The organism is Streptomyces kaniharaensis (genome assembly GCF_009569385.1).
In the GTDB taxonomy this organism is placed as follows: domain Bacteria; phylum Actinomycetota; class Actinomycetes; order Streptomycetales; family Streptomycetaceae; genus Kitasatospora; species Kitasatospora kaniharaensis.
In genome coordinates this window covers 5,752,918-5,808,554 of sequence record NZ_WBOF01000001.1, presented here as the reverse complement: position 1 = coordinate 5,808,554, position 55,637 = coordinate 5,752,918, and the positions used below count along the sequence as shown (strand labels likewise).

The following is a 55,637-nucleotide window of genomic DNA, read 5'->3' as shown; positions in this document are numbered from 1 at the left end:
CCGCCGGAGCGAGCCCTGGTTCTGTGCGTCGACGAGAAGTCCCAGATCCAGGCGCTCGACCGCTCCGCCCCGGTGCTGCCGATGATGCCGGGCATGCCCGAGCGCCGCACCCACGACTACCTGCGCAACGGTGTCACCACCCTGTTCGCCGCCCTGAACGTGGCCAGCGGCGAGGTCATCGGCTCTCTCCACCGCCGCCACCGCGCGGCCGAATTCAAGAAGTTCCTCGCCAAGCTCGACAAGGAAGTGCCCGCCGGCCTGGACGTGCACCTGATCTGCGACAACTACGCCACCCACAAGACCCCCGCGATCCAGAAGTGGCTGGCCGGACACCCCCGGTTCCACCTGCACTTCACCCCGACCAGTTCGTCCTGGCTCAACCAGGTGGAGCGGTGGTTCGCGCTGCTGACGGACAAGCAGCTGCGGCGCGGCGTCCACAAGTCCGTCCATGCCCTGGAAAAGGACATCAGGGCCTGGATCAAGAGCTGGAACGAGAACCCCCGCCCGTTCACCTGGACCAGGACCGCCGACGAAATCCTCGAACGACTCGCCTCATATCTTGAACGAATTCCTGGCGCAGGACACTAGGATGGGCGGCATGACGACGAACGAGCCCGGTCACCGCACGGCCGAGGACCTGCTGAACGCCGTGGGCCCGGCGTTCGGCAAGCTGCGCCGCACCTCACTGCTGGAGGTCGAGAACCCCATCTCGGCCAAGGACCTCAGCCGCACCCTGGTCCTGAACCTTGTCCAGCAGCACACCCAGGACTCCGAGAAGGAGGTCACCGTCGGCGCGGTGGCCGAACTGCTCGGCGTGGACCCGTCCGTCGCCAGCCGCATGGTCAGCGACAGCATCAAGGCCGGCTACCTCACCCGCGCCGCCTCCCAGCACGACGGCCGCCGCACGGTGCTCCACCTCAGCCCCCAGGGCACCGAGCTCATGACCCGCCTGCGCCGCCACCAGCGGGACGCCTACGAGTACATCACCGCGGACTGGTCCGAGCGCGACCGCCTCGAATTCGCCCGCCTGATGCTCCAGTACGTCGACTCCCTCGACCGCCTCGCCGAGCGCACCCCGCCCAAGGAGGGCTGACCACGCCTGCACCCTCGGGCCCGCGCCGGCTCACGCGCGGGCGCGGCCCGAGGGCAGGAGTTCCGCGATGTCGTGCGGCAGCACGGCGGCCAGCTTGTCCATCAGCTCCGGGGCGAGCGCCGCGTCCAGCACCTCCAGGACGGCGGCCGCCTCCCGGATGCCGCCGTCCTCGCTCGTCTCGGCGCGGCCCGCGATCCGTCCGGCGAAGACCGGCAGGCCGAACTTCTCGCCCGAGGCGTGGGTGCGCCCCTCCTCGTCGGCCTCCCGCTGCGCCTCACGCACCGACGCGGCCAGCTCTGGCGGCAACTGGGCGGCCAGGTGGGCGGCGAGGCCGGACGGGAGGCGCTCGCCGAGGGTCAGCAGGACGGCCTTGGTCGCACGCTCGGCGGAGGCCCGGTCGGGGAGCCGGGTGAGGTCCTGCACGGTGGCGATGATCTCGTCGTACTTCATGGCCGAGTCCCCTTCCGCCGGCGGGCGAGGCTCTGTCTGTCGAGGCTACGCCGCCGTGCCCGGAGCCGCTAGGACGGGGCGAACGGGCCGCCGGGAAGGGGTGGCCGGGCCGCTAGGACGGGGTGACCGGCAGCCGGCGCTTGTGCTCGGTCCGCCGGTAGTGGCCGAGGACCGTGCGGAACACCTCCTCGCTGACCGGCCGCTCCTCCAGGAAGTCGTCCAGCGCGTCGTAGCCGACGCCGAGCGCCTCCTCGTCGGGACGGCCGGGGACGAGCGACTCCAGGTCGGCCGTCGGCGTCTTGTGGACGAGCGCCGCGGGTGCGCCCAGCACCTCGGCGATCGCCCGCACCTGACGCTTCGTCAGACGGCCAGGAAGGCCATCCGGCGCTCGGCCTCCTCCTCGGCGCTGGGGACGGGGGCGACCCGCAGGCTGCGGGCGACCTCCCGTTGGACGTCGGCGGGCAGGGGTTCGGGCATGGAGGCTCCCAGGCGACGGAAAGGACTGGCCTCAGGGGACCAGCATGATCGGATCCACCGGCCTGGCCAACAGATTTCGGCCCGATGGAATCCACGTCGCAGCTCCACGTCGCAGCTCCACGTCACAGCCAGCCGCGGTCGTCGGCGACGCGCAGCGCCTCCAAGCGGTTGCGGGTGCCGGTCTTGGCGATGGCGGACGAGAAGTAGTTGCGGACGGTCCCCTCCGACAGGTACAGCTTGCCGGCGATCTCGGCGACGTCCGCGCCCGATCGGCAGGCGTTCAGGACGTCGCGCTCGCGGGCGGTGAGCGGCGAGGCTCCGGCGGCGAGGGTCGCGGCGGCCAGCTCCGGGTCCACCACCCGCTCCCCGGCCACGACGCGGCGGATCGCGTCCGCCAGCACCTCGGCCGGCGCGTCCTTCACGACGAAGCCGAGGGCGCCCGCCTCCATCGCGCGCCGCAGGTAGCCCGCGCGCCCGAAGGTCGTCAGGATCACCACCCGGCACGCCGGCACCTGCTGGGCGAGGACCGCGGCGGCGGCCAGGCCGTCCAGGCCGGGCATCTCGATGTCCAGCAGGGCCACGTCGGGCCGGTGTTCGCGGGCCGCGCTCACCACCTGGTCGCCGCGGCCGACGGCGGCGACCACCTCGAAGTCGTCCTCCAGGCCGAGCAGGGTGCACAGCGCGGTCCGGACCAGTTCCTGGTCCTCCGCGAGCAGGAGACGGATCGTCATGGGTTTCCCTCTCGGACGGGATCGTGCGGCGGACGGAGGTGCCGGCGGGTGTCCGATGGGACGGTGACCCGCAGCCGCCAGCCGCGCGGGCTCAGCGGGCCGGCCTCGACGCTGCCCCCGGCGGCCGCGACCCGTTCACGCAGCCCCGCCAGGCCCTTGCCGTCGCCCGCACCCGGGCCCGTCCCTCGCCCGTCGTCGCGGATCTCCACGGACCCGTCGCCGACCACCACCGTGCAGCGGTTCGCTCGGGCGTGCCGGACGACGTTGGTCAGCCCCTCCCGGACGACCCAGCCGAACAGTTCGCGGTTCGCCGGCGCCACCGAGTCGGTGGCGTGCGGCAGGTCGGCGACCACCCCGGCGGCGCGCAGGAGCTCGCGGCCGCGGGCGAGTTCGGCGGCCAGCGTCACCTCGCGGTAGCCGGAGACCGCCGCCCGCACGTCGGCGAGGGCCTGCCGGGAGAGGTTCTCCACGGCTGCCATCTCGGCCAGCGACTGGCCGGCGTCCTTGCCCGCGAGACGCTGGGCCAGCCGGGACTTGACGGTGATGGCGGTGAGCGAGTGCCCGAGCAGGTCGTGCAGGTCCCGGGCGATCCGGTTGCGCTCGGCCTCCGACGCCAGTCGCGCCACCTCGGCGCGGGCCGCCACGAGGGCCCGGTTGGTGGTGGCGATCTCCGAGAACGCGCGGACGGTGAGCGAGGTGAAGAGCAGCGCCAGGGCCTGGAACCATCCCGGCCCGCTGTGCCAGGGGCGGACCGCCCACGGCAGCAGGATGGCGCCGAGGGTGCCGATCGCCAGCGCCCGGGCGGCCCAGTCGGGGCGCAGCACGGAGACGAAGGAGACGACGCCCGTGCCGAGGAAGAACGCGTCGGCGTGGGCGAACGGCAGGACGGCAACGAAGAGCGCCGCGAGCACCACCGCCATCAGTTCCGCGTGCCGGCTCCGGCCGCGGGCCACCGCGACGCCGGTGATCACGTAGCAGCCGGTGAAGGCGGCGACGATGGCGTATCCGGCGATCGCGCCGGCCCCGCTCGCGGTGTGGGCCACACCCAGGGCCGTGAGGCCCGGGTAGATGAGCATCCCGGTCGCCAGCATGATCCGGCGCCAGCCGTGCGCCCACCGGTGCGAGTCGGGGTCCGCTTCTTCGGCGGTCACCTTGGCACCTCCCTTCGTTCTCCGTTCGAGCATCGGTGGTCGATACATCGTCAGTTCACGTCGCTACCAGGCACCATCGGTCCGCGCCGCCGCAGGGTTCGCGTCGTCAGTTCGCCGCGAAGAGCGTACGCAGCTGCCGGCCGTTGAGGACGGCGGCCACCCCCAGCAGCGCGAGCCCGCACAGCCCCTGCTCGATCTTCATCCAGAGCGGGAACGTGCCCGGGAGGACGATGATCACGACGATCGCCACGAGCATGATCGTCGAGATGATCCGCAGCCGGCGGAAGGCCCCGTGCGATCCGCGCGCCGCCCGTACGGCGAGCACGAGCGTGATCACGGCGCTGGCCGCGACGGCGACGCCGCGGATCCACACCGCGGTGTTCACGAGGGAGGGGTGGTCGGCGAGCGCGACGATCGCGGCGAGCGTGACCACGCTCAGGCCCAGGTAGGCGGCCAGCAGCCGGCGGACGTTGCGGAAGGCCCGGACGGTCTCGGGGTGGTTCACGTGGTTCGTGTCGGTGGAGGTCATGGCACTCATGCTGGCCGGGCGCCCACCCCGCCGGGCAGTGTGGTGCCACACCGATGCGGCATGACAAATGTCAGCGCCACCCGGGCACCGGGGGGAGCGGCCACGGCGGCGGTGGCGGCAACGACCCTTCCGGGCCGAGGTCAGCGTCCGGCCGACGGCCGGCTAGCCAGGCGAGGAGCGCGTGGCCGGAGCCGGTGACGGTGGGTCCGGTCGTACCGAGCGTCCAGGCGCGGTCGAGGTCGGCGGCCTCGATGCGGGCCACGGGGAACTCACGCGCGGCGAGGGCGGCGGCGGTCTCGTCGAGCGCCCACGTGACGAAGCCGGCGGGCCAGGCGGCGGGGGTGTAACCGAGGTCCAGGTCGACGTGGTGGACCTCCAGTTCGCGCCGCGCGCGGTGGAGGGTGAACCAGGCCGGGTGCCGCCACCCCGCGAGGGCACTGACCAGGACGGACCACCGCTCGGCGGGCAGGCTTGACGCCTCGTCGAGCAGCCGGTCCAGGCTGTCGCGCAGGTCGGCGACGAGGACGGCGGCGTCGCGTTCGGCGCCCTCGCGCAGCCGGCGGTCCAGGGTGGCGGCGTCGGCCCTTGGCCCGGGCTCGGTGCCGGTGCGGGCGAGGGCCAGCAGCCACCGGTAGGCGTCGGCGCTGCGGGCGAGGTGGGTGAGGACGTGGCCTCGGCTCCACCCGGGGAGCGCCGACGGCTCGCGGGCCTGCGCGTCGCTCAGCCCGTCAAGGGCGGCGCCGATCCGGGCGGCGGAGGCGCGGACGTCGTCGAGGAGGGCTGGGACTAACTCACTCATCCCTGATTCCCTTGCTCAGCCAGCGACTTGATGCCTTCGAGGGTGGCGGTCATCGCCTTGCCCAGCTCGGCGAGGCGGAAGTCGATGATCTGCTCCTCGCGGTCCGGCCACTGGTCGATGGCCAGCGTGACGCCGTTGCGGCCCGGACCGATCAGGACCGACTGCCGCAGCCGGGTGCCGCCGTCCTCCGGCGTGAGGTCGAAGCGCCAGGTCGCCAGCGGCTTCGCCGGATCCACCGTCGCCTCGCCGAACCGGCCGTCCACGTCCGTGATGATCCAGGCGAACGCCCGCAGATCCGTCAGCTCGGTCACGTGCGATACCGTCCGCCACTCGCCGAGCCGCTCGTGGTGGTTGAAACCCTCGAACCGCGCGCCGAGCGCCGGGCCGTCGGCGCCGTCGAGCCAGCCGACCCGCTGGAGCTCCGGGCTGAGCCGGGTGGGCAGATTGATGTCGGTAACCAGCGCCCAGACGTCCTCGACCGCGGCCCGGACGAACACCTCGCAGTGCGTCCGTGGACCATCCGCGTAGCGCATACCGCTCCCCCTCCGTCATGGGAACCCGCGTTGGTTCCGCTGCTGACCGTCCGTGATCCTAATGAGTTGCCCTGCCACCGAACACGTGAGAAACGGAACACCGGTGAGGGCCGCTCGGCGACGGCCCTCACCGGGTGGGGCTCACGTCAACTCGCCCACCAGCCGGGTGGCGAGCGGAACCGGGACGCCGTGGCGGGCGGCGGAGCGCAGGAGTGCGCCGCCGATGGCGTCCAGCTCCAGGGGGCGTCCGGCCTCGGCGTCGCGCTGCATCGAGGACTTGGCCTCGGCCGGGAACGCGTCGTACTGGGCCAGGGTCCGGGCGGGGTCCGCGGGTGCGCCGCAGGCCCGGGCGACGGCGGCGGCCTCCTCGACGAGGGCGGTCAGCTCCTCACGGCGCTCGGTCCGGACCTCGCCGATGGTGAGCTCATACCGGGTGGTGAGCAGCGCGAAGGGGGCGAGGAAGGCGAACTTGGCCCAGAGCACGGCGGGTTCGTCCTCGCTCACCCGGGTCTTCACGCCGGCACTGCCGAGCACGTCGGCCAGCGCCGCGAGCCGGTCGGGCGGCCCAGCGAGGTCGATATCGGTGAACGGGCTGCCGTGTTCAACGCTGCCCGGCGCGACCCGGGTCGACTCGACGCGTACGACGCCCGCGGCGACGCACTGCGCGCCGAAGCGGCGGCGCAGTTCGGCCGGGTGCTCGATGCCGTTCAGCAGCGGCACGACCACGCCGTTCGCGGTCATGGCGGGCGGGACCCGTTCCAGTGCCGCGGCCAGGTGGGTGTGCTTGACGGTCACGAGACACAGGTCGACGGGCTCGCGCAGCTCGGTATCGGCCTCCACGTGCGCCGTGAACTCCCCGAACTGCGCGCTGCGCACCCGGATCCCGTCCCGGCGCAGGTCATCCGCGGTCGTCTCTCCGGCGAGGCAGATCACCCGGTGGCCGGCCCGGGACAGCAGCGCGGCGAGCAGTCCGCCGACGCCTCCGGGGCCGAGCACCGCCACCGTCCAGGGGCGGCTCGCACCAGGATCGAGGACGGTCCGGCAGGCCTCCCGGGCGGCGGGGCTCAGTTGGGGCCGCAGCCGGGTGAACAGGGCGAGCAGGTCGGGCCCCCACCTCTCGCGGAAGTCGGGATCGATGCGCGCGATGTCGAGCTCGTTGGCGGCGGAGAGTTCGGCGAAGTCGCGCCACCGGGCGGGCTCCGGGGCGACCTGACCGCCGGTGAACCGGTCGTGGAGGACGGCGTCCGGACCGGCCAGCCCGGGGTAGGTGGCGCCCCGGTCGCAACTGGCGTACAGGTACACGAGGTTCTCGGCCTCGGGGCCGATCACGGCCGCGAGTTCGGCGCGGCGGTCGAGCGGGAGCAGTGCGGCCGGGAAGCCGTCCGTCCCGTAGCAGGCGTGGCACAGGCCCGCGAGCTGGAGCGCGGGGCGGGCGCCCCAGGCGGCGAGTTGCCCCTGGACGCGTTCCAGATGGGCGAGCAGCGTGCCACCGGGGTGGGCGATGTCGGCGGCGCCGAGCGTACGCAGCAGCGCGACGGCTCGGGTGATGGTGTCCGGCAGGGTGGACAAGTCGGGTTTCCTCTCGGCGAGTTGCGGGTCGGCACCCGCCGTGCCCTCGCCTGTGCGTCCGGATCGCCGCGAGGTCAGCGGGCGGGTTGCCGCCCTGGGCCCTGCAGTGATGATCGAACCCGGCCGACACCCAAGTCAATCCGCCGTTTCACTGGGGAACCCCCAAGGGATATCTTGGGTCACCGTGACTCTTGACGATCTCCGTGTCTTCGCCGCGGTGTGCCGGGCAGGTTCGCTGAGCGCCGTCGCCCGCGAGCTGTCGTGCACCCAGTCCGCGGTCAGCCAGCACGTGAAACGGCTCGAACGGGAGCTGGGCGTCGCCCTGGTCGAGCGCCACCCGCGCGGTGTCGTGCCGACGAAGGCTGGACGTGTCCTCCAGGCGGCAGCCGTCGACAGCCTCGGCGGTATCGACCACGCCCTGCGCGGCATCGCCGAACTGACGCGCGGCGAAGGCGGATCCGTCCGGATCACCACCGGGGCGACCAGCATCCGGCACTTCATGTCCGCGGCCGTCGTCGACTTCGGGCGGCGCTTCCCGCAGGTCAGCCTCGAGTTCCAGACCGAGGTCTCCAGCCGCAACTGCTTCGAGGCGCTCGCCGCCGGCCGCGTCGACCTGGCCTGGATCACCCTGGGATCCCCCGTCCGCGGCATCGAGCAGCGGCCGGTCGCCGACCTGCCCTGGGTGCTCGCCGTCGCGGCGGGCGATCCGCTGGCGGGCCGGACCCACGTCGAGCCCGCCGACCTGCAGCACGCCCGGCTCATCGGGCTGCCCCAGAACGCGATATCGCGCTCCCAACTCGACTCCTGGCTGGCGAAGTCGGGCATCCGTCCGGCCTTCGACACGAGTGTCGCGGACTGGGACACCGCGATCCTCCTGGCCGAACTCGGTCTCGGCCAGGCCGTCGTCCCCGCCCTCCCCGAGTGGCAGGGCCCCGGCCACCCCGGCCTCCGTCTGATCCCGCTCCCCGCGCTCCCCGTCCTCACGGTCGGCTGGGCCGTCCGCCGCTGGGACACCCTCTCCCCACTCGCCCGCTCCTTCGCCGACACCGTCGCCCACCACTGCGGGCCGTAGCCACGCTGTTCGGAAGGGATCGCCGTCAGCGCGGCCGATCGGGCGCGGTGGCGCAAGGCCCACCTGGCGAGCGGCCGCGCGTAGGCGTTCCGCCTGGGCTGGCGCGGGTTCGCGGGTGCCGCTGTCCCCGCGCACGAAGGTCTTGCGGGCGTCGTCCGCATCCCCTCCTGCCTTCGTGACCGGGGTGGTGGAGCCTCGGGACGTGGGGGCGGGCGGAGCGCCGGACTCCTTGCCCCTTCCCGGCGCCGGTCAGGCGCGGGCGACCAGCAGGCCCGTCGAGGAGGCCAACGACGTCGTGGCGACGTGCCGTAGGCCCGCTGCCGCGAACAGCGCGGCGTACTCCGCTTCGGTGCGCTCCCGGCCGGGGTGCAGCGCCATCATGATGACGTCCCGCAGCTTTCCGTCGTGGGGCACGTTGCCCTCCGGCACGATGGACTCGACCACCATGATCCGGGCGTTGGGCGCCATTGCCCGCCGGATCGTGCCGAGCACCGCGACGCACTGCTCGTCGTCCCAGTCGTGCAGGATCATCGACATCAGGTAGGCGTCCGCGCCCGGCGGCACGCCGTCGAAGAAGTCCCCGCCGACCAGGTCGACCCGGTCGGCGACGCCGGCCTTGTCCAGCACCGCCTTCGCGCCCACCACGACCGACGGCTGGTCCAGCAGGGTGGCTCGCATGTGGGGGTAGCGTGGCAGGATCGTGGCTAGCAGGTGCCCATGCCCGCCGCCGACGTCGACCACCCGCGTCACGCCGGTCAGGTCGCAGCTCTCCAGGGCTGCGGCGTGGATTCGCCGGGCCAGGCCGCCCATGGCGTCGTTGAAGAGTTCCGCCTGCTCGGGGTGGGCGGCCAGGTGCGACCACCAGTCCGTGCCGTACAGGTGCGTGAACGACGGGCAGCCGGTGCGCACCGAGTGCGCCAGCGAGTTGATGGCCTGGAGTTTCTCGGGCAGCCCCCAGAACCTGGTCCAGGCCCGCACCGACCCGGGCGCGCCGACTCGCAGTGTCTCGGCCAGCGGGGTCAGGGTGAAGACCCCGGGTTCCGCCTCCCGAAAGACCTCCTGAGCGGCCAGCGCCCGCAGCACCCGATGGAGCGCCTGCGGGTCCGCCCCGCACCGGCGGGCGAGCTCCGACACCGGCAGAGGCCCTTCGGCCAGCAACTCCGCGATGTCGAACTCGGCGGCCACTACGAGCAGTTGGGTGATGATGGCCCCGTGCAGCAGATCCATCATCTGTTGTACCCGGCCGTCCGCCGGATCGGGAGCCACGCCCGGCGGGTCCGCCGGCTTCGCGCCCGGCGGGCGAGCGGCCGCGTCCTCGCGGACGTTCGTCGAGACGTACTCTTCCTGGATCTCGTTGTTCTGCACTTGGTTTCTCCTTGCTACGACTGTCGACTGCTTCATGCCTCGGGCGGGATGTCGTACGGCTGGTCGAGTTCGGGGCGGGAAGCTGAACGGAAAGTCGAACCTCAGCCGGGCAGGCGGTAGCGTCCGTTGCGCGGAGCGGAACGGACATCGGTGACCGGTGGCGACTGGGCTCGGCTGCGGGCGCGAGGGTGACCTGGTGGCCGAGGGCTCGGAGCTGGCGGACGAGGTCGCGGGTCTTGCGGGCGGTCTAGAGGTGACGCTGGTGGCACCGAAGCCCTGGCAGCGGGCGTCGGGGTCGCTGATCAGGTGCCAGGCTATGACGAGGATCGTGCGCAGGCGACCGCGATCTCGGCGAGGATGCTCCGTACGGCCGTCCATCCGCCCGCCCGCCCCACCGTCCCGAGCTCGCCGCCCCACTCACCCACCACTCCCGCGGGGCCGCCAGGCCGTCCAAGTGGAGCAACCCAGCGTGGCGGCCTGATAGCGGATAGTGATCGCTGCGGTTAGCGTTGGACTCATGCCCGCACACGAGTCCCCACATCAGACAATCCGTCAGTTGCGTCCTTCCCCCGCCCTGGCTGCGGCGGGTGCCACCGCGCTGCTCCTCGCGCTCGCCGCAGCCACCCCCGCGCACGCCACCGGCCTGCACCTGGTGCGCCCGGGCGAGTCGATCCAGCAGGCCATCGACCACGCTGCGCCCGGCGACACCATCGTGGTCGCTCCCGGCACCTACCGCGGCAGCCTGCGCATCTCCGTCCCCGGCCTGACCCTGCGCGGGATGGGCCCGCAGACCGTGATCACCCGCCAGGACGACGCGGCAACCGGCAGCGCGGCCGATTGCGCCATGGCAGGCAACGGCATCTGCGTCACCGGAACGGCGGACCATCCGATCCCCGACGTCACGATCGAGTCGCTCGCCGTCCTCGGCTTCTCGCACAACGGCATCTGGGCGAGCGGCACCGATCGGCTGACCGTCCACCAGGTGCTCGCCGAGCGGAACGGCCAAGAGGGGATCGGCCAGGAGATGTCCGTCCGCAGCCGGTTGACCGACAACACGGCCCGGCAGAACGGCGAGGCCGGCATCTTCCTGGCCAACGTCGCCTACGGCAAGGGCGGCGCGACCGACACCCGGGGCACACTGATCGCGGGCAACAGGCTCACCGACAACCGGATGGGCATGGTGGTCCGCCGGCTGCGCGGCCTGACCGCCGAGGGCAACACGATCAGCGGCAACTGTGCCGGGGTCTTCCTGGTCGGCGACAACGGCCGGCCGCGCACCGGCGACCTCGACGTCCGCAGCAACCAGGTCACCGGGAACAACCGCTACTGCCCGGCCACCGACAAGCTGCCGTTCCTGCAGGGCATCGGCATCGTACTCACCGGTGTCGAGCAGACCCGGGTGACCCACAACCTGGTCACCGGCAACATCGGCAGCGCGCCGATGTCCGGCGGCATCGTGCTGTTCAAGAGCTTCAACGGCGGCCCGAGTACCGACAATACGATCAGCGACAACCTCGCGACCGGCAATGCCCCAGCCGACCTGGCCGACCGCGACACCGGTACCAACACCTTCACCCGCAACCAGTGCCGGACCGCCGAACCTGCGGGCGGATGCTGACCGACCCCGAGCCTCACACGGCAGCGCCCGAGGAGAGCCGGTTCACCGACACCCACTTCTCCATCACGGCTATCCGAACGGAGTAAGCGTGGCTTTCAGCCCTGATGGGCGCTGCTCGCCACTGCGGCCTGTGGCAAGACCACCCAGCCACCATGGGTTGATCCCGGTCCGGTGATCGGTGTCACCGGACCTGGCTGAGTTCGAGGAGATGGCCGTCCGGGTCGCGGAAGAAACAGCGGATCTCGGCACCGGAGGTCACTGGTGGTGTCAGGAAGACCGCCCCGCGCCGCCGCAGCTCGGTGTACGCGGCTTCGCAGTCACGGACGCGGAAGGTCATCTCATGGCTGACCCGGTCGACATCGTCCGGCGGGGCGAACACGACCGTCGGCTTGTCGGGTGTGGGGCCGCCGCCCGTGACCAACAGCAGCCACGTGCCGAACAGGCGCAGGACGGCGCTGGTGCCTGCGTACTCGCGTGTCACTTCGGCGCCGACCACGTCGCGGTAGAAGTCGCGGGCGGCGGCCAGGTCGCGGACCACCAGCAGGTGCGTCAGCTCGGCGTCAGCCTGGAACTCGTTGGGACTCATCGCGTGTCCTCGCTGTCGGGCGAAGGGCCCTCCTGTCGGCGTCCGACGGGTGGGGCGGCAGGGGCTGTTCCTCGGCGCGCCGGGTGACCGGATCGCCGGTCTGGTCGCCGAGGAACTCGTACCAGCATCGTTGCAGCGCCGGGTAGTGCGTGTCGGCCTCGACGCGCTGAGGAATGCCTTGACGGTGGAGCGGAGCGGGGCATCTGACGGGAGACGCCAGGAACGGACCGGCGGTTGCCGCCACCTCAGACTCTTCACAAACCGAGGAAATCGTGCACGTTATCTCTTTGTGATAGTGAGTCACTTCTCACGCACTCCACGCAGTTTCACTACATGACGAAGTGTCAGCAGCGGTCACGAAACATAACGTTTCCATATAGTCGCATGCAATCTAACGATTTTAAGGACTGGGCCAAGCTTTCCAATAAGTAGCCAACCACCAGCAACCGCAAGAGAGTTGATGGTCCATCAGAACAGCTCATGAGCGTTGGTTGAAGGGGCGACATCTTCGCGCGTAGAACAGAGGTGTTCAGGACGCACCAACTCCTCTGGCAGGATTCCCGGAACTCAATCCCCTCAGGAAAGAGGTCTGGTTATGCCTGGACGCAGAAGGGTGAGCAAACGCGGGCGTCGAGCCCGGGTCTCACTGGTCGCGGCCCTGGTGGCCACACCGGGGCTCCTCGTCGGAGGCTCCGCCGCGCTGGCGGGGGTCTTCAGGGAGAGCGGCTTCCGCCGGCGAACACTGGTCTTGTATACAAGGGGCTCCGGGCAGCGCCCCTTGGTGACCGATGTGTCGGTGTCGTCACCACGACCGATGGGCGCCGCACCCACGGCCCGGACACCCCGCCGGCGGCAACGACGGAGTTGCCGGCCCTCGATGCGCGGACTGACCAGCCGCCGGCCGACCCGGCCTCAGCGCCCGGGCCGGCAACGTGACTGCCTCGCCGGCCGACCAGACGGTGGTCTGCGACGGCGACGGAAGCAGCGGCAACCGGGGTCAGGTCGTGTACGCGCACGGACAGGGCCGCAACCGGTGCGCACCGTACGTCGCGTCATTCCGCGAGTAGGCGGCCGAAGTTGACACCATCCATCTCGCCAGCGCCCAGGACGATCTGAGCAACATCGGCCCTTCCTGCGGACGTTCGGACACGGGTTGCCGGAACGCCCACCCCGCCGCGCACGAACTCGGCCGGTCGGCGGACACCCTCGGTTCACCGCGGTCCGGGAGAACGCCGGCGACCCGGTCGGGGACCGGATCGTCGGCACCATGAGCGCAACCGCCGCCAACGGCACGGCGGTCGGCCCACGTCTCCTGGTCTCCGTCCAGCGCCATCCCGGCAGTCTGACCACCAACGAGGCGCTTCCGAGCGGCCATTGGAGCATCACCGAGGCGACCGCCTTCCCCTGGACAGGCGGCCGGGGTGAAGGAACAGTCGAGGTCTCGGTGTCCAACGCACCCGGTGCAGTCACCGACCCGTACCGGCCGGGCCGACTGCGACCGACACTTCTCCACCTCCGCTGCAGCCGTGGCGAGCATTGCGACGGCTCGTCCGGGTGAGCACACCTCGCCATGGCACCGTGCCCGCGCAACCGCCGCCGTCACAGTGGTGTCCAGCGTGGCCATCCTGGTGGCCGTGATGCTTCTGCGGCGATCCCTCGGGTCCTGAACGGCCGACCCGTCGTCAGTTGCCGTTTCCGCCTCTCACAGGCCGGAATTCATCTCCTCCAATCCTCGGGCGCCCACACCCGTCGAGACCCGTCCTCCTCGGGCCTCGACGCCTACCGGGCCGAACGTTCCCGAGCTCTCCGATCAAGGAGCAACTTCATGCACCGACGTCGCATGTCCCGCCGCAAGAAAGCCATGGTGGCCGCAGCCGCCACCGCGATGTCCGGCGGTCTGATCGTCGGAATCGGCGCCTTCGCCCAGGCCGACCTGGTCAGCGGCACCGTGACCGCCGGCCGGGGCGGCTACAACAGCATCAACCACCGCACCCGACCGTCCTTGTCGGCCGAGATCAGCGGATCCTCGCGGATCGGCGACAAGGTCGCCATGTCGTGCCGGACCACCGGCGACGCTGTAGAGAACAACACCCGGTGGATCCAGTCCGGCTCCTACTACCTCGCCGCCGCCTTCATCCAGGAGAACACCGACACCCTGCCGGTCTGCGGCTCGACGACGCCCGTCCCCACCCCCACCGTCACGACTACGACCACGACCACGACCACGACCCGCTCGACGCTCAAGCTCACCATGCAAAAGCAGGTCAAGACCCAATGGTGCTGGGACGCCACCGGAGTCACCATTGCCGGATTCTGGGGCCACACCGGAGTCAGCCAGGAGCAGTTCTGCCAACTGTCTGCCCAGGGACGGTGGTTGGACTGCAACAACCAACCCGCCACCCTGGAGGACATGGCCAACGGCCTGGCCCGGCTCGGGCTGGGCAACAGCGGTCGCAGCCTGTCCCGCAACGCCTCGTCCGCTGAGTCCGCCGCCGAGATCACCGCAGGCCGCCCGTTCGGCGTCCGGATCGGCTGGCGCAGCGGCGGCGGCCACATGAACGTCATCTACGGCTACGACAGCGCCACCGACATGGTGGCCGTCGGCGACCCGTGGCCCACGACGCAGACCTACACGTGGTGGAACTACAACACCTATGTGAACAACAACTCTTTCCAGTGGACCCACTCCCGCATCGGCATCCACGGCTGAGGAGACGACCGCCATGCAGACCATACGAAGCACCGCACGCTCGGCCCTGCGAGCCGCCGTCCTCGCGACGGCCGCGCTCGCCTCCGCCCAGTTCGCGAACGTCTCGGCCCACGCCGCCGACGGTGACGCAATCGCGGGCTACCAGTCCGCCCAGCAGGTGCTCCAGAGCAACCAGATCCGGGACACCGTCTCGCGGTTCCTGGTCTCCGCCTCACAGGCAAACCCGGCAGCAGCAGCCGACGGAGGCGCCGACGGCGTCCCCGGGAACCCGCCCACGGCGGTCGCCGCGCCGCCGCACTTCGACCTCAAGGACCCGGTGCCGGTGTTCGAGCTCAGTCCCGACTTCGTCGCGGGCAAGGCGCAGGCCACCCCGCAGGAGGCCCTGCGGCTCAGCTACCTGGCCTCCCGCGTGAGCGCCGCCGACGGCCACCAGGCCGCCGTCCTGCTCGCGCCCCAGGGCAGCGCCGCACCGACGACGAACGGCGACGGCACGCGCAACGTCGGCGCCGAAGGGTGGCAGCTGGCCGGCATCCGCGACGGCGACACCGACCTCGGCCTCGCCGAACGTGGCACACCACAGGCCCGCACCTTCACGGAACCGCAGATCCACGCCTGGTACCGGATCACCGCCGACGGCACGGTCGAGCCGCTCAACGAGGAGGCGGGCAGCGGCCTCGGCGGGCAGAAGAGCCTCCCCCTCGCCGCGTACCAGAAGCTGGTCACCGCCCGGTACGGCGACAAGCTGCCCGGCTCCGACTACGACCGCAAGGGTCTGGCCGGAGGCTTCGACGGTCTGACTGACGTCCAGCCGCAGCAGTCCGCCATCACGACCGCGGCGCCGTCGGCCGAGCCCGAACGGCACCCGGCCGCTCTCGCCGGAGGTGTCGCGGCCCTGGCAGCGATCGGCGCCGCTGCGGTGTACCGGCACCGCCGCCGGACCGGCAGCACGAACTGACCCACGCCCAGCCGCCCGGCGCCGGTTCACGCGAAGTCATCGGATCGGCGCCGGGCTTCACCCTGTCACGGTGGGACGGCTCTGCGGCACCGGGACCGTCCACAGTCCAGCCGGCGCACCGCCCGGCGCCCGTCGGCCGAACCGGTCGACGCCATCCGCCCGGACCGGGGCGAGCCGATCGGCATGTCCTGCCGGGCACGATCGGCCCCACGTTCCTCCCCCGTCTGAAAGGCCTCCTGAGTGCACCCCGCCAGCCCTTCCGTCCGACCCGGGCGAGTGCCGCCGGTCCTTCCTCCCCAACAGCCGGTTCTCGCCGCAGAGCCCGATCCGGCACCGGTCTTCGTCTCCCGGTCCGGTTTCCGGGGCCGCCTGCTGCGAGGCATCGGCTGGCCGGTCAGCGTGCTGGGCGCGATCCTGGCCGCCGCGATGATCACCAGCCTGATCGGCATGCAATCCGACGCGCCGGCCCTCGACATACCGTCACAGCAGACCACCCCGCCGGCGCCCACACCCGCGCCTCCGTCCCCGGTCCACTGACCAGCCGCGGCCCTGTCGGAGCCGTGCGGCACCTGTAGTCCTCCGCGCCCGCGCCCAACGGGCACGTCCGTCAACTCACCGGCGCCTCGGGCCTCGCGTCATCCGCCCACCATGCCCGACCCCGCGCACCTGCGCTCCAGGAGCATCCTTGTCCCGTCACCAACGTCGTCGGCAGTCGGTCCTCAGATCGAGACTGCTGGCAGCACCACCGCTGCGCCTGTTCATGCCGCTGTGCCTCCTCGCCTGCTTGCTCGCCCTGCTCGTCCTGCGCGGTCTCGCCCAGAACGAGGTCTTCCACGACGAGCAGATCGCGGAGTCCATCGACAAGACGACGGTCCCGCCGGAAGTGCTCAACGGCGGCCCGATCGTCGACGCCCGGGGCGCGGACAACGCCGGCCCCGTGAGCTACCGGGTGCCGGACCACACGGTGGTACTGAGTTTCGACGACGGCCCCTCTCCGGAGTGGACCCCGAAGATCCTGGATCTCCTCGCCGCGCACCACATCCACGCCAGTTTCTTCGTCACCGGCTCCATGACCTGCCGCAACCCCGATCTCATCCGGAAGATCGTCGCAGGCGGCCATGAGATCGGCCTTCACACCTTCACGCACGCGGATCTCGCACGCCAGTCCCACACGCGGATCGCCTGGGAACTCGCCCAGTCGCAATTGGCACTGGCCGGCGTCGCCGGTGTACACAGTGCGCTGTTCCGACCCCCGTACTCATCGACGGCGAACGCGTTGGACGACGCTTCCTACCCCGTGATCAAGTACGCCGGTGCGCACGGTTACCTCACGCCGTTCATCGACTCGGACACCGACGACTGGAAGCGCCCCGGCGTCGACAGCATCGTGCAGGCCGCGATGCCGAACAGGCCTGGGGCGGGCGAGCTCATCCTGCTGCACGACGCCGGCGGCGACCGCTCGCAGACCGTCACCGCACTCGAGAAGATCATCGTCAAGCTCCAAGCGGAGGGTTACCGCTTCGCCACCATCTCGGAAACGCTCGGGGCATCCCCCGCCACCGTGCCGGTACACGGCATCCCCCTGTGGGCGGGAAAGGCCTTCGTCTGGACCACTCGGTTCGCCGTCGTGCTGATGCCGTTGCTCGTGGGGCTGCTGGCCGTCGTCGGCTTCCTGAATTTCGGCCGCTTCGCCCTGATGATCGTGCTCGCCACCGTCCACGCCCGCCGCTCCCGACGACCGGACTTCGCCTGGGGGCCGCCCGTGACCGAGCCGGTCACCGTCCTGATCCCGGCGTACAACGAGCGCGAGTGCATCGCCAATACCCTCAACTCCCTTGCCGTCAGCGATCATCCGATCGAGGTCATCGTCATCGACGACGGTTCCACGGACGGCACGGCGGACATCGTGGAGGCGATGGACCTGCCGTTCGTCCGGCTGATCCGCAAGGTCAACGGTGGGAAGTCCACCGCGCTCAACGCCGGCATCGCAGCCGCCACGCACGACCTCATCGTCATGATGGACGGCGACACCGTCTTCGAGCCCTCCACCGTCCGAGCGCTCGTCCAGCCGTTCGGCGACCCCGCGGTCGGTGCAGTGGCGGGCAACGCCAAGGTCGGCAACCGCCAGACGCTGATCGGCGCCTGGCAGCACATCGAGTACGTCCTCGGGTTCAACCTCGATCGGCGCATGTACGACATGCTCAACATCATGCCGACCATCCCGGGCGCGGTCGGCGCCTTCCGCCGGGACGCCCTCCAGCGGGTGGGCGGGATGAGCGACGACACGCTCGCCGAGGACTGCGACGTCACCATGGCGATCCTTTGCGACGGCTGGCGGATCGTCTACGCCGAGCACGCCCGCGCCTGGACCGAAGCGCCGGCCGGCTTCCAGCAGCTCTGGTCGCAACGCTACCGGTGGAGTTACGGCACCATGCAGGCGATGTGGAAGCACCGCCGGTCGGTGACCGATCGCGGCCCGGCCGGCCGCTTCGGACGCCTCGGACTCCCCATGGTGGCACTGTTCGGCGTGGTCGCTCCCCTGCTGGCCCCGCTCATCGACGTCTTCTTCCTCTACGGAGTGCTGTTCGTGGACGCCCCGCGGACCATCTACGCCTGGGCCGGATTCCTCCTCCTCCAAGGCGCGCTCGCCTGGTACGCCTTCCGGCTGGACGGAGAGAAGCCCTGGCACCTGGTCACCCTGCCGGTCCAGCAACTGGTCTACCGGCAGCTGATGTACATCGTCCTGTTGCAGTCCTCGATCACCGCGATCACCGGCGGCCGACTGCGATGGCAGAAGATCCGGCGCACCGGCGAGGTCGCCGCACCCGTGGAGGCCTGACCATGGGGCTCACGACCGACGAGGACACCATTCGGCTGCGCGTCCCCGCGCCGCGCACTCCCCAGTCACCACCCGCGCCCAAAGCCGGCGGCCGCGACCGCTACCTCGACCTCCTGCGCGCACTCGCACTGATCCGCGTCGTGGTCTACCACAACTTCGGCTGGTCCTGGCTGCCGATCATCTTCCCTTCCATGGGCGTGATGTTCGCCCTCGCCGGCGCGCTGATGGCCCGATCGCTCCACCGCCCCGCGCTCGACGTCATCCGCGGCCGGCTCCGACGCCTGCTCCCGCCCATGTGGCTGTTCGGCGCGGTCATGCTCGCCGGCATGGTCCTCGACGGCTGGGGACCGAACTCGGAAGGCCACCCCGGCTGGTGGTGGGGAAAACTGGCGTTCTGGGTCCTCCCACTGAGTACCCCGCCGCACCCGACCACGCCGCTGCCGGGATTCCACACCCTGCAGACCGGCTGGGCCGAACAGGCCGCCGTACCCCTGTGGTACCTGCGCGCCTATCTCTGGTACGTCCTGCTCTCCCCGCTGATGCTGCGCGCACTTCGACGCCACCCCTGGCCCACGGTGCTGACACCCCTGATGCTGTGCCTGATCATGAACTCGGGCCTGTTCAGCACCACCGGCCGGATCTGGGAGACGGTCGGCGACTTCTGCACCTTCGGCTCCTGCTGGCTCCTCGGCATGGCCCACCAGGAAGGCATTCTCAAGAAGCCGGCCCGATACCTGGTGCCGTCGGTCGCTCCACTCGTCATGGTCGCCGGGCTGTACTGGCTGCTGACCCGCCCCTTCGACCCCTACACCCCCACCGACATGGACGACGTGCCCATCGCTCAGGCCCTGTGGTCCTTCGGCTACGTCGCCCTCCTGCTCCATGTCAGCCCGTCATGGGAGCAGTGGCCGAGACCACTCGAGCGCTGGAACGGCCTGGTCGGACTGCTCAACGCGCGAGCCGTCAGCGTGTATCTGTGGCACACACCCGCGCTCGTCCTCGCGATCCCGTTGACCGACAACCTCTGGTCCGTCTCCTTCCTCTACCAGCACGCCCGGTGGCTGCTGACCAGCCCGTGGCTGCCGCTGACGGCGGCGATCCCACTGATCGGCCTGCTCGTGCTCGCCTTCGGGTGGGTGGAGGACCTCGCCGCCAAGCGCCCCTTGCGGCTCTTCCCTTGGCCGCACCGCCAGAAGGGAAAGCGCCGGATTCCGTCCAGGTGACTCGCGACCTGACCTCGCCGCTCCCCTCCAGCGCCGCCGCCGTCCCAGGCGGCACATGGAGTGGCCTTGCCCGGAGCAATTGTCAAGAGTTGTGGATCGTGAGGAGATGATCAGGGCTCTCGCTCGGCCCAGGTGCTTCGGTGCACCGCGTGGGCACTGCCGGCGTTTGAGGGCACGCTACGGGCGTTCAGCCAGCACTCATCGATGTCGCACGTGCACCCCAGCAGCATGACCTCGCCCTCTTCTCCGCCACGGGGCAGGGTCTCCGGCTCACCAAGGCCACCCCTGACCAGGGCCGAAGGGCGCAGACGTTGAACCATATGGCCGTTTGTGGCGTCTTCTGCCCCAGCACCTGTTCCGATCAAGGAGTTCCCCCACCGTGAAGGTCCACCCCGTCACCGCCCTGTTTCCGATGTTCGGCCCTGACGAACTCCTCGACCTTGCCCAGGACATCGAGAGCAACGGCTTGACCGAGCCCGTCGTCCTGGACGCCGACGGTGTCCTCCTGGACGGCCGCGCCCGACTCGCCGCCTGCGAACTGGCCGAGGTCGAACCCCGCTTCACCACCTATCAGGGCGATGATCCGGTCTGCCTGATCGTGTCCGCCAACCGCCACCGGCCGAACACCACCCCGGGCCAGCACGCCATGATCACCGCGATGGCACGATCACTCTCCCCGCACTCACTCCCGTCCGACACCGCCCACTGCGGCATCAACGTCACCCGACTGTCCATCGCCACCACCGTGCTCGAACACGCCCCCGACCTCGCCGAACAGGTCCGCACCGCCACCCTCACCCTCAACGCCGCCTACACCGCCGTCCGCAGACGAAAGGCCGACGCCAAGGCCCTCCTCGCCCAGCACGCACGACTGCGCCAGCACGCCCCCGACCTCGCCGAACAGGTCATCGCCGGCCACCTCGCCCTCACCGACGCCACCGCGGCCCTCGACGCCCGACAGGCGGAGGAACACCTCCGCCGACGCGTCGAGGAGATCGACGCCATCCGCCTCGCCGACGGCGACACCACGCCGGCCTTCGCCCGAACCGCCGAAGCAGGCGACATCGACTGGCACCACGCCCATCAGAAGGCCGAGCAGTACCTCGCCCGGCGCCACGACGCCATCCGCCACGTCCAGCACAGCCTGGCCGGCATCGCGGAACTCTGGAGCGCCGTCCAGGACCTCGCCCACCACCCCCGCAGCCCCTACGCCCGGGAAATCCTCAAGGGCCTCACCGGCCCGGCACGCACCCTCGCCAACCGCCTCATCGCTCTCGAAACCACCTGCGCGACAGGCGCAGCCTGACCCACACCCCGCCGCCGTTACGACTGAGTGCACCCGATTTCGGACACCACCTCAACCAAGCCCCCCCACAACGCAGAGATCCCGTCCGATCAGAACGATCGGACGGGATCTCGCGACCACTCACGAGTCCGACCCGTGAACAGCCGGGGCCCTGGACACGGCGGGGCTCATGGCCGGTGGCGCCGGTGGCGGGGCGGCCTGGCCGTGGTGAGGCCTGCGGGCGTTGTCGTGTCGGGCACAGGCGGCGTGGATCGAGGTCGCCGTCGAGGCGAGCGGGTCAATCGAGATCGGCCAGCACGCAACGGCAGGTGACGGCGACCAGGTCGTCGACGAGGGCCGGCGGTGCTTCACCGGCGAGGAGGTGGCGGCGGCCGGCCGCGTAGGGCACGTCCAACACCGCGAAGGTCACCCGCTGGACGAGCTCCGGATCCGCGCTTCCGTACCGGCGCGACGCGTAGTCGCGCAGCGCGTCGAAGACAGCCGCGTTGACCGTGGCGACCTCGTCGCCGAGTTCGGCCGGCCAACGGCCTGCCAGGTCCTCACGGCGGTAGAGCAGCAGCGCGCGGGCCTCGTCGAGATGCCCACGCGCCCATACGTTCACGTGCAACGCCGCGCCCAGGGCCGCCTCGTCCAGATCCTCGCTCGCCAGGGCCTGCAGAAACCCCGACTGGAACCGTCGCACCGTCCGCAGCCACAGCTTCGCCAGCAGCAGGTCACGGGAGTCGAACCGGTGGTAGACCGAGCCGACCGGCGCCCCGAGGGCCTCGGCGACAGCTGCGACCGTCGCCGCGTCGGGCCCTCCGGCGGAGACCAGCCGCAGTGCGGCGTCCAGGAACTGATCCTCGGTGAACTTCGACGGGCGACCCATGCCACCAATTGTAGGCGGCCCGTTCTAGAATATGGATTCTAGAACTCTTCCTCGCATTCAGGGGGCGCAGCGACACCATGCCCAATCCGCCGGCACCGACGAAGCCCGATCGAGACGATCTCCGCACCCGAACGCTCGCAGCGGCCGGCGCACTGAGCCTGGCCGTCGGCGTACTGCACCTCGCGCTGCCGTTCTATGGCGGCGCCGGATTCCGGTACTTCGGCGCCGGCGAATACCTCGCCCGCCTGGCGGACCATCGGTCGCCGATCCCGACCGCGACCGTGGTCGGCATAGCCACACTGCTCGCCGCCGCGGCGGCGTACGCGTGGTCGGCGGCCGGGCTGCTCCGCCCGTTGCCCGGACTCGCGTCGGCACTGACGGTGATCACCGCGGTCTATCTGCTCCGCGGGCTCGCCCTGCTCCCCGAGATACCGACCAGAGCACTCTCCCCCACGTCGCTTCCGCTGCGAGAGCTCGCCTTCTCCGCCTTCGCGCTGACAACCGGACTGCTCCATCTCGCAGGACTTCGCGCTGCCCCGTCGCTGCTGCCTGCACGGATACGCCGACGGCTCACTCCCGGAAAGCCACCCGCCTCCCCGGGCCGAGCACCACGGCCGGCAGGCGCCGGCCGGATCCCACCGCTTCTGGAGATCCCCATGCCCCACACCAGCACCGCGACCTCCCGCCGATGGCCGCTATGGACGGCGGCCACTCTCGCCGCGGCGATCGCCGCACTCCACCTGTTCGGCGGCACCCCGGAGTTCGTCGGCCCCCTGGTCCACGCGAACCTCGACGCCCCGGTCAAACAACTCTTCCGCGTGCTCTGGCACATGTGCACCCTGCTCCTCGCGTCGCTCCCCGTGGCTCTGGCCTGGGCCGCACGTGCCGAGCGCCGGATCGCGCGGCCGGTTCTGGCTTATGTCTGGTTCATCGCCGCCGCGTTCACCGTCGTGTTCTTCGTCATCGACCTGGACGCCTTCGGCGCGGCGGTCTTCACCCTGCCGCAATGGACCTTGTTCATCCCGCTCCTCATACTGATCCCGCTGGCCACCTGAGCGTCCGTGAACAAACTCGTCCACGGCTGTCGGCGGGTTGGGCCGGTTCAGCGATGACTGCACGGAGAAGCAGGGCTTCTTGGCAGTCCGGGGGGACGAAGCCATCCGGACGCACAAGAGGCCTTGCCATGCCGTTGCACCCCCCTGTCCGCGCCTGCCGTCATCCCGTTTCACGCATCCGCCTGACGGTGGCGGGTCAGGGGTGCTGGCCCTCTTCGCGCCCGTGGTGATGACGAGCCGCTTGGCGATGTCGCGCAGGCTCATCCCCTGCTCGCGTAGGTGAAGGGCCGGCCGGGCTACGGCTGCCGTTCCCCGCAGTCGCGGACGGCCTAGAGGCCTGCCGCCCGGCACGACGTCGACCGAGGCGCGTGTGTGGGCGCAAACAGCTACGCCGCTGCGTGTCTTTCTCGGTTCCCCCGGCCGCGGGATCCCATGCGGTGTAACGTTTTGATCAAGCAGTCGTGGTTCCGAAGTTCTCGCCCGCGGTTACGTGTCGTGGGCGTCTTTGCTGTTCAGCGCCTCTCCGGACCAAGGCGATCACCTCCGGGCCCGCAATCGTGGGACCCGACCAGTTCCCCCGAGGGAGAAGCGCATGGCTACCGGCACTGTGAAGTGGTTCAACGCTGAGAAGGGCTTCGGGTTCATCGAGCAGGACGGCGGCGGTCCCGACGTCTTCGCCCACTACTCGAACATTGCGACCCAGGGCTTCCGTGAACTCCAGGAGGGCCAGAAGGTGACCTTCGACATCGTGCAAGGCCAGAAGGGCCCGCAGGCGGAGAACATCCGCCCGGCCTGACCTCCAGCGCACGAGCGGGCGCCCCGCACAGATCCACGAGCGGGGCGCCTTTCCGTCTCCGCCAGCAGGCGAGCTGCCCCCGGGCCGCTGACGGCTGGCTGACACGCCTCAGGGCAGGAACGCCGACACCGCCGCCCGGGTCAGCGTCCGGAACCGCTCCTCGCCCAGGGCACCGGGGAAGTGCCCGCCGCGCTCCAGGCTGATCACCCCGTGGGCCGCCGCCCACAGCGTGTCGGTGATCTCGTCGACGTCGGCGTCCGCGCGCAGGACGCCCTCCTCGACGCAGGCACGCGCCGCTTCGCGCAGCACGTCCAGGCTCGCGGCCGCCGCGGCGCGCGCGCTTTCGTCTGGTACGAAGCCGGGGACGCCCTCGCCGTGCATGACGCCGTAGAACTTGGGCTCCTCCAGGGCATTGGCGCGGTAGGCGCGGCCGAGCGCGGCGAGGTACTCCGCCGGGTCGTCGCCGCGCGGCACGGCGTCCAGGCGGCGGCGCAGCCGGGCGAAGCCCTCCAGGTAGAGCGCGGCGGTGATGGCGTCCTTGGCGCCGAACAGGCGGTACAGCACGGTGGTCGAGCAGTCGGCGGCGGCGGCCAGGCGTCGCATGCTCAGCGCCGCCGGGCCCTCGGCGGCCAGCAGTCCGGCGGCGATGTCGAGCAGAGCGGCGCGCAGGGCGGCCTCGCCCTGGGCCTGGGCCCGGGCGAAGGCGCCGGTCGGTGATTTGGCGGGCATGGGGACGATTCTCCAGGAAGGACGCGGGTTCCCTACTGCCAGTCCGGCAGTGGGCGGTAGATCAGCACGCCGGCCTCCTCCAGGGCCGTCCGCCGGGCGAAGTACTCGTCGCCCATCGGGTCCACGCCGAGGAGCGGCATCGCGCTGCGCCAGGTGGTCACGTCCTCCGGGGCCAGCTCGGACGCCGCCGCGAAGTGCCGCTCCGCCGCCTGGTCGTGGCCGTGGCGCAGCAGCCACAGGGCGAGCGAGGCCTCCGTGCGGGCGCGCTGCTGCTCCGGGGTGCTCGACCGGGTCAGCCTGGCGACGGCGTCCGCGTCGAGTCCCGAGTCGCCGGTCGTGACCCAGCGGCGCAGCGCGCCGAGCGCCTTCTCGGAGTCCAGGCCGCTCATGTCGCGGAAGAGGTCGGTCGCGAACTGGGTGTCGTTCGGGCGGACGATGCGGCCCTGCTCGTCGATCCAGACCACGGTCGGGACGTTGAGCAGCTGGTAGAGGTCCGCGGCCCGGCCGTCGACGTCGATCAGCGCGGGGTGGGTGGGCGCGGCCTCGGCGATCCAGGGCGCCGCGTCCTCGATCCGGCGGTCCACGGCGACGCTCAGCACCGAGAAGCCCTCGGCTTCCAGCTCGGCGTGCTGGCGCTCCCACGCGGGGAGGTCGTAGCGGCAGCCGCACCACGAGGCCCAGAAGACCAGCGCCACCTTCCGCCCGCGCAGTTCGCCCAGCGAGTGCTCCACGCCGTGGACGTCCGGGAGCGTGAAGTCGGGGGCCGTTCCGCCGACCAGGGCGGCCGACCGGTCGGCGGCGGACGCGCCGAGCGCCAGCACCCGGGCGGCGGGTTCTATCGCGACCGGACGGCCGAGCAGTTCGGCGAAGGCGGTGACGTCGTGCATCCCGGCGCCGGTGTCCTCGATCCGCGCGACGGCCGCCGCCGGGATGCAGACCTCGCCCCGGCACCAGCCCTGCGGCTTGCGCGTGAAGCCCAGCGCACGTTCGACGTCCGTGTGGGCGAGCCAGACGTGCGGGTCCGTGCCGTCCGGAACGGGCCGCAGCTCGGCCGCGACCGTGGTCTCGACGTGGTCGTCCAGGACCGTCAACCCGGTGGTGATCACGGTGTCGTGCATGGTGCCCCCTCGGCTGGAATAACGCTGTTATTCCAAAATAACAGCGTTATTCGCTGACGGCAACCCAGCCGTCGGGACAGCCGGCAGCGCGCTGCCACCCGGCTGCTACCCGTCAGCGGTCGGCCGAGCGGTCCAGGAAGCGGCGCAGCCCGTCCCGCACCCCGTCCGTCGGAACGGCGGCGGCGAACGAGGCCGCCTCGACCGCAAGACCCTCGCCGATCGGCAGGTTGATGCCGCGGGTGACGGCCCGCAGGCAGGCGGCCACCGCGGTCGGGGCGTGGCGGGTGATGCGGGCGGCCAGGTCCCGGGCCGCGTCGAGCAGTTCGGCGGCCGGAACGACGGCGTTGACGATGCCCAGCTCGGCGGCCCGGCCGGCGTCGATCGGGTCACCGGTCAGGATCATCTCCAGGGCGCGCTTGCGGCCGACATGTCGCGGCAGCCGCTGCGAGCCTCCGAAGGGCGGCGGGAAGCCGAGCGTGATCTCCGGCTTGGCGAAGCGTGCGTGCTCGGCCGCGACCGCCAGCGGCGCGGCCTCGGTGAGTTCGCAACCACCGCCGTACGCAAGGCCGTTGACGGCGACGACGACCGGCTTGGGGAACTCCTCGATCCGCCGCGTCAGCGCGTGGCCGCGCCGGACGAACTCGCGCAGCGCCCGCTCGGGTCCGCCGGCGATGCTGGCGGCCAGCGACGGGATGTCGGCGCCCGCGCTGAACGCCCGGGCGCCGGCGCCCGTGAGGATGACGGCCCGGACGGTGTCGTCGGCCTCGATGCGGTCGAGCTCGGCGAGCAGCGCGTCGATCGTCGGGTAGTCGAGGGCGTTGAGCTTTTGCTCCCGGTCGATGGTGAGGGTGACGAGGTGCTTCTCGCGTTCCACGTGGACGGTCATGCCGGGTGCTCCCTTGCGCCTGGGTGCGGACGGCATCGAGGCTAGGAACTCCGCTGCAGGACAATCCAGTTATTGTCCTGGATACACCGGGACTGGATACACCTGGGAGGAAGGTGTGGGCATGCGCCCGCCCGCCTACAAGGCCGTCGTCGACGAGTACGCCGCCGCGATCCGCTCCGGCGCGCTCCCGCCCGGCACCCGCCTGCCGACCCACCGGGCGCTGGCCCGCGAGCGGCGGATCGCGCTGGCCACCGCCACCCGCGTCTACGCCGAACTGGCCGCCGCCGGGCTGGTGGTGGGCGAACAGGGCCGCGGCACCTTCGTCCGGGTCCGCTCCGGCTACGACGGGATCGAGCCGTCCCGCGCCCTGCCGGTGCCACGGGTGGCGGACCTGTCGTTCAACCAGCCGCTTGCCCCCGGCCAGGGCGATCGGCTCCGGCAGGCCCTGCGCACGCTCGCGGCCTCAGGCGACGCCGAGGCGCTGCTGCGCCAGCACCCGCCGGGCGGGCACCGGCACGACCGGGCGGTCGTCGCCAACTACCTGCTGGGACGCGGGATCGACACCGCCCCCGACAACGTCCTGCTGACGAGCGGGGCGCAGCAGGCGCTGGACTGCGTGCTGCGCACGCTCACCCGCCCCGGGGACGTGCTGGCCGTGGACGCGATCGGCTACCCGGGGATCAAGCTGCTCGCCGCCGCGCACGGCCTCGACCTGGCGCCGGTACCGGTCACGCCCACCGGCCCGGACCTCGACGCGCTCGACCGGCTCTGCCACGCCCGCCCGGTCCGCGCCGTCTACACCATCCCGACCGTCCACAACCCGCTCGGCTGGGTGCTCGACCTCCGGCAGCGCGAGCGCCTGGCCGCCATCGCCGCCGCCCACGACTGCATGATCGTCGAGGACGGCACGTACGCGTTCCTGGAGCCCTCGCCCCCTCCCCCGCTGCACGCCCTCGCGCCCGAGCGCACCTGCTACGTCGCCGGCCTGTCGAAGAACGTGGCCCCCGGCCTGCGGTTCGGCTTCGCCGTCCTGCCGGGCCGTCACCTGCCGGCGGCCACCAGCAGCCTGCGCGCCGCGGCCTGGGGTGCCCCGGGCCTGGTCACCGCGCTGGCCACCGGCTGGCTGGCCGACGGCACGGTCGCCCGCCTGGAGCGGCAGCGCCGGGAGGACGCCGCCGCCCGGCAGGAGATCGCCCGCGCCGCGCTGGCCGGCCTGGACGTCACGGCGCACCCGTCCTCGTACGTGGTGTGGCTGGCCCTGGAGCCGCACCAGCGCCCCGACCACGTCGCGGCCGTACTCGCCGCCGAGGGGATCCTGATCTCCACCGCCGACGCCTTCACCACCGGCCCGCACAGCCGCCGGGCCGTCCGGCTGGCCCTGGCGACGCCGCCCCGGCACGAGCTGGAGGGCGTCCTACGGCGCCTGCGCACGGCGATCGAGGCCATCCCACCGTGACGCGCTCAGGCCTGGGGCCCGTCTTCAACGGCGGCCCGGACCGCCCGCCCGAACCGGGTGCTCCAGTCGTCGAGCCGCTCGACCAGTTCGGGCGGCCCGACGACGCGGAAGTCCGCGCCGAGCACACCGAGCGCCAGGGTCGGCCAGTCCAGGTTCTCGGCCGTCATCCGGACCCGGCAGCATCCGGCGTCGACCTCCTCGACGATGCTCCACCGGCCGATCCGCTCACGGACGGCCGCGGCCGGGGCGTCCACGACGACCTCGACCCGGTACGGCCGGGGCATGTTGTTGACGCCGGCCCGGACGAACTCGGCGGCGTCGCCGCCGGGCAGCTCGCGCGGCCGGAACCGGGCGCCGCTGCCCTGCGGCGCGCTCAGCCGGTCGAGCCGGAACGAGCGCCAGTCCTGCCGGGTGAGGTCGTAGGCCACCAGGTACCAGCGGCGGTCGAGGGAGACCAGCCGGTGCGGTTCGACGTGCCGCTCGGACTGCCGGCAGTCGGCGGTGGTGTACGAGAAGCGCAGCCGCTCGCCGTCCCGGCAGGCCAGCGCCACCTCCGTCAACCCGTCCGGGTCGACGTTCGCGCCGGCCGGGCCGCGGCCCCACTCGACGGGGACGGTCATCGCCCGCAGCGCCTCCACCCGGCGCCGCAGCCGGGCCGGCATCACCTGCACCACCTTCGCGAGCACCCGCACCGAGGCCTCCGCGATGCCCTCCACCGGGCTCTCCGCGGCGGCCTGCAGGCCCACCGCCAGCGCGACCGCCTCCTCGTCGTCGATCACCAGCGGCGGCAGCGCCGCGCCCGGCGCGAGCTGGTAGCCGCCGTCGACGCCGCGCTGCGCCTCGACCGGATAGCCGAGTTCGCGCAGCCGGTCGATGTCGCGGCGCAGGGTGCGGACCGAAACGCCGAGCCGGTCGGCCAGTTCGCCGCCCGGCCAGTAGCGGTGGGTCTGGAGCAGCGAGAGCAGTCGCAGCGTCCGGGTGCTGGTGTTCGCCATGGCTCCGATTCTCCCCGCGATTCAGGTCGGAAAGTGGCCGCAATGCCTTCTACCGTGGACCTTGTCCGACGGAGCAGGAAGCACACGGAAGGCGACATCGACCATGACCACCAACACCTCGACCACCAACACCCAGGCCGTCACCGGGGAGCGCGCCGACCTGCTGGTGGCGCTGGCCAAGCAGCGGCACTTCCTGCGCTTCACCACCCGCGACCTCACCGACGAGCAGGCCGGACTGCGCACCACCGCCAGCGAGCTGTGCGTGGGCGGCCTGATCAAGCACGTGACCGCGACGGAGCGGGTCTGGGCGACCTTCATCCTCGAAGGCCCGTCGGCGTTCCCCGACTTCACCGCCTTCACCGAGGCCGACTACGCCCGCCGGGCCGACGAGTTCCGGATGCTGCCCGGCGAGACCCTCGCCGGCGTGCTCGCCGAATACGACGAGGTGGCCCGCCGCACCGACGAACTGGTCGCCACCCTCCCCGATCTGAACGCCACCCAGCCGCTCCCCAAGGCCCCCTGGTTCGAGCCCGGCGCTGAGTACTCGGCCCGCCGCGTCCTGCTGCACATCGTCGCCGAGACCGCCCAGCACGCGGGCCACGCCGACATCATCCGCGAGTCCCTGGACGGCGCGAAGAGCATGGGCTGACCCACCCCCGGCCGGACGGGTCCGCAGAAGGTTTACAGCGGGCGCCGACCGCGCCTAGCTGAAAGAACCGGAGCTCCCCGGCCGATCCCGTGGAGCCGGAGCACAATCATGCACACCCCTCGCTCGCCACCGCCCCGACCCGCTTCAACGCCGTCCGAACCGATCGGGCGGCGGGGCCGGCGAGCGAGAGGAGCCACTCAATGACGTACACCATCTCGGGGACCTACCTGGCCGGATGTTCCTACGCCGTGCTCTGCGGATGCGGCGTCGACGCCCAGCCCAGGGACGCGCGCGGCGGCACCACATGCAACGGCGTCGCCGTGTTCCACATCGCCGACGGCAGGCTGGACGACGTCGACCTCTCCGGGGTCGACTTCGCCTTCCACAACCACTTCCCCTCCCACCTCACCGCCGGTGACGCGTGCTTCCGGGGGGTTGTTCCCCCGCTGGCTGTCCGGTCGTCAGGCGGCGACGGGCGCGGTGAGCTCCCGCAGGTCGATGCCACGGTGGAGCGCACGCAGGTCGGCGTGCAGCGTCGACGGCGGCACGGCGAGGACCGTGCAGCGCGCGTGGGTGAGGCAGTAACGGCTCACGGAGCCCTGGAGCAGTCGGCGCACCGCGCCGCGGACGGCGCCTCGCTGCCCGGTGCTGATCACCAGCAGGTCGTCCGGCCGGTCGGCCAGCTGGGTCAGCGTCGGCCCGGCGGCACCGCGCACCACGAGCGGCTTCACCCGCACGCCGACCGGCAGGCCGCCGAACGCCTCGTCCAGCGCGCGCTCCAGGCGCCGGTGGGCGGCCTGCTGCCACTTGCGGAGCAGCGGAGGGCACGGCTGGGTGCGGTAGTTGTTCTCCCCGCCGACCGGGGTCCAGGTGAGCACCGGGATCAGTACGGCGTTCCGTGCGCGGGCCTCGTCCGCCGCGCGGTGCAGTGCCGTAAGGCTGTGCAACGAGCCACTGACTCCGACGATGACGCGCGCGCCGTCCAACATGATCCTTCACTTTCTCGTGTCAAGCCTGCCAGATGGTTGCGAATATAGTTCCATATCTCGCAAACACCTGCAAATCCAAGGTCATAGCCGAGCCTGGCCTTGTATCTCTCGGACGCCGCCCGGTCACTGTCGGCTGCTTCGTCTGCCACCGACAGCGCTCGACCCCCACTGACGCGCCCTCCTGGTCGGTGTGGCAACCACGAGCCATGCCACGGCCGCCCGAGAGTGGCAGGACGCGCGAGGTGAGGAGTGGGCATGGTTGACGCCGGTGACTGCCTGGGGTCGGATCTGCCGGATCCGGCTCGGCCACCGGGACACGCACAGGCAGCCGGGCTCGACCGGCGGCAACTGCTGCGGCTCGCGGCCGCGCCGGTCGCGGCGGCGGCACTCTCGGCATGCACCGGTTCCGGGCAGCCTTCGGGCTCCTCGGCCCCCACGAGCCCCGCGACCGGGTCGGCCTCCCGCACGGGCCCGGCACCCGCCTCCTCCGTCGGGGCCTCCCCGACCACCGCCGGCCCGGCCGACTGGACCGCGCTGGCACATGACGTCGCAGGGACCGTGATCCGGCCGCAGGACAGCCGGTACCAGGACGCCGTCCGCCTGTACCAGCCGCAGTTCGACAACCTGCGCCCCGCCGGCGTCGTCTACCCGGCGAACGCCCAGGACGTGGCCACCTGCCTCGCGTTCGCCCGCAAGTACACCGTCCCCGTCGCGCTGCGCAGCGGCGGGCACAGCTACACGGGCTGGTCCTCGGGCAGCGGACTGATCCTGGACGTCGGAGGGCTGGCGACCGTCAGCGGTTCCGGCGGCTCGGCCACGGTCGGGGCCGGCGCCCGGCTGATCGACGTGTACGCCGAGCTGGCCGCCACGGGCGTGACGGTACCGGCCGGCTCCTGCCCGAGCGTCGGTGTGGCCGGGCTGGCCCTGGGCGGCGGCATCGGCGTCACCTGCCGCGCGTACGGGCTGACCAGCGACAACCTGACCAGCGCGCAGGTGGTGACGGCGGACGGCCTGATCCGGCAGGTGGACGCGACCACGGACGCCGATCTGTTCTGGGCGCTGCGCGGCGGGGGCGGAGGCAACTTCGGCGTGGTGACGTCCTTCGGGTTCCGCACCCACCCGGCGGTGAACTGCGCCTACGGCTTCCTCTCCTGGCCGTGGTCGTCCGCGGCGGCGGTCGTGGCGGCCTGGCAGGCATGGGCGCCGGACGCGCCCGACCAGCTCTGGGCGAACCTGCACCTGGACGCGCAGCCGGACGGGCGGCCGAATCTCACCAGTACGGTCAACTTCCTCGGCTCGCAGGCGGAACTCGCCGACCTGATCGACAAGTTGGCGGTCGCGCCGGCCACCGCCTCGCTGCACTCGGCGCCTTACCTGGACACCATGAAGGCGATGGGCGGAGTCGCGGGCTGGTCGCTGGCGGCCGCCCACCTGCCCGGCAGCCTCCCCGGCCACACCCCCGAGGGCCGGCTGATCCGGGAGTCGTACGCGGCCCGGTCCGACTTCTACGACCGGCCGATCAGCGCGACGGGGATCGCGGCGCTGGTGGCCTCCGTCGAGCGGTACGCCCGGACCGCGCCGCAGGGCGCCGGCGCGTCGGTGGCCTTCGACGCCCTGGCCGGCGCGGTGAACCGGGTGGCGCCCGGGGACACCGCGTTCGTCCACCGCAATGCCCTCTTCATGGCCCAGTACATCGCCAACTACCCGTCCCCCGGCGCCGGTTCGGGCCCCGCGGTGGACCAGTCCCGGGCCTGGCTGCAGGACGTGTGGTCGACCATGCGCCCGTACGCGAGCGGCGAGGCGTACCAGAACTACCCGGACCCGCAACTGGCCGACTGGGCACAGGCGTACTACGGCAGCAACCTGGCACGGCTCCGCCAGGTGAAGCAGACCTACGACCCTGCGGGGCTCTTCCGCTTCCCGCAGGACGTGTCCCGGGCGTGACGGCCGGCTGCCGCCGTACCGGCCCGGATTTCCGTCACCGGCCCACCGCCGACCATCGCGGCCACCGCCAGATGCGCCGTACGCCGTCGGGGTGCACGGTGGACGGGTACGGCCCGCCCCGACAGCGACGGTCCGTACAGCCGCGGTGCGCACCCTGCCGATGCACGCCGCGGCGCCGTCGACGACCGAAGGAGGCGTCTATGCCCACCAGGACGATCCCTCGCCGGGCCCTGGTCCTGACCGCCATCGCCCTCGCCGCCCTGCCGACCGCCGCGCTCACCTCGCCCACGCAGGCGGCCGCCTCCGTGGCCTCCGCCCCGCTGGTGACATCGTCGAGCGCCGCACCGGTCGGCTTCGTGAACCTGCACAGCCGTCCGCTGCCGACCGACCACGCGGCACACAGGTTCACCGTCACCTATCGCAACAACTCGTCGGCGGACCGGACCATCGCACCGCAGATCCTCATCGAGTCACCCGCCAAGGGCCCCTTCCTCGATCCGTCGGACATCAGGCTCGAACGGCTGGGAACCGACGGGCGCTGGCACGTCGTGCCGCTCGCCAGCCAGACCGGCACCCTGTTCACCAGCCTCATCCCGGCGAAGCTCGTCCTCCACAGCCACCACACGCTCACCCAGCACTACCGGATCACGGTCATCAAGGCCGCCCACGGGACGATCGAGCCGCGCATCGCGCTCTACGCGTGACGACGCGAGAACCCTCCGCCGCGCAAGCAGCACCGGCGGCAGCCCCTGGGTCCCCGACGGCACACCCGACGTGATCGGCACCCTCGGCGGCTGTGCGAGGGGCTCTACGCGGGCCTGTAACGTCAGGCCGTCGGCGCCGCCTCCCTGACCCGCCGGGCCACCTCGGTCAGGACGGCGCCCAGGGGCCGACCGACCTTGGCCGCGGCCAGCGCGTCCCCGCGGGTGGCACCTTGGTTGACGATCGCCACGGGCGTACCCGCGCGAGCGGCGTGACGGACGAAACGCAGGCCCGACATGACCGTCAGCGACGAGCCGAGGACCACCAGGGCCTGCCCGGCGTCGACCAGCTCGAAGCAGCGCTCGACGCGGGGCCTGGGCACGCTCTCGCCGAAGAAGACCACGTCGGGCTTGAGGACGCCGCCGCACGCGGCGCAGGGAGCGACCCGGAAGCCGTCCACCAGCTCCTGCGGCAGCTCCGCGTCGCCGTCGGGGTTGACCGGGGCCGGACCGTGCCGGAAGCCGCCGTTCAGCGCCTCCAGGCGCCGGTCCAGCTCCTCGCGCGTGCTGATGCGCCGGCACGCCAGGCAGACCACCCGGTGGAGGCCGCCGTGCAGTTCCACGGCCGTGCGCGTGCCGGCCGCCCGGTGCAGTCCGTCCACGTTCTGGGTGATCACCGCCGACACGTGGCCCGAGCGCCGCAGCTGCTCGACGGCGCGGTGCCCGGCGTTGGGCTCGGCCCGGGCGATCGCGCGCCAGCCGGCGTGGCTGCGCGCCCAGTACCGCCGGCGGGCCGCCTCACTGCCCGTGAACTCCTGGTACGTCATCGGCGAGCCGCGGCGCCGGCTGCCGGTGACGCCCCGGTAGTCGGGGATGCCCGACTCCGTGGACAGGCCGGCTCCGCTGAGCACCACGACGCCCCGCCCGGCCAGCAGCCGCACGAGCGTCTCCAGGCCGGCCGCATCGGCTGCCGTGCCGTCGTCGAGCGTCGCGGGCGCACCCATGCGGTCAGCCTAGGACGCCGGGCCGGGTGACCGCGAGGACGGCCATGTCGTCGTCCCGGGGCCCGCCGGTCCAGTCCGCGACGTCCTGGACCAGGGCGTCCACCGCCTCCTGCGGTCCCGCGAACGGGCCCAGCGGCGCCAGCCCCACCACGGGGTCGTAGAACCGCCCGTCACCGTCCCGGGCCTCGGTCACGCCGTCGGTGACCAGCAGCAGCGTGTGCCCGGCCGGGAACGGCCACCGGTCCGGCGCGGGCCGGTCCGGGCCCAGGGCGCCCATGCCGAGCGGCAGCCCGGGGTCGGTGGCGTCCAGCCGCCGCACGCCGCCCGCCCCGTCCAGGAGGTACGGCCCGGGGTGGCCGCAGCTGAGGGCGTGCAGGCCGTCCTGCCCGGGCGTGAACTCCACCAGGAGCGCCGTGATGAAGCTCTCCATCCGCAGCTCCTCCTCGCGGTACGCGCTCTCGCGGACCAGCGCCTGTTCCAGGGCGTCGGCGAGCCCGAGCAGGTCCGCCACGCGCGAGGCGTTCTCCCGGAACGCCCCGAGCAGCACCGACACCGCCGCCACCGCCGGCAGGCCCTTGCCCCGCACGTCCGCGATCAGCACCCGCACCCCGTACGGGGTCTCCTGCAGGGCGTAGGCGTCGCCGCCGATCAGAGCCTCGGTCTGGGCGGCCCGGTAGCAGGCGGCCACCGACAGCCGTCCGGCCCGGGGCGGCGGCGCGGGCAGCACGGCCCGCTGGGCGGCCTCCGCGACCGAGCGCACCGCCGCCAGCCGCCGCCCGTGGCGGGCGATGACCCGGTTGAGCCAGACGCCGAGCAGCGCGGCGAACAGGGTGTTCACGAGCTCCAGGTAGCCGTCCTTGGTACCGATCGTGCCGTCGCGCGCGGACAGCACGAGGATGCCCACCACGCTGGCGGCCCCGACCGCGACGGTGTCCCGCAGCGACAGCAGCGCACCCGCCAGCACGGAAGCGGCCGCCAGCATCGGATCGCCCCAGTAGTCGACGATGTCCAGGGCGTTCCACAGCAGCCCGCCGGCGATCAGCAGCCACGGCGCGACCCGCAGATAGCGCGGCCACTGGGCGGACATCGGTGCCATCGGCGCCACCCGCCTTCCTGCTCGCGGAGGCGGTCCTTCCGATCGTAGGCACGATCAGTCCGGTGAGGTCGACCAGCGTGCGACCGGAACATCGCCTGCAGGGCTCCTTCCGGGCCGGTCCCTACCGGAGGTGCCGGGCGAGGAACGGCGCGGAGCCCTCCAGCTCGAAGTCGGGCACGTCCATGTGTCCCCCGGGGTTCGCGTGCAGGGTCTTCTCCCGGGAGGCGAGAGCGTCGAACAGGGCGAGGCCGGCCTCGCGCGGGACCAGTTCGTCCCGCTGCAAGAGGAACTCGACGAGTAGGCACTTTCGGCCACGGCTGACCGGCGCGGCCTCAGCGGAGGACCGGCTCCCGGGTGGGCTGCGCCGCCGGGCGACGGCAGCGGAGGCGGCGGGTGAGGACGACCGCGAGGCCGGCGAGGGCGGCGAGGACGTGGCCCGCGGCGGCCACCTCGCCGTCGGCGAGGCCGGCGAGCAGGTCGGGGGCGGCCGCCCCGAGCAGCAGCAGCCAGACGGCACGCCACCATAGCGGCCGGGCGCAGCCGATGGCCACGACCATGGCGGCGACCACGACGAAGGACGGGCCGGTGTCCAACTCGTAGGCGGCGTACGGCAGCAGGGTCCCGTCCTGGATGCGCCACCAGACCATCGCCTCCGTCACGGCGGTCACGCCGATGTACACCAGCGCCAGCACCAGCACCGCACGCCGGGCACCGAGGGCCGACACCACCGCGAACGCGGACAGCGCGAGCAGGGGCCACACCCACCCCGAGCCCTGCGGGACGAACGCGGAGGCCACCAGCGCGCTTGCCCTCCAGTTGGTCGAGGGTCCTATCGTCCCCGGCCATGATCACTGCCGACTCCACCTCCTCCCCATCGGCCCGCCTGCCCCGGAGCTACCTGATCTGGCTGGCGGGCAGCCGGGCCTCGCTGCTGGGCGATGCCGCCCTCTACTTCGCTCTCGGGTGGGCGGCGAGCGTCCACGGCGGACGGGCCGGCGCCCTGGTCCTGACGGCGATCACGCTCCCCCGCACCGCCCTCCTGCTGGTCGGCGGCGCCGTCGCCGACCGGTTCGGCGTGCGCCGGGTGCTGCTCGCGGGTGACGCCGTGATGCTCACCGCGACGCTGCTGCTCGCCCTGGCCGGACACGGGCCTGAGCGCTCACCGTGGCTCCTCGTCGCGGTGGCCGCGCTGATCGGCACGGTCGACGCGTTCTACCTGCCCGCCGGCGGGGCGATGCCTCGCCTGCTGGTCGGCAGGGACCTGCTGCCCCGCGCGCTCGCCGCGCAGCAGGCCGGCTCCCAGGTCACCACCCTCCTCGGCGCCCCGCTGGGCGCACTGCTGGTGACCGCCGCCGGGTTGAGCGGCGCCGCACTCCTCGACGCGGTGACCTTCGGCCTCGTCCTGGTCGTCCTCGTCCGGCTGCGCCCGGCCGTCGACGCAGTGGCACCGCCCGCACCGACCGCGCCCCAGCGCCTGACCACCGCCGTCGCGGACGGCCTGCGGCTCGCCGCCCGCGACCGGACGCTCCGCCCGGCCCTGCTGCTGACCTCCGCGGCCGCGGCGAGCCTGCTGCCGGTCGTGTCCCTGGTCAGCCCGCTGCTGGCGCGGCAGCGCGGCTGGGGCGCACAGGCGGCGGGCCTGGTCGCCGGCGGGCAGAGCGCCGCCGTCATCGCGGTGTCGCTGCTGATCGCACGCCAGGGGCAGCTGCGCCGCCCGGGCGTGGCCGCGTGCCTGGGGCTGTGCGTCGCGGCGGCGGGCATCGCAGGGCTCGCGGCCGTCCGGAACGCGACGACGGCGGTGGCCGCCGGAGCCGTCCTCGGCCTCGGCTCGGGGATGTTCGCCGCCCATGTCGGGCCGCTCGTCCTCGGCCGTGCCCCGGAAACGCACCTGGCCCGCGTGCAGTCCGTCCTGACGCTCGTCCAGAGCTCGGCGCTCGTCGCCGCCAACACCGTCCTCGGCTCGCTCGCCGAGGCGCGCGGCGCGGCCGTGGCAGCGGCCGCCTGCGCGGCCGCCGCCGTCGTCGGCGGCCTCGCCGGTCTGGCCTCCCCCGCCCTGCGCGAGGCCGCACGCGGCTGAGCCGCCCGATCGCCCACGACGGCGGATCGTCAGATGCCGACGGCGTCGGCCCAGAAGAGGAAGATGCTCTGCAGCGCACCCGGGGCACCGGCCCCGAAGGCCACCACCATGGCCTGGCCCACCGCGACATCGGTGGCGTCGACACCGTGCGACCAGGTCACCCGGGCGTCGAGGCCGGGAATCGTGCGGAACGGGGAGTACGAGCGCAGGCTGCCGCGGGCCTGGGCGATGACCTGCCCGTTGCGCCGGAGTTCGGCCCGGCACAGCGCGGTCGGCCTCAGCTCGTAGCCGCGATCGCCCACCAGGGCCGTGCGGGTGCGCGCCTTCCGGCGCGGGTCCCAGCCCGTGCTGGCCCGGTTCGTGGGCACCTGGAATCCGTTGATGGTCAGGCGACCGTGGTCACGGCCGGGCAGCATCGTGACGGCCGGGATCCCCGCCCCGTGCACGCGCGCGACGACCGAGGGCCAGCGGTCGTAGTCGATCCGTATCGGCCCGAAGGGGCTGTCGGCCACGCGCTGTTGCGACAGGTGGACCTTGCGACGCTTCATCGGCTGGGACATGCCCGATCGACTCCTGGGTGCCGGGGATCAGCCCGATCTCCTGCACAGCGGGCCGGGTACGGCCGATGAGCCTACAGATCGTTCACCGCCCGGTCGGAGGCGACCCTGGACGTGCGCCGGCGTCAGCCCCGCCCGACGAAGGTGAACCCGGCCTCGTCCACGGCGCTTCGGACCACGTCGTCGTCGAGCGGCTGCGCGGAAGCGACGGTGACGTGGCCGGTCGAAGCGTCGGCGGTGACCTCGGTGACGCCGGGGAGGACGGACAGCCCCGCGCTGACCGTCTTCTCGCAGTGGCCACAGCTCATGCCGGCGACGGTGAGGACGGTGGTGATGGACATCGCGGTGCCTCCGGTGAAGGACGTGGGAGACCGGCTCCGCAGCCGGTGATCGACGCCGTCAACGACAGCGGAAACCCGCCGCGAGTCCCAGGGACACGCCACGGGGTTGGCACCTTTGAGTGGTTCCGGGAACCGATCAGGCCTCACGCCCGACGCGGGCACGAAGCGCCGCACCACCCGCGCCGCAGCACCTACGACTTCACGGTGCACGGCGCTCAGTGGCCGGTGGAGGGCGACTCCGCCGAGGCGTGCAGCAGCAGGTCACGCAGTGCCATGGCGGTGTCCGACGGCTCGGTGGGCGTGAGGACGACCTGGTCGACGGTGGTCGAAGGGCCGGTGAGGGGGATGATGCGCAGACCAGGTGGCTGGTGGTCGAGTGCGGATTCGACGGTGATGCCGATGCCCGTTCCCGCGGCGACATGAGCGGCGATGGCGTGCACGCTGTCGGCGGTTCTGATGATGCGCAGGTCGGCTCCGCCGATCCGGAAGGCGGACAGGAGGCGGTCACAGAGACCGCTGTTGATCTGGTGGGGCCAGGTGAGCAGGTCCGTGGTGGACAGCTCGGACGCGCTCAACTCGGCCTGCCCGGCGAGGGGGTGGGCCGCGGGTACGAGCGCCATGAACCTCTCGGTGGACAGCACCCTCGCGACTACGCCGGTGACGTCGCCGGTCGCCCAGCCGATGCCCAGCCCGATCGTCTCCGCCCGCAGGGCGGTCAGCTGGGCGGTGGTCGGCATGGACTCCGGCACGATCGTCACGTCGGGGAAACGGTCGCGCAGTCGCGGCAGGCAGCGCAACAGCAGCTGGTGGCCGGTGTATTCGGCGTGGGCGACGACGAGGGTGGTGCGGGCCTTGTCGCCGGCGGCCAGGGAGCGCCCGCGCCGCTGGAAACGGCGCAGCTGGGCCAGGGTGGCGTGGGCGTCGGGCAGCAGTGCTTCGCCGAGTTCGGTCAGTGAGACCCGGCGGCTGGTGCGGTGGAACAGCCGTCCGCCCAGGGTGTTCTCCAGCCGCCTGACGGCGTCACTGACGGTGGGCTGCCCGCGGTGCAGCCGCGCGGCCGCGCGGCCGAAGTGGAGTTCTTCCGCGACCGCGACGAATGCTTCCAGTTCCATCCTGTCCACGGGGTCAGGCTAGCGCGATCGATCGGTGTGGCCGATCGCTGTGTGCCGGAGTTCGGCGTTGATGCCGCGCCGTGCGCAGGTTGTGATGGTTGGGCAGGCAGGGCCCACGACCGGAAAGGCAGGGCCCACGACCGGAAGTGGTGAAGAGTCATGGCAGTCAATGACGTTGATCGTGAGCACGATGCCCCGGTGGTCATGGTGACGGTGGTCTACCACTCGGTGCACGGACACACCCGGGTCCTGGCCGAGCACCTCGCCGACGGGGCTCGGCTGGTGGCGGGCGCGCGGGTGCATCTCGTCGAGATCCGGCCCGAGGACGTCAGCGCGGGCCGTTGGCACGACGCGGAGGTGCTGGCGCTGCTCGACCGCTCCGACGCGATCGTCTTCGGCTGCCCGACCCTGATGGGCAGCGTGTCGGCGGTGTTCAAGGCGTTCATGGAGGCGGCGTTCACGCCGTTCACGACGCAGGCCTGGAAGGACAAGCTGGCCGGCGCGTTCACCATGTCCGCTTCGCAGAGCGGCGACAAGCTGACGGTCCTGGAGCAACTGGCCGTCTTCGGCGCCCAGATGGGCATGCAGTGGATCGGCGTCGGCGACATGCCGGGCAACAACTGGAGCGGCGGCACCCGCGACGACGTGAACCGGCTGGGCTCGTGGCTGGGTCTGATGAGCCAGAGCCACGCCGACCAGGGGCCGGAGCAGGCCGGCTCCCCCGGCGACCTGATCACCGCGGAGCGCTACGGCGAGCGGATCGCCCGCCTGGCCCAGCGTTGGGTCAACGCCGTGCCGTACGAGACGCCCCGGATGACCGAGCACGAGGCCCGTGCCCTGTCGGCCTCCCTCAGGAGGACGGACGACACGCCGGCAGCGCTGACCGGCGCCTGACGTCGCGGCTCGCCCCGCACCGGCGTGGGGGCGCCCAGCGCCTGACGTCGCAGCTCACCTGACGGCACTGCGCCCCGGCAGACCTGAAGAGGTCTGCCGGGGCGCAGTGGTCCACGTCCCCGCTCCCCGGCCGCGGGCCGGGCGCGAGGGATCAGACGACGGTGAACTGGTCCGCCGGGCTGTTGACGGCGCTGGTCCCACCGGGGGTGATGGCCTGGACGTCGTAGGTGCCGGCCACCAGCACCGGCACGGTGGCGCGGGCCTGGGTGCCCGAGATGCTCGTGAAGTCGAGCGCCTCGACCGCGGTGCCCCCGCCGACCGGCGTGAAGGTCACGCCCGTCACATCGACCAGGTTGGTGCCGGTGATGGTGATGGTGCTCCCGGCCAGACCCGTGCCGGGGACGACAGCGGTGACCGTCGGGGCGTCGTAGAAGGTGTACTGCGAGGTCGCGCCGGCGGGAACGCTGCCCCCTCCGGCGGTGGTGATGGTGACGTTGACCGTGTCGGTGCTGCCGGTGAACGTCCCGTGAACGGGAGTGGTGACCGAGAGCTGGTTGTCCGACACGACGGTCAGCCCGGTGCCCGCACCGGCGGCCCCGAAGGTGACGCCGGTCGCGGTCAGCAGACCGGACCCGTAGATGGTGACCGTGCTGGCCGCTGCCGGCCCGGTGGTCGGGTCGACGGGCCCGCAGCTCGGCGGGCCGATGTAGAAGAACGACAGGCTGTTGCTGACGACACCGGCGGTCGTCACGGTGACCGGCGTCTGACCGGCGCAGGTCGGCGGGATGACGCAGGCCACCGAGGTGGCGGTGACGCTGGTCGGGACCACCGACTTCGACCCGAAGGTCACCTTGGTGGTGCCGGTGAGACCGGTGCCGGTGAGGGTGAGGCTCACCCCGCTGTGGCTCTGGGTCGGAGAGAGCGACGTCAGGACGGGTGCCATGGCGAATCTCCTTCGCGTAGGAGGCTTTCCGGGGGATTCCCCCGGCGTGGCGGATCAGCAGGTGCGCGGATTCGGTTCCCCTTTTCTCCGCGAAGTGGAGCCGACCCGGGGATTCTTCCACGACCAACCTTCCGCGAGTTTCACGATAAACCGCACTCGCACTCAAATGCAATAGCTCGGACGGAAACTGATGCAGCTACCGGGGGAATCGATAGAGCGCAGCGAAATCCCATGCGCGGGAGCACGCGCCACCGGAGCGAATTCCCCGTCAGGCGCCCTCAATTGCGCCACGGAAAAGTCGACAGACCAGGGCCTGGCCCAGCTCGGAACACCACCTACGGGAAATCGATAAATGACACCCGAAAATGCCGACATTCCAGCCGGAAACTTCGAGATGCCATGTGACACAAAACCACCCGCGCCGAGTGGGATTCACAGGGTGCCAAAAGGGTCCGTGCGAGCGCCCCGATCGGGGCGCTCGCACGGACCCTTGTCCCGCAGCCACGGCCGGCGGGGCCGGCCGTGGCCGTCCTGACCAGGACCCTAGATGGCGGGTGCCGCGACGCGGGTGTAGACGACCGGGTCGCTGATGCCGCCGGGGCCGGTCACCGTGACGTCGACCGCTCCGGCCGCGCCCCCGGGGACGGTGGCGACGATCCGGGTGTCGGAGAGCACCGTGAAATCGGCCGGCGTGCCACCGAAGTCGACACTGGTGATCGTGCCGAGGTCGCTCCCCTCCAGCGTGACGGAGTTGCCTCCGGCGGCCGGCCCGCTGTCGGGCACCACCGCTTCGAGCGACGGCACCGGCAGGTAGGTGTACGGGACCCCGTTGCTGGTGCCGCCGATGGTGTGCAACGTGATCTCCACCGTCCCGGAGCCGGCGGGAGCCACCGCCGTCACCACGTTGTCGTTGACGAGCGTGAACGAACTCGCCGACACCACACCGAACTTCACCGAGAACACGGTGAGCAGGTTGCTGCCGGTCAGCGTCACCGTGTTCCCCCCTTCGACGGGGCCCACGTCCGGCACCGCGTCGCTGAGGAAGGGCACGTCGATGTGGTAGTAGAAGACGGTCGGGGAGCTGGTGCCCCCGGAGCTGGTGACGGTGACGGGGACCGGTCCGGCGACCCCGGGGGGAACGGTCGCCGTGATCTGGGTGCCCGACACGACGGTGAACGAGCTCGCCGGGGAGGCACCGAAGGACACCGAGCTGACGGTGGCGAAGTTGCTGCCCGTCAGCGTCACCGTGTCCCCCCCACCTACGGGACCCTGGTTCGGCACCACGCTGGTGACCACCGGCGCCGCGACACGGGTGTAGGTGACGGGGTCGCTGGTGCCGCCGGGGCCGGTCGCCGTGACCGCGACCGGTCCGGCCGCGCCCGCGGGGGCGGTGGCGGTGATCCGGGTGTCGGAGAGGACCGTGAAGCTGGTCGGCGTGCCACCGAAGTCGACACTGGTGACCGTGGTGAGGTCGGTCCCCTCCAGGGTGACGGAGTTGCCTCCGGCGGCCGGCCCGTGGTCGGGCAGCAGCCCTCCGAGCACCGGCGCCGGCAGGTAGGTGTACGGGACCCCGTTGCTGGTGCCGCCGATGGTGTGCAACGTGATCGGCACCGTGCCGGAGCCGGCCGGCGCCACCGCCGTCACCACGTTGTCGGAGACGAGGGTGAAGGAACTCGCCGACACCGCACCGAACTTCACCGAGAACACGGTGAGCAGGTTGCTGCCGGTCAGCGTCACCGTGTTCCCCCCGGCGACGGGGCCCACGTCCGGCACCGCGTCACTGAGGACGGGAAGGCCGATGTAGTAGTAGGGGGTCGGGGAGCTGGTGCCCCCGGAGCTGGTGACGGTGACGGGGACCGGTCCGGCGACGCCCGGGGGAACGGTCGCCGTGATCTGGGTGCCCGACACGACGGTGAACGAGCTCGCCGCGGTGGTGCCGAACCTCACCGAGCTGACGGTGGCGAAGTTGCTGCCCGTCAGCGTCACCGTGTTCCCCCCACCGACGGGACCCTGGTTCGGCACCACGCTGGTGACCACCGGCGCCGGCACGTACGTGTACGAGAGCCCGTTGCTGGTACCGCCGGGGGACGCCACCGTGATCGGTACGGTGCCGGCGCCGGCCGGCGCCGACACGGTGACGACGGTGTCGCTGAGCACCGTGAACGAGCTCGCCGCGGTGGTGCCGAACTTCACCGAGCTGACGGTGGTGAGGCTGGTGCCGTTCAGCGTCACCGTGTTCCCCCCGCCGAGGGGGCCCTGGTTCGGCGCCGCGCTGGTGAGCACCGGCACCGGGACGTAGGTGTACGCGACGCCGTTGCTCGGTCCGCTGGAGTTCGTCACCGTCACCTGGACGGTGCCGGCGCCGGCCGGCGCGACGGCGATGATGGTCGTGTCGGAGATGACGGTGAACGAGGTGGCGGCCGCCGTGTCGAACTTCACAGAGGTGGCACCGACGAAACGGGCACCGGTGAGCGTCACCGACGTGCCACCGGAGGTCGGGCCCTGGTTGGGACTGACGGAGCACAAGGTAGGGGCGGGCACTGCGATCTCCTTATCGGTGGGCCGAACGGCAGGGACTGAGGCCCCGGAAGGTTCAGTGGTGCCCGCCGGGGCAGGGGCGGGATCGGGCGCCCCTGCCCCGGCGGGTGCTGGGCCACGGCCGGGCGGCCGTGGGCTGCGGGCAGGGATCAGATGCCGGGCCCGGCCACGTACGTGAAGCCGCCCACCGCGGTGGCGCTGCCACCGTCCGTGGTGACCACGACGTCGGCGGCCCCGGCCGTACCGGGCGGGGTCGTGACGGACAGCGTGGTGGAGCTGATGGCGGCGAACGGGGCGCTGGCGCCGCCGATCGTCACCGACTCCGTCGTGGTGAGGCCGGTACCGGTGATGGTCACGGACGTTCCGCCGGAGGTCGGTCCGCTGCTGGGGGTGACGCTCGAGATGGTGGGGGCGTCGATGTAGGTGTAGGAGAGCCCGTCGGCGACGCCGCCGGCGGTGGTCAGGCTCACGGCCACCGACCCGGCCGCCGTGCCCGCGGGCACGGTGACGCTGATCAGGCTGTCGGAGATCACCGTCGGCGTCGCCGAGTTGGCTCCGAACGACACGCTGCTGGCGGTGGCCAGACCGGTGCCGCTGATGGTGACGGTGTTCCCGCCGCCGGTCGGTCCGCTGGTGACACTCAGCGAGGCCGCGAACGGCGCCCCGATGTAGAAGAAGTTCAGCGGGTTGCTCGTCCCGCCCACGGTGGTCACGTCCACGCCCACGACGCCGGCACCCGACGGGGAGGTCACGGTGACCGAGGTGGGCGTGTTGGCGGTGATGGTGGCCAGCTTGCTGCCGAAGTGAACGGCGGTCGCGCCGGCGAGGTTGACGCCGGTGATCGTCACGGTGGTTCCGCCACCGGTCGATCCCTGGTTCGGGGAGATGGGCATGTGGTCTGTTCCCTTCCGCTGACTGTTGGGCGGCGAGTCGATCGCCTCCGGCGAGAGCCGGCTTTCGCTCGGGCACCGACCGATGCGCTCGGGGCGAATCGGTTGGCGCACGGACAAGTAGTCCTTTCGGGCGAGATCGACCGCAATGGAATTGACGTAAAGTCACCCATCCAGCCGAGCGCCACATCCTTGCTTCGCTCGGGGGATCTGTGATAAGCGCCGCATGTCACGCTCCCCGGAAAGGCACACACGTCCAACCGCCTCGAACGTGCGGGAAATGAGCGAGATCCGTGTCGTAGCCGATGAAACTACGCCATCCGGATGACAACCGATCGCCATATCACCTCACTGCGGGGTGTCTTGCCGAAAGTTCGCGCCGAAACCGCAGGCTCTTGTCATGACGACCTTGAGCGACATGGCGCCGGAACGGCGCCGATCGGCCAGGAATCGAACGCGGATCGTCGCCGCGCTTCTCTCGGCGGCGGCACCCCTGGCCCTGTCCGGGGTGGCGTGGGCGGCCACCTCCGTCTTCTCGTCCCCGGTTGACTACACGACCGCCAACACGCCACGTTCCGTGGTGGTGGGCGACTTCAACGGCGACGGGCGCTCCGACCTCGCGGTGGCCGACTTCGGCAGCAACACCGTGTCGGTGCTGCTGGGCAACGGCGACGGCACCTTCGGCGCGAGGACCGACTACGCCACCGGAACCGGCCCCCTGGCGGTGGCGACGGGCGATTTCAACGGGGACGGCCGCCTGGACCTCGCCGTCGCCAACATCGTCAGCAACACGGTGTCGGTGTTGCTGGGCAACGGTGACGGCACCTTCGGCGCCAAAACCGACTTCCCCACCGGGGCCAATCCGTCGGCTGTGGCAATCGGTGATTTCAACGGAGACGGCCGCCTGGACCTCGCGGTGACGAACGCGTCGGCGGCCACGGTGTCGGTGTTGCTGGGCAACGGTGACGGCACGTTCGGCGCGAAGACCGATTTCCCCACCGGCGCGAATCCGTCGGCCGTGGCAATCGGTGATTTCAACGGAGACGGCCGCCTGGACCTCGCCGTCACCAACGCCACCGCGAACACCGTGTCCGTCCTGCTCGGCAACGGCAACGGCACCTTCGGCCCCAAAACCGACTTCCCCACCGGGACCAACCCGTCGGCCGTGGCAATCGGTGATTTCAACGGAGACGGCCGCCTGGACCTCGCCATCACCAACGCCACCGCGAACACCGTGTCCGTCCTGCTCGGCAACGGCAACGGCACCTTCGGCCCAAAGACCGACTACGCCACCGGAACAGCCGCCTACGCCCTGACGGTCGGCGACTTCGACGGCGACGGCCGCCAGGACCTGGTCACCGCCAATGCCGGCGACAGCACCGTCTCCCTGCTCACGGGCAACGGTGACGGCACGTTCGCCGCGAAGACCGACTACCCCACGGGGACCACCCCGTTCGCGATCGCGGCGGGCCACTTCACCGGCTTCGGCCGCCTGGACCTCGCCACCGCCAACACCGGCAGCAACACCGTGTCGGTGTTGCTGAACACCACCCGGCGGCCGGCGATCACCAGCTCCGCGAGCGCGACCTTCGTGGTCGGACAGCTCGGCACCTTCACCGTCACCGCGACGGGTGTTCCGACGCCTGCCATCCTCCAGTCCGGCCCGCTCCCGGGCGGGGTGGGCTTCACCGACAACGGGAACGGCACCGCCACCCTGTCGGGCACACCGCAGCCTGGCACCGCCGGCGTCTACGACCTGGCCTTCACCGCGCAGAACAGCTCGGGCCAGCCCGCCACCCAGGCCTTCAGGCTCACCGTCGACCCGGCGCCGACCCCGACCCCGAGCCCGAGTCCGAGCCCGTCGTACGTCCCGCGCCCGAGCTACTCCCACGGTCCGGGGGCGGCGCCGTCGCAGCCCCACTACCCGGATCACCCGGGCAAGCAGCTGGCCGAGACGGGCAGGCCACGACTGCTGCCCGTGGCGATCCTCGCCGGCGCGACGACGGTCGTCGGTGCGGCGCTCCTCGGCGGAGCCCGGCTTCGCCGCCGCAAGCACTGAGCCTGCCGTTCACGTGCGCCACGAGCGCAGGTCGGACGGATGAGAGCGCACGGCCCGCCGGATGGATCCGGCGGGCCGTGCGCGGCTTATCGATGACAGGAGGGGCAGGCTACGGCCGCCGGGTCACTTGTGCGGGATCGGGACCGACGCCACCAACTGCTGTTGCAGGTGGCCCGGGTTGGTGCCGTCGTCGTAGGTGCTGACGGACGTCGTGTAGTCGGTCGAGCCGCCGGTCGTGTTGCCGAAGTAGTCGCCGATGAAGGTCGCCGAGTCCTCGACGGGAGCGTCGAGCTGGGGGTCGAAGGAGTGGGCGCTGAGGCGGATGTTGTGGCCGAGCGGCGCCAGGGCCGGGTCGTAGAACTGGATGCTCGTGTTCACGCAGTAGTTGGCGGCGCCGTACGGTGCGCCGGGGTGCTTGGGGTTGGCGGTGTCGAGGGCGAGACCGGCCGCCGTCGCCTCGGGGGTGCCGGCGGCGGGGCAGGTCAGGCGGCGGTCGTAGAAGGCGACGCTGACGGTGCCGCCGGCGGCTGTCGTCAGGTTCGGCTGGAACTCGTCGACGGGCGCGGCGTTGTCGTTGACCAGGATGGGCGTGCTCCAGCTGGCGCCGTCGTCGTAGGAGGCGGTGAGGAGGACGTTGACGACGCCCGTGCTGTAGTCGTCGTACGCGACGTAGAGCGGGTAGTGGCCGGCGACGGGCTGGCTGCCGAGGGTGAAGGTGTCCTCGATGCCGTCGCGGAAGGTGGTGTTGGCGTACTCTCCGGGCGGCGGGGTGATGCCACCTTGGACCGTGGAGACCGTGGACCAGGTCCTACCGCCGTCGCGCGAGGCGTCCAGGAAGATGCTGTCGCAGCAGAAGCGGTGCGCCGGGTCGGAGTTGGTGAGGGTGGTGTACACCGTCCCGTCGGGGGCGACGTGCGGCAGCAGGTAGGTGGCGCCCTGCGGGGTGCTGGGCGGTTCGGGGAGCGCCTGCGGCTTCGACCAGTCGGTGTGGGTGCCGTCGGGGTGCGCGTCGGCGTACGAGACGTACGGCACGGCGGTCTTGTCGTGGAAGTCCACCCACATCGCGTAGATGCGGTTCAGGTGCGGACTGGCCGGGTTGGTGTCGATGGCGATCCACTGCTTGTCCGGGCCGTTGCCGATGCTGTCGTAGGTCGCGACGTAGTCGGGGTGGCCCGCGTGGCCGGTGAGCCACTGGGTGGCGGTGGTCGAGCCGTGCGGGCGGACGGAGACCGAGATGGCCTGCGAGGGGACGGCCGGGTTGGCCTCCCGCACGGTGCCGACGTTGAAGTTGTGCGAGCCGTCGGCGTTGTAGAAGAACTGGTAGGGCAGCAGCAGCGAGTAGTAGTTGCCCCAGGTGTCGAAGGCGCCGACCGGGTCGGTGTTGTCGGTCCAGCCCTCGTAGCCGGGGATGTGGCCCTGGACCGGCCAGCTGTGCCCGCCGTCGAAGGACTCGTAGAAGCCGAGCAGGTGGTTGTAGCCCTCCGGGCTGACCACCCACTTCGAGGCGCCGATGAGGTGGTCGGGGTTGGTCGGGTCCACCCGTAGGTCCGACTCCGAGTGCCCCTTGACCAGCATCGGGGTGGCCGCCGGGTACCCCGGATTGCTGCCGGCCTGGGTGGCGTACGGGCCCGCGGCGCCGGTGTCCTCACCGGTCGTGGCGCCCGAGGCCGGGCAGGGCGTCATGCCGCTGTAACCCTCGGCCGGGCCGCTGTTGGCGGTGTAGGGCACCTCGGGGCGGTAGCAGCTCGTCCGGGCGGCGGTGGCGAGCACGTTGGTGACACGGTTGGCGGCCTGGCTGGCGGCGTAGGCGCTGTCGCTCTGGGTGCCCTGCGGGAGAGCCGGGCCGGTTGCGGCGGCGGACGAGGAGGACGGGGTGACGAGGGAGAGCCCGAGCAGGGCCGGCCCGAGCAGCATGGCAAGTCTTCTGGTGCGCAAGGGTGGTGGTCCTCCCGAGGGTGTCGGAAACTGACGACTCGTCCGATCTTGACGCGGCCGATTCGGCGTGATGACGGTAGGTGACCGCGGTCACGTCAACAAGGCCGCCTGCGCGAACTTGACGCGCCGTTTACCGCACCCCGGGCAGCCCTTTCCCCGCGACACCCCGGCCGCCGTCGGCGAACTCCGAGGCCGGAGCACCCCGACGGCACCCGACCGCCGACCGCTCGTTCGCCCGGTCCAGACCAAGCCCGGGACCTCGGAGGTCGCCGCCCAGTGGATGAGCAACTCGTGGTCGCCGACGGGGATCACGGTCCTGCGGCGATCTCCAGGACGGACGGCGACGGGTCGGGTGAGGAGGCCGCGCTGCCCCTTCAGGCCGTTTCCGGTGGCGGCGCACTCCTCGCCGTCATCGCGCGGAGATCGCGGAGTCGAGCGAGGCGGCGAAGGCGGCGGCGTCGGTCTCGTCGCCGAAGTGGTGGATCACGTGCTCGCGGACGTGTTCCTGCTGGGCGCGGGTGAAGGCCGCGCAGGCGTCGTGGATGACATGAGCGGTGTAGCCGCGGTCGTGGGCCTCGCGCAGGGTGGATTCGACGCACACGTGGGTGGCGAAGCCCGCCAGGTACAGGTCGGTGACGCCGAGGCGGCGCAGGATCAGGTCGAAGTCGGAGGATCCGGCGAAGGCGCTGGCGCCGGCGCGGCCGCGCACGATCGGTTCGCCGGGGGCGGGCCGGAAGGCTTCGGCGAACTCGACGCCGGTGCTGCCCTGGATCCAGGTGCCGGCCTTGGGGATCGCCGCGCGCAGGCCGAGCCGCGCCGGCGTCCAGCTCTCCAGCTCGGGTGCGCCGGGGGTGAGGACCAGCGGCACGTGCACGACGGGGACGCCGTGCGCGCGGGCCACGGCCAGGGCGGCGGCTGCGCCGTCTACGGCGGTGTCGAGCATGCCCCGGTCCTCGACGAGGTGGTTGAGGCGGCCGTGCTCGGGGTCGAGCCACTCGCGCTGGAACTCGATCAGGACGAGGGCGGCGTTCGGGCGTGCGGACATGACCGTCATGGTCAGGCTCCTTGTCCGGGAGTATTTCCAACTGACGAGTTGGACACTAGCGTGAGCAGGTCCAATTTCCAACCTGCTAGTTGGAAATTGGGCTGGAGGTCGGTCAGAGCGCGAGCCTGCGCACCATGTCCACGACGGCGGCGCGCCGGGCGGCCGGATCCTCGTCGACCGTCCCACCGGTGATCATCCGGGCGAGCTGCGGCACGGCGAACTGCCAGCCGGCCAGCGCCACGACCGCGTACAGCAGCTCCTTGGGCGGGAGCGAATCCGCGGCCTGCGCGGACCCCGCTTCCGTTCGGCGCGCGCGGGAGGCGGCGGCGACCTTCTCGGCGTAGTAGGCGGCCCGCCGCTCCTCACCGGCGACCGGAGCTGTGGCATCGCCATACAGGGCCTCCCACTGCAAAAGGCGCAGGAGGTGCGGATGGGCGAGGTGGTAGTCGAACACCCGGCCCGCATACTCCGGAAGGTCCACCGGCCGCCCGTCCGCCTCCTCCATCGGCACGGCGGCGGCGAGCTGTTCCAGCTCGCGCTGGACCACTGCGTCGAACAGCTGCCGCTTACCGCCGAAGTAGGGGTAGATCCGCTCCTTGTTGACGCCGGCAGCGGCCGCGATGCGGTCGATCCGCCCACCCTCGGGCCCGTGCGCGGCAAACTCGTCCACAGCCGCTTCGAGCAGCAGCCTCTTGGTCTTCGCAGTGTCCCATGCCATGCCCCCAGCATACGAAGCAGCCAACCCGCCAGTTGGCAATCGGCCCGTTCAGCCGCCCGCGAGCACCGCCCGTGACGCTGTCCGTTCCGACGGCACGAAACCGCTCGACCGACGCCCCACCCCGCCGTCCGACCTCGCTGTCAGTCGCGGGCACCACGAGGAATGGCGAAGTCCACCAGACTGGCCGCCGACTCCCCCAACTCCGACCACTCGCAGGAGAGTTCCAGCACGGCGAGACCGCAGGTCGGGAACTTCTCCCGGACCCGGCCGAGAGCGTCGCCGCCCGTACCGGCGGCCAGCTGAAGGACCAACTCCTGCATGGCGGGGTTGTGTCCGACCAGCAGCACCGTCCCCGCCCGGCGATCCTGTCCGCGCAACACCCGGACGAGGCCGTCGGCGTCGGCGCCGTACACCTCCGGGTCGAATCCGACAACCGGCCTCCCGGGCAACTGAGCGGCCACCAGCTCCCAGGTCTCGCGTGCACGGCGGGCCGGCGAGCTCACCACCACGTCGGGCACCAGGCCCCGCCGGCCCAGCCATCGCCCGGCCTCCGGCGCGTCACGCCGCCCACGCGGCGCCAGCGGCCGGTCCACGTCCGCGACGTCGGGCCACGCCGACTTCGCGTGCCGCAGCACGATCAGCCTCCGCCGCGGGTGAATTTCCGCATCACTCATGCCCCCAACCTGCCACGAGGAGCGCCGCGACGCCCACGACACCGGCCCCCGGAGCGTGAACCCGCCGCTCCCGGCTTCCGCCAACGGTTCGGACACAAAGCAACAGTGAGCATCCAGGCCGGTCGCAAGAGGTCATCATGCCCATGCTGCTCATCACCGCCGTCGAGAAGTAGGCGGCGAACCACGACACGGTGACGCCACCGACTCCGACGAAGCCCGCCGATGACTTCGCGTTCGGTACGACGCCGTCAGGAGGTCGCGGGCCAATTACGCAGCAGGGCGTCGAGGGCGTCCAGGATCCGCGACCAGGTGTCCTCGGTGTCGCGCGCGGTGTGCTGGAAGCTTCCGGCCTTCTCCATCGTGACGTAGCCGTGGAAGGTGCTGCCCAGCAGCCGGACGGCGTCGGTCTGGTCCGGCTCGGCGAGGTCGTAGCCGCGCAGGATCGCCCGCGTCATCCGGGCGTGCCGGGGACCGGCGCTGGCGCGCGCCGTTTCGGGGTCGAGTTCGAGCTGGGCGGCGGCGTAGCGGCCGGGGTGTTCGCGGGCGTAGTCGCGGTAGGCGTTGGCGAAGGCGATCAGGGCGTCCCTGCCGGCGCGGCCGGCGAGGGCGGCGGCGACGCGGTCGGCGAGTTCCTCCAGGGCGAGCAGGGCGATCCTGGTCCTGAGGTCCTGGGAGTTCCTGACGTGCGAGTACAGGCTCGCGTCCCTGACTCCGAAGCCCCGTGCGAGCGCCGAGATCGTCACTTTGTCGAAGCCGATCTCGTCGGCCAGCTCCGCCCCCGCCCGGGTGAGGCGGTCCGCGTTCAGCCCTGCACGTGCCATGCCGTTCCCTTCGCTCGCCTGGGGACATAATACGTTTGCCTAGTGCTCCTAGGTAATTTACGTTGCCTCCTATGAAGCCGCTGACCGAGCAAGAGATCCGCACCGCGTTCGTCAACTGCAGCAAGGGCGAGGCCTCGCGCCTGAACGTCCCCCGCGACCTGGCCGAGCAGCCCTGGGACGACCTCGACTTCCTGGGCTGGCGCGACCCCCAGGCCCCCGACCGCGCCTACCTCGTCGCCGAGCTCGACGGCCGCCCGGTGGCGGTCGTGCTGCGCTCCTCCACCGCCGCCCCCTGGCAGGCCCGGCGGAGCCTGTGCTCGCTGTGCGTGACCACCCACTCCGGGGGCGTCTCGCTGCTGGTCGCACCCCGGGCCGGGAAAGCCGGCAAGCAGGGCAACTCGGTGGGTGCGTACATGGGCAGCGACCTCGCGTGCTCGCTGTACGTGCGCGGCAGGAAGGACGTCGACACCAAGCTGCACGAGTCGCTCACCCTGGAGGAGAAGATCGAGCGCACGGTGGCGAACCTCGCCGCCTTCATCGCCAAGGTCACCGCGTGACGGCAGGCTGACGACACCTCAGCTGTCCGCGACGTCCTGCGGGTACCAGCGCAGTTCGACCGTGTTGCCGTCCGGATCCCGGACGTAGACGGACGTCGCGGTGCCACGTGCGCCGTACCGGCTGACGGGTCCGTCGAGGACGGTGAACGTGCCGGACTCGATGACCTCGTGCCAGTCGAGCGGCTCGACGGTGAGGCAGATGTGGTCGACGTTGGACCCCGGCCTGGGGTTTCGGACCAGGTCGATGATGGTCTCCGCGGAGACGCGGACGGACGGGAACGGGGCCGTGCCCGCACGCCACTCGGCGACGCGCACGGGCTCCAGGCCCAGGAGCCCGGTGTAGAAGTCCAGCGCTCGCTCGACGTCGGCGACGTTCAGGACCAGGTGGTCGAAGGCGATGACCCGCATGACGGTCGGTTCCTCTCCGGTGCGACCGCCCGGAGGAGCCGGGCGGTGGACGGGCCCGCCGCGATCCGTCGGTGGTGGCGGGCTTCGGGTTCCACGATCCGCCAGTCAGATCGCACCATCAAGGCAAGATCCACATACGATCGTTGAGCTGGATTCAACGATCGGAAACGATGGCGCACGACGGGAGCGATCATGCTGGAACGCCTGGAGACCGAGGTGTTCCTCGCGCTCGCGGAGGAGCTGCACTTCGGCCGCACCGCCGAGCGCCTGCACCTCACGACCGGGCGCGTCAGCCAGCTGATCAGGAAGCTGGAACGCCGGATCGGCGGCCCGCTGTTCGAACGGACCAGCCGATCGGTCCGGCTCACCCCGGTCGGACGGCAGCTGGCCGACGACCTGGCTCCCGTGGTGGCGGGCATGGAGGAGGCCCTGCGCCGGGCCGTCGACGCCGCGCGCGGTGTCACCGGGGAGCTCCGGGTGGCGTTTCTCGGCGAGGGGACGGCTCCGATCCTGCTCAACGCGGTCGCGCTCTACTCCGAGCGGCACCCCGACTGCCGCGTCGACGTCCGTGAGGCCAATCTGCTCAACTCCCGGGCCTGCCTGGAGGACGGCCCGATCGACGTCCTCATCGCCTCGTTCCCGTTCGACGGAATGGCCCGCGGGCCGGTCCTGTTGACCGAGCAGCGGGTCCTCGCCGTGGCCGCCGGGCATCCGCTGGCCGCGGAGAGCTCGGTGTCGATCGAGGTGCTGGCCGACCATCCGGTGGTGCAGTACCCGGCCGTGACGTCCGCGGGGTTCAAACGGGACCGCACACCCGACCGGACCCCGTCCGGCCGGCCCGTTCCCAAGGGACCGGCCGGCGGGACGTTCTCGGAGATGCTCAGCCTCGTCGCCCTGGGCAGGGGCGTCCTGCCGGTCGGAGAGCACGCCCGCCGGTACTACCCCCGGCCGGACATCTCCTACGTGCCGATCCACGACGCACCGCCGATCGAACGCGGGCCGGTCTGGCGGGACGGCAACACCACCGAGCGGGTGCGCGAGTTCGTCCGGGCAGCGGCAGATGCCGCCGGCCGGACGGCGACGGAGAGCCATGGCCCGGCAGTCCCGCCGGACCACGACGGCCCACGACTCTCCCGCTGATCCCCCGCGCGCTGACCCTAAGGTCAGGAGCCCAGGGCTCCGTGGCGGGTCGCGTACTCCGCCAGCCCCTCGGCCGTCGCGCCCGCCCAGCCCACGTATCCGTCCGGGCGGATGAGGAAGACGCCGGTGCCATAGGCCCCGTAGGGCGGGATGCGGACGACCGGGATGCCGAGGTCCGGCAGGTCCGTCTCCGTGCCCACGGCCAGCAGCGTCCAGTGCGGCCCGCGGAACGCGTCGAACAGGCGGATGCCGCCCCGGCGGCCGTCCGGCGCGCGGTCGCCCGCACGCAGGGCATCCTCCGGCAGGGCGGCCCGCGTCTCCGCCGTGAGCGACGACTCCCGGTAGCCGAGGCCGAGTTGCTGGGTCGCCCGCCCCCGGCGGACCTCGCCCCGGTGCACGCGCGTCGACAGGTCCAGCATCGCCGCCGCGTTGGCCCGGCGCTCCTCCTCGTAGGTGTCGAGCAACGTCGCCGGGGCCCGGCCCGACAGCACCGCGGCCAGCTTCCAGCCCAGGTTGTACGCGTCCTGGATGCTGGTGTTCAGGCCCTGCGCGCCCGCCGGTGAGTGCACGTGCGCGGCGTCGCCCGCGAGGAACACCCGGCCGGCGCGGAACCGGTCCGCCAGCGCCGCCCGCGGCTGGAACTCGGACGCCCACCGCACCGCCGACACCTGCTCCCGGGTCAGGTGCGTGCGGTCGGCGACCGTGGCGCGGATCCCGTCGAGGGTGAGGTCGACGGCCGCCCCTTGCGCGAACTGCGCGACGAGCTGGAACTCGTCCGTGCCGGGGAGCGGGCAGATGGCCACCAGCCCCGCGCCCAGCCCGTCGCCGGGCGCACCGGCGGCCGGGAAGAAGTGCCAGTGGTCGCGGTCCAGCCCGGTGATCCGGACGTCCGCGACCAGCATCGGGTCCGGGTCCACGGTCTCCCCCGTCATCCTGATGCCGAGCAGCCGGCGGACGGTCGAGCGCCCACCGTCGGCGGCGACCGCGTACCGCGCCCGGACCGGGCCGCCGGCCGCGAACTCGGCGGTCACGCCGTCCTCGTCCTGGTCCAGGCCCACCAGCTCGCGCCCGAAGGCGACCTCGCCGCCCAGCTCGCGCAGCCGCCCGTACAGCACCTGCTGCGTGCGCCACTGGGGCAGCATCAGCGTCTCCGTGTACGGCTCGGCCTCGGACGGCTCGGTCGGGTCGTACAGGCTGCTCCGGCCCTGCGGCTCGCCGTCCTTCCAGCGCAGGTTCGCCGGATAGCGGCCGGCCACCGCTCGGACCTGGTCCAGCACGCCGAGGTCGTCCAGGACCTCCAGCGTGCGCGGCTGAAGCCCCTTGCCGCGCGAGCCGGGGAAGAGCTCCGCCCCGCGCTCGACGAGCAGCGCGACGACGCCGTGCCGGGCGAGGTCCAGCGCGAGCGCGAGGCCGGTGGGCCCGGCGCCGACGATCAGGACGTCCGTGTGCCTGCCTGTCTCCCGGAAAACCACGAGGCATTCTCCTTAACGTTGTTAAGTAAGCGGTTGACGGAAGCGTGCACTTAACAGAGTTAAACTGTCAACCGTGACCCCGCAGAGAACCCCGAAACTCGACCGGAAGCTGGTGGCCGACACCGCGCTGAGGCTCCTCAACGAGGTGGGCCTGGACGGCCTCA

General features: G+C 71.8%; 53 protein-coding genes and 3 pseudogenes (2 of these 56 only partly in view). 22 read left to right on the top strand and 34 right to left on the bottom strand.

The features are described from left to right. On the top strand, positions 1-588 hold the 3' portion of the coding sequence (locus F7Q99_RS25995; RefSeq protein WP_153466636.1) for an IS630 family transposase. The gene continues 495 nt to the left of window position 1, outside the view; 588 of the gene's 1,083 nt are visible here — the last part of the coding sequence; its start codon lies beyond the left edge, outside the window; it ends in the stop codon at positions 586-588. 10 nt (positions 589-598) lie between these two features. Then, complete coding sequence (locus F7Q99_RS25990; RefSeq protein WP_153465234.1) at positions 599-1,093, top strand: MarR family winged helix-turn-helix transcriptional regulator; 495 nt, start codon at positions 599-601, stop codon at positions 1,091-1,093. A gap of 30 nt (positions 1,094-1,123) precedes the next feature. Here F7Q99_RS25990 and F7Q99_RS25985 read toward each other — a convergent pair whose 3' ends face one another. The 9 genes and pseudogenes from F7Q99_RS25985 to F7Q99_RS43725 form a co-directional block, all read right to left on the bottom strand. Continuing rightward, positions 1,124-1,543, bottom strand: a complete 420-nt coding sequence (locus F7Q99_RS25985) for a DUF2267 domain-containing protein (protein WP_153465232.1) — start codon at positions 1,541-1,543, stop codon at positions 1,124-1,126. Positions 1,544-1,655: 112 nt separating this feature from the next. Next, positions 1,656-1,907: pseudogene (locus tag F7Q99_RS25980) on the bottom strand (ammonia-dependent NAD(+) synthetase); the annotation flags it as partial. 235 nt (positions 1,908-2,142) lie between these two features. Then, positions 2,143-2,751, bottom strand: a complete 609-nt coding sequence (locus tag F7Q99_RS25975) for a response regulator transcription factor (protein WP_153465228.1) — start codon at positions 2,749-2,751, stop codon at positions 2,143-2,145. Further along, positions 2,748-3,902 carry a sensor histidine kinase gene (locus F7Q99_RS25970; RefSeq protein WP_326847120.1) on the bottom strand — a complete coding sequence of 385 codons (1,155 nt, stop codon included), beginning with the start codon at positions 3,900-3,902 and terminating at the stop codon, positions 2,748-2,750. Before F7Q99_RS25970 ends, F7Q99_RS25975 begins: the two co-directional genes overlap by 4 nt. Positions 3,903-4,008: 106 nt before the next feature. Further along, complete coding sequence (locus F7Q99_RS25965) at positions 4,009-4,431, bottom strand: hypothetical protein (RefSeq protein ID WP_230210319.1); 423 nt, start codon at positions 4,429-4,431, stop codon at positions 4,009-4,011. Between the two features lie 70 nt (positions 4,432-4,501). Continuing rightward, positions 4,502-5,230: a maleylpyruvate isomerase family mycothiol-dependent enzyme gene (locus F7Q99_RS25960; RefSeq protein ID WP_153465224.1), complete on the bottom strand. Its 729-nt coding sequence runs from the start codon at positions 5,228-5,230 to the stop codon at positions 4,502-4,504. Beyond that, positions 5,227-5,763, bottom strand: a complete 537-nt coding sequence (locus tag F7Q99_RS25955) for an SRPBCC family protein (RefSeq protein WP_153465222.1) — start codon at positions 5,761-5,763, stop codon at positions 5,227-5,229. Before F7Q99_RS25955 ends, F7Q99_RS25960 begins: the two co-directional genes overlap by 4 nt. 141 nt (positions 5,764-5,904) lie before the next feature. Next, positions 5,905-6,765, bottom strand: a complete 861-nt coding sequence (locus F7Q99_RS25950) for a ketopantoate reductase family protein (protein WP_326847261.1) — start codon at positions 6,763-6,765, stop codon at positions 5,905-5,907. Positions 6,766-7,098: 333 nt separating this feature from the next. Continuing rightward, positions 7,099-7,332, bottom strand: a pseudogene (locus tag F7Q99_RS43725) (DUF6817 domain-containing protein); the annotation flags it as partial. Between the two features lie 184 nt (positions 7,333-7,516). Here F7Q99_RS43725 and F7Q99_RS25945 point away from each other — a divergent pair. Then, positions 7,517-8,404, top strand: coding sequence for a LysR family transcriptional regulator (locus F7Q99_RS25945; protein WP_326847119.1), 888 nt, complete (start codon positions 7,517-7,519; stop codon positions 8,402-8,404). A gap of 249 nt (positions 8,405-8,653) precedes the next feature. On the opposite strand, the gene F7Q99_RS25940 is transcribed toward F7Q99_RS25945, so the two are convergent. Then, positions 8,654-9,769 (bottom strand): methyltransferase, encoded by a 1,116-nt coding sequence (locus F7Q99_RS25940; RefSeq protein ID WP_195911174.1) that lies wholly within the window; start codon positions 9,767-9,769, stop codon positions 8,654-8,656. A 556-nt stretch (positions 9,770-10,325) separates the two neighbouring features. Between F7Q99_RS25940 and F7Q99_RS25935 the strand changes: the two genes are divergently transcribed. Further along, complete coding sequence (locus tag F7Q99_RS25935) at positions 10,326-11,387, top strand: right-handed parallel beta-helix repeat-containing protein (protein WP_230210318.1); 1,062 nt, start codon at positions 10,326-10,328, stop codon at positions 11,385-11,387. Between the two features lie 181 nt (positions 11,388-11,568). Here the strand turns inward: F7Q99_RS25935 and F7Q99_RS25930 are convergent, their stop codons facing one another. Then, on the bottom strand, positions 11,569-11,973 hold the full coding sequence (locus tag F7Q99_RS25930) for a VOC family protein (protein ID WP_153465215.1): 405 nt from the start codon (positions 11,971-11,973) through the stop codon (positions 11,569-11,571). 1,825 nt (positions 11,974-13,798) lie between these two features. Here F7Q99_RS25930 and F7Q99_RS25925 point away from each other — a divergent pair. The 5 genes from F7Q99_RS25925 (at position 13,799) to F7Q99_RS25905 (ending at position 21,006) form a co-directional block, all read left to right on the top strand. After that, positions 13,799-14,683 (top strand): papain-like cysteine protease family protein, encoded by an 885-nt coding sequence (locus F7Q99_RS25925; protein WP_195911173.1) that lies wholly within the window; start codon positions 13,799-13,801, stop codon positions 14,681-14,683. A 13-nt stretch (positions 14,684-14,696) separates the two neighbouring features. Beyond that, positions 14,697-15,638 (top strand): hypothetical protein, encoded by a 942-nt coding sequence (locus F7Q99_RS25920; protein ID WP_153465211.1) that lies wholly within the window; start codon positions 14,697-14,699, stop codon positions 15,636-15,638. Positions 15,639-16,323: 685 nt separating this feature from the next. After that, positions 16,324-18,477: a bifunctional polysaccharide deacetylase/glycosyltransferase family 2 protein gene (locus F7Q99_RS25915; RefSeq protein WP_407697833.1), complete on the top strand. Its 2,154-nt coding sequence runs from the start codon at positions 16,324-16,326 to the stop codon at positions 18,475-18,477. A 2-nt stretch (positions 18,478-18,479) separates the two neighbouring features. Further along, positions 18,480-19,700: an acyltransferase family protein gene (locus F7Q99_RS25910; protein ID WP_153465209.1), complete on the top strand. Its 1,221-nt coding sequence runs from the start codon at positions 18,480-18,482 to the stop codon at positions 19,698-19,700. Between the two features lie 379 nt (positions 19,701-20,079). Beyond that, positions 20,080-21,006, top strand: coding sequence for a ParB/RepB/Spo0J family partition protein (locus tag F7Q99_RS25905; RefSeq protein WP_153465207.1), 927 nt, complete (start codon positions 20,080-20,082; stop codon positions 21,004-21,006). 277 nt (positions 21,007-21,283) lie between these two features. Here F7Q99_RS25905 and F7Q99_RS25900 read toward each other — a convergent pair whose 3' ends face one another. Then, complete coding sequence (locus tag F7Q99_RS25900) at positions 21,284-21,874, bottom strand: TetR/AcrR family transcriptional regulator (protein WP_153465206.1); 591 nt, start codon at positions 21,872-21,874, stop codon at positions 21,284-21,286. Positions 21,875-21,951: 77 nt separating this feature from the next. Here F7Q99_RS25900 and F7Q99_RS25895 point away from each other — a divergent pair, with 77 nt between their 5' ends. Both F7Q99_RS25895 and F7Q99_RS25890 read left to right on the top strand, forming a co-directional pair. Continuing rightward, positions 21,952-22,929: a hypothetical protein gene (locus tag F7Q99_RS25895; protein ID WP_153465204.1), complete on the top strand. Its 978-nt coding sequence runs from the start codon at positions 21,952-21,954 to the stop codon at positions 22,927-22,929. A gap of 592 nt (positions 22,930-23,521) precedes the next feature. After that, a complete protein-coding gene (locus F7Q99_RS25890) occupies positions 23,522-23,725 on the top strand; it encodes a cold-shock protein (protein WP_153465202.1) in 204 nt (67 codons plus the stop codon). A gap of 108 nt (positions 23,726-23,833) precedes the next feature. Here F7Q99_RS25890 and F7Q99_RS25885 read toward each other — a convergent pair whose 3' ends face one another. The 3 genes from F7Q99_RS25885 to F7Q99_RS25875 all read right to left on the bottom strand — a co-directional run bounded on the left by F7Q99_RS25885 (position 23,834) and on the right by F7Q99_RS25875 (position 26,458). Continuing rightward, on the bottom strand, positions 23,834-24,454 hold the full coding sequence (locus F7Q99_RS25885) for a TetR/AcrR family transcriptional regulator (RefSeq protein WP_153465200.1): 621 nt from the start codon (positions 24,452-24,454) through the stop codon (positions 23,834-23,836). Between the two features lie 32 nt (positions 24,455-24,486). Next, on the bottom strand, positions 24,487-25,572 hold the full coding sequence (locus F7Q99_RS25880; protein ID WP_153465198.1) for a TlpA disulfide reductase family protein: 1,086 nt from the start codon (positions 25,570-25,572) through the stop codon (positions 24,487-24,489). A 112-nt stretch (positions 25,573-25,684) separates the two neighbouring features. Continuing rightward, complete coding sequence (locus tag F7Q99_RS25875; protein WP_153465197.1) at positions 25,685-26,458, bottom strand: crotonase/enoyl-CoA hydratase family protein; 774 nt, start codon at positions 26,456-26,458, stop codon at positions 25,685-25,687. Positions 26,459-26,579: 121 nt separating this feature from the next. Between F7Q99_RS25875 and F7Q99_RS25870 the strand changes: the two genes are divergently transcribed. After that, entirely contained in the window at positions 26,580-27,914 is a 1,335-nt protein-coding gene (locus F7Q99_RS25870) for an aminotransferase-like domain-containing protein (RefSeq protein ID WP_153465195.1), read from the top strand. 5 nt (positions 27,915-27,919) lie between these two features. Here the strand turns inward: F7Q99_RS25870 and F7Q99_RS25865 are convergent, their stop codons facing one another. Further along, on the bottom strand, positions 27,920-28,909 hold the full coding sequence (locus F7Q99_RS25865; RefSeq protein ID WP_153465193.1) for a helix-turn-helix transcriptional regulator: 990 nt from the start codon (positions 28,907-28,909) through the stop codon (positions 27,920-27,922). Between the two features lie 103 nt (positions 28,910-29,012). On the opposite strand from F7Q99_RS25865, the gene F7Q99_RS25860 reads away from it, so the two are divergent. Beyond that, complete coding sequence (locus tag F7Q99_RS25860) at positions 29,013-29,558, top strand: DinB family protein (RefSeq protein WP_153465191.1); 546 nt, start codon at positions 29,013-29,015, stop codon at positions 29,556-29,558. Between the two features lie 200 nt (positions 29,559-29,758). Then, positions 29,759-29,968 (top strand): annotated as a pseudogene (locus tag F7Q99_RS25855) (DUF1326 domain-containing protein); the annotation flags it as partial. Between the two features lie 51 nt (positions 29,969-30,019). On the opposite strand, the gene F7Q99_RS25850 reads toward F7Q99_RS25855, so the two are convergent. Next, a complete protein-coding gene (locus F7Q99_RS25850; RefSeq protein ID WP_153465190.1) occupies positions 30,020-30,547 on the bottom strand; it encodes a universal stress protein in 528 nt (175 codons plus the stop codon). 255 nt (positions 30,548-30,802) lie between these two features. On the opposite strand from F7Q99_RS25850, the gene F7Q99_RS25845 reads away from it, so the two are divergent. Continuing rightward, positions 30,803-32,491 (top strand): FAD-binding oxidoreductase, encoded by a 1,689-nt coding sequence (locus F7Q99_RS25845; protein WP_153465188.1) that lies wholly within the window; start codon positions 30,803-30,805, stop codon positions 32,489-32,491. A gap of 200 nt (positions 32,492-32,691) precedes the next feature. Next, complete coding sequence (locus F7Q99_RS25840; protein WP_195911172.1) at positions 32,692-33,195, top strand: hypothetical protein; 504 nt, start codon at positions 32,692-32,694, stop codon at positions 33,193-33,195. 122 nt (positions 33,196-33,317) lie between these two features. Here F7Q99_RS25840 and F7Q99_RS25835 read toward each other — a convergent pair whose 3' ends face one another. The 4 genes from F7Q99_RS25835 to F7Q99_RS40490 all read right to left on the bottom strand — a co-directional run bounded on the left by F7Q99_RS25835 (position 33,318) and on the right by F7Q99_RS40490 (position 36,089). Next, a complete protein-coding gene (locus F7Q99_RS25835; protein WP_153465186.1) occupies positions 33,318-34,196 on the bottom strand; it encodes an NAD-dependent protein deacetylase in 879 nt (292 codons plus the stop codon). 4 nt (positions 34,197-34,200) lie between these two features. Further along, positions 34,201-35,292 carry a PP2C family protein-serine/threonine phosphatase gene (locus tag F7Q99_RS25830; protein ID WP_153465184.1) on the bottom strand — a complete coding sequence of 364 codons (1,092 nt, stop codon included), beginning with the start codon at positions 35,290-35,292 and terminating at the stop codon, positions 34,201-34,203. A gap of 121 nt (positions 35,293-35,413) precedes the next feature. After that, positions 35,414-35,575 (bottom strand): hypothetical protein, encoded by a 162-nt coding sequence (locus F7Q99_RS25825; RefSeq protein WP_407697832.1) that lies wholly within the window; start codon positions 35,573-35,575, stop codon positions 35,414-35,416. A gap of 49 nt (positions 35,576-35,624) precedes the next feature. Next, positions 35,625-36,089 (bottom strand): hypothetical protein, encoded by a 465-nt coding sequence (locus tag F7Q99_RS40490; RefSeq protein ID WP_195911270.1) that lies wholly within the window; start codon positions 36,087-36,089, stop codon positions 35,625-35,627. A 47-nt stretch (positions 36,090-36,136) separates the two neighbouring features. Here F7Q99_RS40490 and F7Q99_RS25820 point away from each other — a divergent pair, with 47 nt between their 5' ends. After that, on the top strand, positions 36,137-37,369 hold the full coding sequence (locus F7Q99_RS25820) for an MFS transporter (RefSeq protein ID WP_153465183.1): 1,233 nt from the start codon (positions 36,137-36,139) through the stop codon (positions 37,367-37,369). 29 nt (positions 37,370-37,398) lie between these two features. On the opposite strand, the gene F7Q99_RS25815 is transcribed toward F7Q99_RS25820, so the two are convergent. The 3 genes from F7Q99_RS25815 to F7Q99_RS25805 form a co-directional block, all read right to left on the bottom strand. Beyond that, positions 37,399-37,929, bottom strand: coding sequence for a hypothetical protein (locus tag F7Q99_RS25815; RefSeq protein WP_153465181.1), 531 nt, complete (start codon positions 37,927-37,929; stop codon positions 37,399-37,401). 122 nt (positions 37,930-38,051) lie between these two features. Then, complete coding sequence (locus F7Q99_RS25810; protein WP_153465179.1) at positions 38,052-38,267, bottom strand: heavy-metal-associated domain-containing protein; 216 nt, start codon at positions 38,265-38,267, stop codon at positions 38,052-38,054. A 215-nt stretch (positions 38,268-38,482) separates the two neighbouring features. Further along, a complete protein-coding gene (locus F7Q99_RS25805; RefSeq protein WP_230210912.1) occupies positions 38,483-39,379 on the bottom strand; it encodes a LysR family transcriptional regulator in 897 nt (298 codons plus the stop codon). Positions 39,380-39,538: 159 nt separating this feature from the next. Between F7Q99_RS25805 and F7Q99_RS25800 the strand changes: the two genes are divergently transcribed. After that, on the top strand, positions 39,539-40,273 hold the full coding sequence (locus F7Q99_RS25800) for a flavodoxin family protein (protein ID WP_195911171.1): 735 nt from the start codon (positions 39,539-39,541) through the stop codon (positions 40,271-40,273). A 151-nt stretch (positions 40,274-40,424) separates the two neighbouring features. Here F7Q99_RS25800 and F7Q99_RS25795 read toward each other — a convergent pair whose 3' ends face one another. The 3 genes from F7Q99_RS25795 to F7Q99_RS25785 all read right to left on the bottom strand — a co-directional run bounded on the left by F7Q99_RS25795 (position 40,425) and on the right by F7Q99_RS25785 (position 44,647). Continuing rightward, positions 40,425-41,216: an IPT/TIG domain-containing protein gene (locus F7Q99_RS25795; RefSeq protein WP_153465175.1), complete on the bottom strand. Its 792-nt coding sequence runs from the start codon at positions 41,214-41,216 to the stop codon at positions 40,425-40,427. Positions 41,217-41,759: 543 nt separating this feature from the next. After that, entirely contained in the window at positions 41,760-43,757 is a 1,998-nt protein-coding gene (locus tag F7Q99_RS25790; protein WP_195911170.1) for an IPT/TIG domain-containing protein, read from the bottom strand. Between the two features lie 146 nt (positions 43,758-43,903). Further along, complete coding sequence (locus F7Q99_RS25785; RefSeq protein WP_153465173.1) at positions 43,904-44,647, bottom strand: IPT/TIG domain-containing protein; 744 nt, start codon at positions 44,645-44,647, stop codon at positions 43,904-43,906. A 397-nt stretch (positions 44,648-45,044) separates the two neighbouring features. Here F7Q99_RS25785 and F7Q99_RS25780 point away from each other — a divergent pair, with 397 nt between their 5' ends. Then, the gene (locus F7Q99_RS25780; RefSeq protein WP_153465171.1) at positions 45,045-46,703 is read left to right on the top strand and encodes an FG-GAP repeat domain-containing protein; all 1,659 of its coding nucleotides are present in this window, start codon (positions 45,045-45,047) and stop codon (positions 46,701-46,703) included. Positions 46,704-46,826: 123 nt separating this feature from the next. On the opposite strand, the gene F7Q99_RS25775 is transcribed toward F7Q99_RS25780, so the two are convergent. From F7Q99_RS25775 to F7Q99_RS25755, 5 genes are all read right to left on the bottom strand, one after another. Further along, on the bottom strand, positions 46,827-48,638 hold the full coding sequence (locus tag F7Q99_RS25775) for a sialidase family protein (RefSeq protein WP_153465169.1): 1,812 nt from the start codon (positions 48,636-48,638) through the stop codon (positions 46,827-46,829). A gap of 409 nt (positions 48,639-49,047) precedes the next feature. Then, positions 49,048-49,692, bottom strand: a complete 645-nt coding sequence (locus F7Q99_RS25770) for a cysteine hydrolase family protein (RefSeq protein ID WP_230210316.1) — start codon at positions 49,690-49,692, stop codon at positions 49,048-49,050. A 103-nt stretch (positions 49,693-49,795) separates the two neighbouring features. Continuing rightward, entirely contained in the window at positions 49,796-50,401 is a 606-nt protein-coding gene (locus tag F7Q99_RS25765) for a TetR/AcrR family transcriptional regulator (protein ID WP_153465167.1), read from the bottom strand. 140 nt (positions 50,402-50,541) lie between these two features. Next, complete coding sequence (locus tag F7Q99_RS25760) at positions 50,542-51,075, bottom strand: SixA phosphatase family protein (RefSeq protein WP_153465165.1); 534 nt, start codon at positions 51,073-51,075, stop codon at positions 50,542-50,544. Between the two features lie 248 nt (positions 51,076-51,323). Then, complete coding sequence (locus F7Q99_RS25755) at positions 51,324-51,896, bottom strand: TetR/AcrR family transcriptional regulator (RefSeq protein WP_153465163.1); 573 nt, start codon at positions 51,894-51,896, stop codon at positions 51,324-51,326. A 71-nt stretch (positions 51,897-51,967) separates the two neighbouring features. On the opposite strand from F7Q99_RS25755, the gene F7Q99_RS25750 reads away from it, so the two are divergent. Next, on the top strand, positions 51,968-52,453 hold the full coding sequence (locus F7Q99_RS25750; RefSeq protein ID WP_153465161.1) for an FBP domain-containing protein: 486 nt from the start codon (positions 51,968-51,970) through the stop codon (positions 52,451-52,453). A gap of 18 nt (positions 52,454-52,471) precedes the next feature. Here F7Q99_RS25750 and F7Q99_RS25745 read toward each other — a convergent pair whose 3' ends face one another. After that, a complete protein-coding gene (locus F7Q99_RS25745) occupies positions 52,472-52,861 on the bottom strand; it encodes a VOC family protein (RefSeq protein ID WP_153465159.1) in 390 nt (129 codons plus the stop codon). A gap of 192 nt (positions 52,862-53,053) precedes the next feature. On the opposite strand from F7Q99_RS25745, the gene F7Q99_RS25740 reads away from it, so the two are divergent. Further along, positions 53,054-54,001 (top strand): LysR family transcriptional regulator, encoded by a 948-nt coding sequence (locus F7Q99_RS25740; RefSeq protein WP_153465157.1) that lies wholly within the window; start codon positions 53,054-53,056, stop codon positions 53,999-54,001. Positions 54,002-54,024: 23 nt separating this feature from the next. On the opposite strand, the gene F7Q99_RS25735 is transcribed toward F7Q99_RS25740, so the two are convergent. Beyond that, entirely contained in the window at positions 54,025-55,473 is a 1,449-nt protein-coding gene (locus tag F7Q99_RS25735) for an FAD-dependent monooxygenase (RefSeq protein WP_326847118.1), read from the bottom strand. A 73-nt stretch (positions 55,474-55,546) separates the two neighbouring features. On the opposite strand from F7Q99_RS25735, the gene F7Q99_RS25730 reads away from it, so the two are divergent. Further along, a protein-coding gene (locus tag F7Q99_RS25730) for a TetR/AcrR family transcriptional regulator C-terminal domain-containing protein (protein WP_326847117.1) crosses the window boundary here: on the top strand, positions 55,547-55,637 show its 5' portion. Its footprint extends 560 nt past the window's final position; 91 of the gene's 651 nt are visible here — the first part of the coding sequence; the start codon lies at positions 55,547-55,549; its stop codon lies beyond the right edge, outside the window.

Coding starts and splice junctions, on each gene's coding strand:
- F7Q99_RS25850 (WP_153465190.1), bottom strand. CDS start 30,547: ATGTTGGACGGCGCGCGCGTCATCGTCGGAGTCAGTGGCTCGTTGCAC.
- F7Q99_RS25900 (WP_153465206.1), bottom strand. CDS start 21,874: ATGGGTCGCCCGTCGAAGTTCACCGAGGATCAGTTCCTGGACGCCGCA.
- F7Q99_RS25890 (WP_153465202.1), top strand. CDS start 23,522: ATGGCTACCGGCACTGTGAAGTGGTTCAACGCTGAGAAGGGCTTCGGG.
- F7Q99_RS25780 (WP_153465171.1), top strand. CDS start 45,045: ATGACGACCTTGAGCGACATGGCGCCGGAACGGCGCCGATCGGCCAGG.
- F7Q99_RS25815 (WP_153465181.1), bottom strand. CDS start 37,929: ATGTCCCAGCCGATGAAGCGTCGCAAGGTCCACCTGTCGCAACAGCGC.
- F7Q99_RS25885 (WP_153465200.1), bottom strand. CDS start 24,454: ATGCCCGCCAAATCACCGACCGGCGCCTTCGCCCGGGCCCAGGCCCAG.
- F7Q99_RS25835 (WP_153465186.1), bottom strand. CDS start 34,196: ATGGGTGCGCCCGCGACGCTCGACGACGGCACGGCAGCCGATGCGGCC.
- F7Q99_RS25755 (WP_153465163.1), bottom strand. CDS start 51,896: ATGGCACGTGCAGGGCTGAACGCGGACCGCCTCACCCGGGCGGGGGCG.
- F7Q99_RS25930 (WP_153465215.1), bottom strand. CDS start 11,973: ATGAGTCCCAACGAGTTCCAGGCTGACGCCGAGCTGACGCACCTGCTG.
- F7Q99_RS25875 (WP_153465197.1), bottom strand. CDS start 26,458: ATGACCGTCCACGTGGAACGCGAGAAGCACCTCGTCACCCTCACCATC.
- F7Q99_RS25975 (WP_153465228.1), bottom strand. CDS start 2,751: ATGACGATCCGTCTCCTGCTCGCGGAGGACCAGGAACTGGTCCGGACC.
- F7Q99_RS25860 (WP_153465191.1), top strand. CDS start 29,013: ATGACCACCAACACCTCGACCACCAACACCCAGGCCGTCACCGGGGAG.
- F7Q99_RS25960 (WP_153465224.1), bottom strand. CDS start 5,230: ATGAGTGAGTTAGTCCCAGCCCTCCTCGACGACGTCCGCGCCTCCGCC.
- F7Q99_RS25920 (WP_153465211.1), top strand. CDS start 14,697: ATGCAGACCATACGAAGCACCGCACGCTCGGCCCTGCGAGCCGCCGTC.
- F7Q99_RS25785 (WP_153465173.1), bottom strand. CDS start 44,647: ATGCCCATCTCCCCGAACCAGGGATCGACCGGTGGCGGAACCACCGTG.
- F7Q99_RS25820 (WP_153465183.1), top strand. CDS start 36,137: ATGATCACTGCCGACTCCACCTCCTCCCCATCGGCCCGCCTGCCCCGG.
- F7Q99_RS25865 (WP_153465193.1), bottom strand. CDS start 28,909: ATGGCGAACACCAGCACCCGGACGCTGCGACTGCTCTCGCTGCTCCAG.
- F7Q99_RS25765 (WP_153465167.1), bottom strand. CDS start 50,401: ATGGCATGGGACACTGCGAAGACCAAGAGGCTGCTGCTCGAAGCGGCT.
- F7Q99_RS25760 (WP_153465165.1), bottom strand. CDS start 51,075: ATGAGTGATGCGGAAATTCACCCGCGGCGGAGGCTGATCGTGCTGCGG.
- F7Q99_RS25845 (WP_153465188.1), top strand. CDS start 30,803: ATGGTTGACGCCGGTGACTGCCTGGGGTCGGATCTGCCGGATCCGGCT.
- F7Q99_RS25795 (WP_153465175.1), bottom strand. CDS start 41,216: ATGGCACCCGTCCTGACGTCGCTCTCTCCGACCCAGAGCCACAGCGGG.
- F7Q99_RS25880 (WP_153465198.1), bottom strand. CDS start 25,572: ATGCACGACACCGTGATCACCACCGGGTTGACGGTCCTGGACGACCAC.
- F7Q99_RS25840 (WP_195911172.1), top strand. CDS start 32,692: ATGCCCACCAGGACGATCCCTCGCCGGGCCCTGGTCCTGACCGCCATC.
- F7Q99_RS25910 (WP_153465209.1), top strand. CDS start 18,480: ATGGGGCTCACGACCGACGAGGACACCATTCGGCTGCGCGTCCCCGCG.
- F7Q99_RS25745 (WP_153465159.1), bottom strand. CDS start 52,861: ATGCGGGTCATCGCCTTCGACCACCTGGTCCTGAACGTCGCCGACGTC.
- F7Q99_RS25750 (WP_153465161.1), top strand. CDS start 51,968: ATGAAGCCGCTGACCGAGCAAGAGATCCGCACCGCGTTCGTCAACTGC.
- F7Q99_RS25810 (WP_153465179.1), bottom strand. CDS start 38,267: ATGTCCATCACCACCGTCCTCACCGTCGCCGGCATGAGCTGTGGCCAC.
- F7Q99_RS25955 (WP_153465222.1), bottom strand. CDS start 5,763: ATGCGCTACGCGGATGGTCCACGGACGCACTGCGAGGTGTTCGTCCGG.
- F7Q99_RS25805 (WP_230210912.1), bottom strand. CDS start 39,379: ATGGAACTGGAAGCATTCGTCGCGGTCGCGGAAGAACTCCACTTCGGC.
- F7Q99_RS25965 (WP_230210319.1), bottom strand. CDS start 4,431: ATGACCTCCACCGACACGAACCACGTGAACCACCCCGAGACCGTCCGG.
- F7Q99_RS25770 (WP_230210316.1), bottom strand. CDS start 49,692: ATGACGGTCATGTCCGCACGCCCGAACGCCGCCCTCGTCCTGATCGAG.
- F7Q99_RS25990 (WP_153465234.1), top strand. CDS start 599: ATGACGACGAACGAGCCCGGTCACCGCACGGCCGAGGACCTGCTGAAC.
- F7Q99_RS25740 (WP_153465157.1), top strand. CDS start 53,054: ATGCTGGAACGCCTGGAGACCGAGGTGTTCCTCGCGCTCGCGGAGGAG.
- F7Q99_RS25925 (WP_195911173.1), top strand. CDS start 13,799: ATGCACCGACGTCGCATGTCCCGCCGCAAGAAAGCCATGGTGGCCGCA.
- F7Q99_RS25830 (WP_153465184.1), bottom strand. CDS start 35,292: ATGGCACCGATGTCCGCCCAGTGGCCGCGCTATCTGCGGGTCGCGCCG.
- F7Q99_RS25870 (WP_153465195.1), top strand. CDS start 26,580: ATGCGCCCGCCCGCCTACAAGGCCGTCGTCGACGAGTACGCCGCCGCG.
- F7Q99_RS25800 (WP_195911171.1), top strand. CDS start 39,539: ATGGCAGTCAATGACGTTGATCGTGAGCACGATGCCCCGGTGGTCATG.
- F7Q99_RS25985 (WP_153465232.1), bottom strand. CDS start 1,543: ATGAAGTACGACGAGATCATCGCCACCGTGCAGGACCTCACCCGGCTC.
- F7Q99_RS25895 (WP_153465204.1), top strand. CDS start 21,952: ATGCCCAATCCGCCGGCACCGACGAAGCCCGATCGAGACGATCTCCGC.